This window comes from Tsuneonella sp. HG094, from assembly GCF_053819285.1.
In genome coordinates this window covers 1-57,671 of record NZ_JBSORA010000002.1, presented here as the reverse complement: position 1 = coordinate 57,671, position 57,671 = coordinate 1, and the positions used below count along the sequence as shown (strand labels likewise).

Here is a 57,671-nt window from a genome sequence, read left to right as displayed (position 1 = left end):
GCGCCATCAACGCCAGCGGCGACATCACGACGCCCCGCTATGTGCGCCCGTCGGCAATCGCTCCGCCGGCCTCCCAGACCGAACCCAAGCGTATCCGCACCATTTGACCTGCGGTTAATCGGCGCGGCCCGCTGACGCAGGCGCATTGAACTGCTATCCGGGTCGGCGATGGTTCGGCCTGCTCTTCCATTGGCGATCTCCGCTGCGCTCATGCTGGCGGCATGCGGATCGAGCGACGATGCGGGCACGGTCGGCATCGCCCTGATCGGCGAGGCCGATTCGCTGTCGGAGCGGAGCTTGCGGCTGTCGGTCCCCGCACAGCAGATGCGCGCTGCCACGACCGAGGGACTGGTCGCGCTCGACGAGGCGGGCGAAGTCGTTCCGGCACTCGCCGAGCGCTGGATCGTGACCGACGACGGACTGTCGTACATCTTCCGCTTGCGCAATTCCGAATGGCCCGACGGCAAGCCGATGACCGCCGAGCAGGTCCGCGACGCACTGCGCCGGACGATGCGCGACCTGCGCGGCAGTTCGATGGCGCTCGATTTCGCGGCGGTGTCCGAAGTGCGGGCGATGACCGGACGCGTCATCGAGATTCGCCTGTCGAGCCCCATGCCCGATCTGCTGCAATTGCTGGCCCAGCCCGAAATGGGGGTGCCCTACAAAGGCAAGGGTGTCGGCCCGATGGCCGTCGAAAATGGCAGCGATGGCGAGCGCGGGGGAGTCCGGCTCGCACTGCTGTCGCCCGAGGCACGCGGCCTGCCGACGCGCGAGGACTGGCGCGAAGGGACCCGCGCGCTCGATGTGCGCGTGCTGACCGCCCGCGCGGCCGTGGCCGCATTCCGCGAGGGTGAGGTCGATCTCGTGCTCGGCGGCACGATCGCGGACCTGCCGCTCGCCGATATCGGTCCGCTGTCGCGGGGGACGGTGCGGCTGGACGCGGCTCAGGGACTGCTCGGGCTCAAAGTCCTGCGGAGCGAAGGCGTGCTCGCCGAGGACACCCGGCGCGAGGCGCTCGCCATGGCGATCGAGCGCGAAACCCTGCTCGCCCCATTCAACATCGCGGGCTGGCTGCCGAGCACGCGCATCACGCCCGTCGCGGCGATCGGCGATGCGGCGACCGAACGCTGGACCAACCTCGCGATCGAGCAGCGCCGCGCCGCCGCCCGGCAGCGGATCGCAGTCGTGCCGCAGGACCAGCGCACGTTGTCGATCGCGCTGCCCGAAGGGCCGGGCGCCGACCTCCTCCTGCGCGAGATCGCCGCCGACTGGGCTGAAATCGGCGTGACCGCGACCCGCGCGCGCAAGGGTCGTCCGGCCGACCTCGAACTGGTCGACACGCTGGCGCGGTTCGGGAGCCGGCGCTGGTACCTCGACCAGTTCGCCTGCGCGGTGCGCCGGGCCCTCTGTTCGCCCGAGGCCGACGAGCTCGTCCGCGATGCCGCGCGGGAAGACGACCCGATCGCGCGGGCGACCATGCTGGCCGAGGCCGAAACCCGGATCACCGCGCAGCAGGGCTACATTCCGCTCGGCGCCCCGGTCCGCTGGTCGCTGGTGCGCGGCGACCTGCAGGGCTTCGTCCCCAATCGCTGGGCGGTCCACCCGTTGTTTCCGCTCGCGCTCGCCCCCAGATAACGGGCAGGAGAAACACGCCGATGCCGACGGACCCCGCCAACCGCCCCCGCCCGATGGGCATCGAACTGCCGATCGGCACCGACCCGGTCGCCGTGCGCCGCCGGATCGAGGCGATGGAGCAGCTGCTCGAAAACAGTTTCACCATCCCGGGCGTGAACTACCGCGTGGGCCTCGACTCGATCGTCGGGCTGGTGCCGGTGGTCGGCGATTTCGTCGCCGCAGCGATGGGCATGTACCTCGTCTGGGAAGCGAAGAACCTCGGCATGCCGAAGTGGAAGCTGTGGCGGATGACCGGAAACGTGGCGGTCGATACGGCGGTCGGCGCGATCCCGGTGGTGGGCGACGCGATTGACTTCGTGTTCAAGTCGAATACCCGCAACCTGCGCATCGTGCGCAAGCATCTCGACAAGCATCATCCAGCCAGCCGGACGATAGAGGGGTAGTTTCACCCGCGACTGGTTTGGCGTAGGCGTCGCCCATGGCCGACGTTACTTATTCATCGTATCTCGATCTCGACAGGATCCTCTCCGCGCAGCACCCGGCGAGCGCGGCGCACGACGAGATGCTGTTCATCATCGTCCACCAGGCGAGCGAGCTGTGGCTCAAGCTGTGCCTCCACGAACTCACCGCCGCGCGCGACGAGATCGCCGCCGACGACCTGCGGCCCGCGTTCAAGATGCTCGCCCGCGTGGCGCGGGCGCAAGGGCAACTGATATCGTCGTGGGACGTGCTCAGCACGATGACCCCGGCGGATTATTCGGAAGTCCGCCCGCACCTGTCGAGCTCGAGCGGGTTCCAGAGCGCGCAGTACCGGCTGATGGAGTTCCTCATGGGCGGGCGCAATCCCGACATGGTGACCATGCACGAGGCGACGCCCGAGGTGGCCGCGGAGCTTCGCGCGGAACTCGATCGCCCGAGCCTCTATGACGAAGCGGTGCGGCTGCTGGCGCGGCGCGGCCTCGCGATTCCGGCGGAGGTGCTGGAGCGCGACCACTCGGGCGGCTGGACACCCTCGCCTGCGGTCGAGGCCGCCTGGGCCGAAATCTACCGCGACCCGGAGGCGCACTGGGACCTCTACGAACTCGCCGAAAAGCTGGTCGACCTCGAATACCACTTCCAGCGCTGGCGCTTCGGCCACCTGAAGACGGTCGAGCGCATCATCGGCTTCAAGCGCGGGACCGGCGGGACGGCGGGGGTGCCCTACCTCGAAGGCGTGCTCAAGCAGGCCTTCTTCCCCGAACTGCTGAGCGTGCGGACGGCGATTTAGCGGCCATTTCCATCCGGTCAGATTTGGTGGCCAATCTGGTCGAGCATTGCTCCGCACTTCGGGCAATCCCAACCCTCGAACTTGTAGACGTGTCCATCGTTGGGCGCTGCGAACTCTTCAAGCTCATGACCGCAAGCTGGACATCGTGTCGGGATGTCCTTCCCCCGCTTTCTGGCCTTGTAGTCGGCAAATGCGCGCTTGGTATCCCGGACGTCAGTTTTGATTTTGCGAAACATGACAAAGCAGAACCAGCCCAAGGCGATTCCTCCGCCAACGACGTACAGCGTCGTCGTAAGAGCGCCGTTGTGAACGTAGGTCTCAGAGAGAAACGCTGGGATCAGCGGCAGGATGGAAAAAGCCAGGCTGAAAGGCCTACTTTCGTTCAAGTCGCGCTCAAACCATTGCCAAAATTTTGATCGGGCGGTGGCAGAGGGATTAGGGTCGTCCTGATGGGCAGGGAGCTCAACCAAAACGCTAAGCCTCCAGCTCGATTTCCCAGTACAGCCAGTCCCGCCACGTCTCGTGCAGGTACCCCGGTGGAAACGCCTTGCCGTGCTGGTGGAGCTGCCAGCTCGTCGGGCGGATCGGGCGGACGAGGTTCATGTGCGCCTGCGCCGGGGTGCGGCCGCCCTTCTTCATGTTGCAGGGCGCGCAGGCGGTGGCGATGTTCTCCCACGTGGTGCGTCCGCCGAGGCGGCGAGGGATCACGTGGTCGAAGGTCAGGTCCTTTTCGCTGCCGCAGTACTGGCAGGCGAACCGGTCGCGCAGGAACAGGTTGAAGCGGGTGAAGGCGGGAAATTCGGATGGCTTCACGTACTGCCGCAGCGCGATCACGCTGGGGATCTGCATGTCGAGGCTGGGCGAATGGACCTGCCGGTCGTAGCTCGCGACGATGTCGACCCGTTCGAGGAACACCGCCTTGATCGCGGTCTGCCACGGCCACAGGCTGAGCGGGTAATACGACAGCGGGGTGTAATCGGCGTTGAGCACCAGCGCCGGGCAGCTTTCGAGCGCGCGGGTCGGGTCCTCCGCAGAAGCGCGGAAATGAGCCGCCCGTTCGATCAGTTCGGCCTTGAACATATCCGCCCACGCCCTCCGATTGACCGAGGGGAGCATTTGCCGATTCGTGCGTCAACCCCGTGACGGTGCGTGAATCCACAGACGATTGCCGCTAGGCGGGCGCGATGGACGTGACCCGCTTCGCCCCGAGCCCCAACGGATCGCTGCATCTCGGCCATGCCTGGGCGGCGATCGTCGCGCACGACCTGGCGCGCGAGCGGGACGGGCGCTTCCTGTTGCGGGTCGAGGATATCGACGGAACGCGCAGCCGCCCCGAACTGGCGGACGAATTCCGCGCCGACCTTGCCTGGCTCGGCCTCGCGTGGGGCGAGGTTGCGCCGCAATCGACCCGCCTTGCCAGCTACGAGGCGGCAGCCGAGCGACTGCGCGCGATGGGCTTGCTTTACCCGTGCACCTGCACCCGTGCCGAAGTCGCGGGGCCAGTCTATCCCGGCACCTGCCGCGGGCGGACCGATACCCCCGCCAAAGTGGCATGGCGGCTCGACGTCGCAAAGGCGCTCGCGCTCACCGGGCCGCTCGAATGGCATGACGAACTGGCCGGAACACAGCAGGCGCAGCCCGTTCTGGCGGGCGATCCGGTGCTGGTGCGCAAGGATGCGCCCGCCAGCTACCATCTCGCCGCCACGCTCGACGACGCAGCCGACGGGATCACGCTGGTGACGCGGGGGTGTGACCTGTTCGCGGCCACGCATGTCCACCGCCTGCTGCAGGCGCTGCTCGGCCTGCCGGTGCCGCGCTGGCACCACCACCTGCTGCTGGTCGAGCCGGACGGCCGCAAGCTCGCCAAGCGGCGCGGCTCGCCGGGCCTGGGAGACCTGCGGATAGCGGGCGAGGATGGCAAGGCGCTTGCCGCCGCCTTGCGCGAACACCGCTTCCCCGCTGGCATTTCGCTCGGGCCGGGCCTAGATTAGGGCCATGCAGACCTTCCTCATCATCGTGCTCGTCGTCCTGATGGGCTTCGTCGTCTATTCGCTGGTGCGCGGGATCGTGGCGTTCCTGCAATCGCACAAGGCGGACATCGACGCAGGCCCGGAACGGCAGCAGGAAATGCAGCTGCTCCAGAACAAGATGATGTTCAATCGCATCAAGTACCAGGCGCTCGCGATCGTGGTGGTCGCGGTGATCATCATGATGGCGCGCTGATCCCTCGACAGGCTCAGGACGGCCCGCTCCCTTGGTAAAGCTCAACAAGATCTACACCCGCACCGGCGACGACGGCACGACAGGTCTCGTCGACGGCTCGCGCTGTCCCAAGCACTCCGCGCGGATCGAGGCGATCGGCGCGGTGGACGAGGCGAACTCGGCGCTCGGGCTTGCCGCGATTGCGCTGGCGGGCGAGGCGCGGGCCGACGTCACGCGCATACAGAACGATCTGTTCGATCTGGGTGCCGACCTCGCTACCCCCGGCGAAGACTTCACGCCCGGCGAAATGACGCTGCGGATCGTCTTGTCGCAGTCGGAGTGGCTGGAACAGCGGATCGACGCGTTCAATGAAGCGCTTCATCCGCTCACCAGCTTCGTCCTTCCCGGCGGCAGCGAGAGCGCCGCGCGGGTCCATGTCGCGCGCGCGGCCGTACGGCGGGCAGAGCGGGCGATGACCGCGCTCGCCAGCCACGAACCCGTGAACCCGGCCGCGCTCGCTTACGTCAACCGGCTGTCGGACTTCCTCTTCCAGCTCGCCCGGCTCGAGAACGATGAAGGCAGGGGCGACGTGACCTGGGTCCCCGGAGCAAATCGCTAGCAAAGTCCACATCCCGTCGCTAACCGCGCATTGCTGCAGTTGCGAAGGAAATCGGCATGGATACGATCGGGGTTATCGGCGCGGGCCAGATGGGGGCGGGAATCGCCCAGACGCTCGCGCAGAGCGGGTACACGGTCCTTCTCTCCGATATCGACCTCGCCGCCGCCGAAAAGGGCAAGGCCGGCATCGGTAAAGGCCTCGCGCGGCTGGTCGACAAGGGCAAGCTGGAGGCGAGCGATGCCGAAGCGGCTCTCGCTCGGATTACCCCGGTCGCCGACCTTTCGCCGATGGCCGCTGCTGCCTTCATCATCGAGGCCGCGACCGAGAACGAGCGCATCAAGCAGTCGATCTTCGAGAATGCAGGCAAGGTTCTGGGCGCGGGTGCGATCCTCGCCAGCAACACCAGTTCGATCCCGATCACCCGGATGGCGAACTGGTCGCCCGACCCGGCGCGGTTCATCGGGCTGCACTTCTTCAATCCGGTGCCGGTGATGGGCCTCGTGGAGGTGATCGCCGGTCTCGCCACGTCGCCTGAAACCCTGGCCCGCACCAAGGCGCTGGGGACGAGCCTCGGCAAGCATGTCGTCGAAGTGCACGATGCGCCCGGGTTCGTGGTCAACCGGGTGCTGATGCCGATGCTCAACGAAGCGGTCTTCGCGCTCGGCGAGGGCACTGCCACCGTCGCCGACATCGACGCCGCCTGCCGCCTCGGCCTCAATCACCCGATGGGACCATTGCAGCTTGCCGACTTCATCGGGCTCGACACATGCCTCGAGATCGTCCGCGTGCTCCACGGCTCTACCGGGGACAGCAAGTATCGCCCCGCTCCGCTGCTGTCGAAATACGTCGAGGCCGGCTGGCTCGGCCGCAAGAGCGGCAAGGGCTTCTACGACTATGCGGGCGCGGAGCCCGTTCCGACCCGCTAGAACGGCGGGCCGGGCAGCGGCACGACGATCGCGCGCGCGATCGGCAGCCAGCCAGGTGCGTGATAGATCCACGATACCGCCAGTTCGCAAGCGATAATGGCAGGGACCGCCGTCAGCACCACCGGATGCATGCGTCCGCGGGTCTGCCAATCGAACAGCACCAGCGCAGCGATCAGCAGGTTGGTGCTGATGAAAGTGTTCGCGATCATGCCCCAGTACCCGTCTCCGACGACCGACGCGATCGGCCCGCCCAAGGTGCGCGTCCACGCCGCTCCGACGATGATCGTCGTGGCGAGATAGATCAGCCGCTTGTGCGCGGGGGACTCGCGGCGGCGGAGCACTGCCGTCGTCGCGAGTATGCCGAACGCCGCGACATAGAAGATCGGGATGATAAAGAACGCCTGGCTGTCCGGTGGATGACCCAAGTAATACCTCTGGCTGTATGCTTCGGCGAAGAAGCCGGTCAGCACCATCAAGGGGATCAGCGCTGCCGCGCTCAGCCCCATCCTGCGATGGAGCGCGTGATTGGCTGCGCGGATGAGCAGGACCTGCGAGGTCAGCAGGACCATCCACAGCACGAACAGCCCGGCGTGGAGTTGCAGCACGAGCGGCGCAGGATAGTCGGCGCGGCCATGGAACCGCTCCCAGCTGGGCGGTGCGAATCCGAGCAGGACGCCCAGCCATGCAACGATCACGAAGCCGAGGAAGAAGTTGCGTTCACGCCTATCGAACGCGGCGGAACCGGATGCGCTAGCCATCGGCAATCCCCCAATCACCGGCGCGAAAGGTCTTCCGCATCGATCTGAGTGTCAAGCGGGAACGCGGATGCCCCGCCGCAGGTTCATCGGGAAAAGGAGTATTACCGATGGCCACCGACCCCGACCTCGCCCCCGAGGCGCACAATGCCGAACAGGACGACGAGCAAGCGCAGGCGCAGACCGTCGCCGATCAGGCCGAGGCGCTGCGGCATGGCGATCCGACCGCGAGCGTCAAGCCGTCGCCGACCGAGACCCCCGATCTCGTCGATCACATGCGCGAGATGGAGACGTCGGGCCGGATCGACATGGGTGCGTACCAGGGCGAACCCAACATGGATGATGAGGACGAGGCCTACGGCGAGGGGCACGACCCAGACGAGGTCTGATCCCGCACGTGTGGAGCTATTACTGCGGGGGGCTTTCCTGTTGATCGGGAAGATCCTGCGATACGATAACGATCTCCTCCGCCGGTATCGCCTCCGCCTCCGCGACGGGGGCGAATTCGTCGGGAGGGGTCGGATCGTCGCCAACGGCCGGGTCAATCAATTCCTCGTCCGACGAAAACTCGATCGTGATATCGTCTTCGGCAGGTTGGCCGGGAGAGACCTGCTGCGTCGAACCGGTGAAATCCTCGGCGATCGCGCGTTGCTGGGCGAACTGCTCTTTCGCTGCGTCGAGCGCGCCGTCGTTATTCCCCGTGCCGACGAACTTCGTCACGCCGGCGAGGACCATCGCGACGAAGATGAGGGCGAACCAGCGATTGCGAAACATGTACCCGCGCATTTCCCCAAACTATACGCGAAGGGTTAAGGCCTGCTTTCACCCGCTTCGCGCTTGAGCGCATAGAGGACGTCGAGCGCCTCGCGCGGGCTGAGCGCATCAACGTCGATGCCCTCCAGCATCTCGCGAACGGTATCGCACTCCTGCTCGGCCGCCTGCGCGGCGGCGGCGAACAGCGGCAGGTCGCCGAGCCCCGCCGCGAGTCCGCCGGTTTCCGCGCGGCCTTTTTCCAATCGGTCGAGCACCGCCTTTGCGCGGGCGACCACCGCAGGCGGCACGCCCGCAAGGCGCGCGACCGCAAGGCCGTAGCTTCGGTCCGCCGGACCTTCGGCCAGTTCGTGCAGCAACACGAGGTCGCCCTTCCATTCGCGCGCGCGGACATGGTGGAGCGACAGTGCCTCGCAACTTTCGGCGAGCCGCGCGAGTTCGTGATAGTGCGTCGCGAACAGGCACCGGCTGCGGTTGGCGCTGTGCACCGCTTCCGCCACCGCCCATGCCAGCGCGAGGCCGTCGTAGGTGGAAGTGCCGCGACCGACTTCGTCGAGGATCACGAACGACCGCTCGCTCGCCTGGCTGAGGATCGCGGCGGTCTCGACCATCTCGACCATGAAGGTGGAGCGCCCGCGGGCAAGCTGGTCGCTCGCGCCGACCCGGCTGAACAGTCGGTCGACGAGGCCAATGCGCGCGCTTGTCGCGGGCACGAACGCGCCTGCCTGCGCGAGCAGGACGATCAGCGCGTTCTGCCGCAGGAAGGTCGATTTGCCGCCCATGTTGGGGCCGCCGATCAGCCACAGCCGGTCTTCGGGGCCGAGCGCGCAGTCGTTGGCGACGAAGCGCTCGCCGCTCGCCGCCAGCGCGGCTTCGACCACAGGGTGCCGACCGCCGGTAATCGCGAGGACCGGCTCGTCGACGACCTCGGGCCGCGCCCAGTCGCCTTGCGCGGCACGCTCGGCATGGCTTGCCGCCACGTCGATCCGGGCGAGCGCGGCAGCGGTGCGGGCGATGCCCTCGCGCGCAGCCACGGCGGCTTCGACAAGTTCCTCGAAATGCGCCTCCTCGGCGGCGAGCGCGTGGCCGCCGGCTTCGGCGATGCGGCTCGCCTCTTCGTGCAGGGAAAGCGAATTGAACCGCACCGCGCCGGCCATCGTCTGGCGGTGGGTGAAGCCGCTGTCCGGCGCCATCAGCCCGTCCGCCTTCGCAGCCGGCACCTCGATGAAGTAGCCGAGCACCCCGTTGTGCCGGATCTTGAGCGCAGCGATGCCGGTTTCGGCGCGATACTTCGCTTCGAGCGCGGCGATCGCGCGGCGGGCGTTGCCGGACGTGGCACGCAAGTCGTCGAGCGACGCGTCGTAACCCTCGGCGATGTAGCCCCCCTGGCTGCGTTCGGTCGGCGGGGATGGGACGAGCGCACGGGCATAGAGGTCGGTCAGCGCTCCGTGCCCGCCGAGCTCGGGAAGCAACGCCTCCAGCAGTACCGGTAGGTCGGGTTGCCCCGCGAGGTGGCCCTGCAGCCGCCGCGCGCCGTCGAGCCCGTCGCGCAGCTGGCCGAGATCGCGCGGTGACCCGCGTCCGGCGACCACACGTCCGATCGCGCGGCCGAGATCGGGCATGGCGCGCAGGGCCGCGCGCACGTCGGCGCGCAGAAGTGGATCGCCGTGGAGGCGGGCGACCAGTGCCAGCCGCTCTTCGATGGCTGCCCGATCGGTCAGCGGGGCGGCGAGGTCTTCGGCAAGCTGGCGCGCACCCGCGCCGGTGGCACAGCGATCGATCGCATCGACCAGGCTCCCGCTCCGCCCACCGCGACTGGCTTCGAGGATTTCGAGGCTGGCGCGGGTCGCCGCGTCCATCGCCAGCGTGCCCCGCCCCTCGATGGCGACGGGCTGCAGCAGCAGCGGGAGCGAACCCCGGCCGACGTGGTCGAGATAGGCGATAAGGCCACCAGCCGCCGCCAGCGCGGCGCGGCCGAACATGCCGAAGCCGTCGAGCGTGGCGACGCCGTGGATTTTGCGCAGCCGGTCCGCGCCGCCATCGCTGGCAAAGTCGCGCGCCGGGCGCACGATCGCTTCGCCGGGTGCGGCGTCCCAGCCTTCGGGTGCCACGAGTTCGCTGGGGGAAAGGCGGGCGATCACGGCCGGCACGTCGTCGCTGGCGCATTCCTCCAGCGTCATGCGCCCGGTGGAGATGTCGATCGCCGCGACCCCGCACGTCCCGCGCACCTCGCAGACCGCAGCGAGCACGTTTGCCCGCCGCGGCTCGAGCAGCGATTCCTCCGTCAGCGTGCCCGCGGTGACGAAGCGCACGATGTCGCGCGCGACGAGCGCTTTCGAGGAAGGCATGCCCTCGCGCTTGGCGCGCGCCTTGGCCTCGTCGGGCGTCTCGGTTTGTTCGGCGATGGCGACTCGCTGACCCGCCTTGATCAGCCTCGCGAGATAGCCTTCGGCCGAATGCACCGGCACGCCGCACATCGGGATCGGCACGCCGCCGTGCTCGCCCCGGCTGGTCAGCGCGATGTCGAGCACCTGCGCGGCGATCCTGGCATCGTCGAAGAACAGTTCGAAGAAGTCGCCCATGCGATAGAACAGCAAGGACCCTTCGGCCTGCTGCTTCAGCGCCAGATACTGCGCCATCATCGGAGTTGCGCCGCCCGCCATGGCAGCGGGGTTAGCGGTGGGCCGTGCGATTCGGAACGGCTGGCGGGGGCGCTTTCCCCTGTTGCCTCGGTCCAAGTTCCGTTAGGGCACCGGCGAAACGCGAAGACAGGGGATACCTTTGGCCGACGACAAGCCCACCGCCTTCACCGCGCGCGAGGCGCTTTTCTATCACGAGACGATCCGCCCCGGTAAGATCGAGATCGTCCCGTCGAAGCCGATGGCGACCCAGCGGGACCTCAGCCTCGCCTATTCGCCGGGCGTTGCCGCCCCGGTCGAGGCGATCGCCGCCGACCCCGCCAACGCGGCCAAGTACACCGCCCGTTCGAACCTGGTCGCGGTGATCTCGAACGGTACGGCCATCCTGGGCCTGGGCAATCTCGGTGCGCTGGCCTCGAAGCCGGTGATGGAAGGCAAGGCGGTGCTGTTCAAGCGTTTCGCCGACGTCGATTCGATCGATATCGAACTCGACACCGAAGACCCCGACAAGTTCATCGAGGCGGTCGCGCTGATGGAGCCGAGCTTCGGCGGCATCAACCTGGAAGACATCGCCGCCCCCGAATGCTTCGTGATCGAGCAGGCCCTGCGCGAGCGGATGAACATCCCGGTGATGCACGACGACCAGCACGGCACCGCGATCATCGCCGCGGCTGGGCTGATCAACGCCTGCCATCTCACCGGGCGCAGCCTCAAGGACGTGCGCATGGTGGTCAACGGCGCGGGCGCCTCGGCGCTCGCGTGCACCGCGCTCATCAAGTCGGTCGGCGTGCCGCACGGGAACGTCATCGTCTGCGACCGCAGCGGTCCGATCTATCCGGGCCGCGAGGGGGTCGACCAGTGGAAGAGCGCGCATGCCGTACCGACCGAGGCGCGCAGCCTCGAGGAAGCACTCGTCGGAGCGGACATCTTCCTCGGCCTGTCGGCCAAGGACGCGCTCAAGCCCGAATGGGTGAAGAAGATGGCCCCGCAGCCGATCATCTTCGCCATGGCCAACCCCGATCCGGAAATCCGGCCGGAAGATGCCAAGGCCGTGCGTCCCGACGCGATCATCGCGACCGGCCGCTCGGACTATCCGAACCAGGTCAACAACGTGCTCGGCTTCCCGTTCATCTTCCGCGGAGCGCTCGACGTGCAGGCCACTGCGATCAACGAGGAGATGAAGGTGGCCGCCGCGCATGCCATCGCGGGGCTCGCGCGCGAACGCGTGCCTGACGAGGTCGCCGCGGCGTACGGCGTGAACCACAAGTTCGGCACCGACTACATCATACCCGCGCCGTTCGACCCACGGCTGATGGAGGTCGTTTCCAGCGCGGTCGCGCAGGCAGCGATGGATTCGGGTGTGGCCAAGGCGCCGATCGCCGACATGGCGGCCTATCGCCACAGCCTGAAGGCGCGGCTCAACCCGACGACATCGGTCCTCACCCGCGTGTACGAGGATGCCAAGGCGAACCCCAAGCGGGTGGTCTTCGCCGAAGCGGAGGAGGACGTGGTCCTGCGCGCGGCGATCCAGTTCCGCGATTTCGGCTACGGCACCCCTATCCTCGTCGGGCGGACCAAGGCGATCGTCGACAAGCTGCACATGCTCGGCGCGAGCAATCCCGGCGATTTCGAAATCCAGAATTCGGCCGACAGCACGCTCGTGCCGCAGATGGTCGAGCATCTCTACGCCAAGCTCCAGCGTCGCGGGCAAACCGAGCGCGACGTGCGCCGCATGGTCAACCAGGAACGTAACGTCTTTGCCGCGCTCCTGGTTGCGCTTGGCCATGCGGATGCGATGATCACCGGCATTACGCGCACCTTCGCCCAGTCGATGCGCGAGGTCAGCCTCGTGCTCGGCGCGAAGCAGGATGCGACCGCGTTCGGGATCCACCTGCTGATCGGCAAGAACTACACCGTGTTCCTTGCCGACACGACGATCAACGAGCGCCCTTCGTCCGAGATGCTGGCGCACATCGCGACCGAAACCGCCGCGGTGGCGAAGCGGCTCGGTCACGATCCGCGCGTCGCTTTCCTGTCCTATTCCACCTTCGGCAATCCGCCGGGCCGTTGGCTCGACAATATCCGTCAGGCGGTGGACATCCTCGACGCGCAGAAGCCCGATTTCGAATACGAGGGCGAGCTCGCGCCCGATGCCGCGCTCAATCCCAAGGTGATGGCGCTCTATCCGTTCAGCCGCCTTTCGGCCCCGGCCAACGTGCTGGTCATGCCGGGCCTCCAGTCGGCAAACCTGTCGGCCAAGCTGCTGCGCGAGCTGGCGGGGGCAAGCACGATCGGGCCGATGCTGGTGGGCATGGAAAAACCCGTGCAGATCGCCCCGATGACTGCGCTCGCGCCCGACGTGCTGACGCTCGCGGTGCTCGCGGCCGCGGGAGTGGTCGGCTAGCCGCAGGTTTTCCTTCGGTCTGCAAGGGTTCCTTTACCCGGACCGCGCATCCTCATGTTCATGGGGATCGCTAGAAGGCCGAAACTGGCCACCAGGTATTCGGGCCCGCGTGCGGGCGAACGCGACGTCGTCTCGCTCGAAGGGCGCTGCCGCATCGGCGACGGCGCCGAGGAAGCGGTCGCGGTGCTCGACTTCGACGCGCGCGGCTGCCGCGTGCGCGGGATCACCACCGCCGTCGTCAAGAATGCGCCGGTGCTGCTCTGGCTGGGGGCCACCGGCCCGCATCCAGCGCGGCTTCGCTGGCTGAAGCGCGGCAGCGCGGGCCTCGCATTCGAAGCCCCACTGGGCGACGATGATCTGGCCGAGGCGCTTCGCAGCGCGGTTCCGGCCGTGCCCGCGCGGGTAGTCCCTTTGCGACGGCGCAGTTCGACCAAAGACGCCTGAGCCGCAGGTCACTTCCGCCGAAAGCGGAAGTACCAGACCTCGTGCCCGTATACCGTTCGGGCCTTGTGTTCGTAGCGCGTCTCGGGCCAGCCTGACGGGCGAGTCTGCCAGCTATCCTTGCCTTCGGCCACCCATTCGAATTCGGCGGTGAAGCGGCGCATGACCATCAGTGCGTGGCGCAGATACACCGCATGGTCGGTGCCGAAGCGGAACTCTGCTCCGGGCTTGAGCTTGTCGGCGATCATGCGCAGTGGGCCGTCGTTCATCATCCGGCGCTTGGCATGCTTGGCCTTGGGCCAGGGATCGGGGTGCAGCAGATAGACCATCGTCAGCGCGCCATCGGGTACGCGGCGGAGGACTTCCAGCGCGTCGCCGTGGTGGATGCGTACGTTGGCGAGAGTGGCGTCGCGCACGTGGACGAGCGCCTGTGCCACGCCATTGACGAACGGCTCCGCGCCGAGGAACCCATGGTCGGGAAGCAAGTCGGCGCGATATGCCATGTGTTCGCCGCCGCCGAAGCCGATCTCGAAGTGGAGAGGGCGATCGTCGCCGAACAGCGTCTGCGACGAAACCGGACCTTCGGCCGGCGGGGAGATCTGCGGTAGAAGCGTGTCGACCAGCGCCTGCTGGCCGGCGCGCAGCGGTTTGCCTTGGCTGCGGCCGTACAAGCGGTTGAGCGTGGTCGGATCGCCGGGTTTGTGCGCGGTCATGGCCGCGCCTAAGCCTATTTGGCGAGCGCGGTCCACACGCTGTAGGCACTCGTCAACGTCAAGACCACGCCGACCATCAGCAACAGGCCGCGGGTCGGCACGCGTTTCGCGACGACAGCGCCGAACGGCGCGGCCAGGAGGCCGCCGATAAGGAGGCCAAGCATCGGCTGCAACACGTCGGGGGTCAGCCCGTCCATGCCGATGTGAAAGAGGAACGTCGCCGAGATCGTCACCGTCAGGAAGAACTCGGTCGCGCTGACGGTGCCGATCGTCTCGCGCGGAGGGGAGCCCTGGATGATCAGGTTGCTGGTGACCACGGGACCCCAGCCACCGCCGCCCGCCGCATCGAGAAAGCCGCCGGCAAGTCCCAGCGGCTCGACGATCTTGGGCTCGCGCGGGTGGAGCGGGAAGCCCAGTCCCCGGTAGAGGAGGTAGAGCCCTATACCCGTCAGATAGATCATCACCAGCGGCCGCGTGACCGATGCGTCGAGAGAAGTCAGCACATATGCGCCGAGGATGCCGCCGATCACGCCTGGGATCAGCAGGCGCAGGAACAGTTTCCAGTTGATGTTCCGGTGCAACGCGTGGCTGATCCCCGAAGCTCCGGTGGTGAAGCTCTCCACGACGTGAACTCCCGTGGAGGCGACTGCGGGATTGACCCCCAATACTCCGACCAGAAGCGTACTGGAAATCACGCCGAACGCCATTCCGAGCGCCCCGTCGACAAGCTGAGCGGCGAACCCGACCAGGATGAACGGCAGCAAGGCCGCCAAATTGATGTCGCCGAACTCGATCATCGCGCATGTCACCCACGGCCCAAAGGGAGGGCAAACTTGGCGGCTCGACCGGCGGCGCGAAACAAAGAATTTCTACCCAATCGGTAGGGAACTAAGGTTCACGAGTGATTCTGGCAGCCTTCGCCGCACCGTGCACCAACCGACGTACGCCTTGCTTTTGCCGCCAGGACTTTCTATACTCTCCAGTATGGAAAAGCTTGCGACACGGGGGAGACCACGGGAGTTTTGTCCCGATGCCGCTTTGGGCGAGGCGCTGCGCGTCTTTTGGACCAAGGGTTACGAAGGCGCGTCGCTGACCGACCTGACCGATGCGATGGGCATCACCCGGCCAAGCCTCTACGCCGCGTTCGGCAACAAGGAGGCGCTTTTCCGCCAGGCGCTCGACCTCTACGAGCGCGACAAGCTGACCTACATCGGCGAAGCGATGCAGGAGCCCACGGCTAGAGCCGTCGCCCGGTATCTGTTGCACGGCGCTGTCGATACCGCGACCGGAGGAGAATGCCGGGGCTGCATGGGCGTGATCTCTTCTGTTGCCTGCCAGAGCGTTGAGCCGTCGATCCGCGACGATGTGAACCGCCGGGCCGAATCGGCGAAACGATTGATTGTGGATCGGATGCAGCAGGCGATCGACGCGGGCGAATTCGTTGTGCCGACCAGTGCCGACGCGATGACCCGCTACCTGCTGGCGATCATGCAGGGCATTTCGGTGCAGGCGCAATTGGGCGCGAGCCGCGCCGAACTGCTCGAAGTGGCCGATGCGGCGCTTGCCGCATGGCCTTCGAAATAGGGCGTTTTTGCTGCGTTGCAGAAAAAAATATCGAGCGGTATGAAAATAGCGCTTGACCTGAACGCCAGATTACATACTTAGCGGTACAGATAGCGGTAGAGGCGACTCCGGTTGCCGATGCGCGGCGGGCTGCCAAGCCTTCCAAGTAAGACCGTTAACCGAAACGCCCCGGATGCAGCGCGCTTCCGGGATCGAAGACGCTTGTCCGACCGAGGCTCAGGGAAACCACATGTTCGACACCCCATTCGACCGTTACGACGATCTCGCCGCCGCCGCCGCGCGCGACGAAGAGGAATTTCGGTTCGACAGTTACGAGCCGATTGCGCCGGTCACCGAAGCCGCGCCTGCGATCGAGCAACAGCCCCGACGAGAACGCCGCCTTTTGATCGCCCTCGTCCTAGCTGTCGCCATTGCGGCCGCGTGGTGGGTCCTGCGCGGAGGGACACCCGCGCCTGCAGCCATGCCGATCCCCGTCGTGACGGCGGCAACGCCGCTGCAGGAACAGGTTACCGAATGGGACGAATTCGTCGGCCGCTTCAAGGCGACAAAGAGCGTCGAAGTCCGTCCACAAGTGTCCGGCCAGATCGTCGGCGTGCACTTTACCGACGGGCAGTACGTGAACGCGGGTGCGCCGCTGTTCACGATCGACGGCCGCACCTTCCGGGCCGCGTTGGCCCAGTCCCAGGCGGAGGTCGCGAAGGCATCGAGTGCGTTGGCGCTGTCACAGGCCAACCTCTCGCGTGCCCAGCGCCTCGTCGCCGAAGACGCAGTCGCCGCGACCGAGATCGACCGGCTGCGCGCCGAGGTGCGCAGCAACCAGGCCGCGCTCGCCGCGGCTCGGGCCAGTGTCTCGGCACGATCGATCGACGTCGGCTTCACCACCGTCCGTGCGCCGATTTCGGGCCGGATTTCCGACCGCCGGATCGATGCCGGCAACCTCGTTTCCGGCGGGGGCGGCACCGCAGCGACCCTGCTGACCACAATCAACGCGGTCGACCCGGTCTATTTCGAATTCGCCGGGTCGGAGGCGCTGTTCCTCAAGGCGCAGCGCGAGGGGCTCGAAAAGGGCAGCGATGTGGAGATCCGCCTCGCCGACGAGCCCGACTATCGCTGGAAGGGCAAGCTGGACTTCACCGACAACGGCCTCGACCCGAATTCGGGCACCATCCGCGCCCGGGCGATCGTCGCCAACCAGGGCGGCATGCTCGCGCCGGGCCTGTTCGGCCGGATGCGGCTGGCGACCGGCGGCATGAAGGCCGCGCTACTCGTGCCCGACACCGCGATCACCACCGACCAGACCCGCAAGCAGGTGCTCGTCGTGGCCAAGGACGGAACCATCGCCGCCCGCACCGTCGAGCTCGGGCCGCAAGTGGGGAGCCTGCGCGTGATCGAGAAGGGCCTGAAGTCGACCGATCGCGTGGTCATCAAGGGCGTGCAGATGGCCATGCCGGGCCAGAAGGTTCGCGCCCAGCCCGGGCGGATCGCTGCGGCTACGCCCGCCGCGGCTACCCCGGCGGGCACCGTCCAGCCCGTCTCGCGCGCCGCCTCGGCCACGATCGCCAACTGAGCCCAAAATTGCGGCCCGTTCACTGAACGACGCCCGGAGTCCGCCCGATGCGCATGTCCCGCTTCTTCATCGACCGCCCGATCTTCGCCGCGGTGATCGCTGTGCTGATCACTCTGGTGGGCGCTATCGCCTACTTCTTCCTGCCGGTCAGCCAGTACCCCGACATCGTCCCGCCGACGGTGACCGTCAACGCGGTATATCCCGGCGCTTCGGCCGAAACGGTGGCCGACACGGTAGCGAACCCGATCGAGCAGGAGATCAACGGCGTCGACGGGATGCTCTACCAGTCGAGCGAATCGACCGGCGACGGGCGGATGACCATCACCGTCACGTTCAAGCCGGGCACCGATCTCGATGAAGCGCAGGTGCTGGTCCAGAACCGCGTCGCCATTGCCGAAGCGCGGCTGCCCGAAGAAGTCCAGCGGCTCGGCATCGTGACCCGCAAGACCACGCCCGACTTCCTGATGGTCGTGAACCTCGTTTCGCCCGACGGCTCGCTCGATCGCGAATATATCTCGAACTACGCGCAGACCCGGATCAAGGACCGGCTCGCCCGGCTAGAAGGCGTGGGCGACGTCCAGCTCTTCGGACAGCGCGAGCTTGCCATGCGCGTATGGATCGATCCCGGCCGCGCCGCCGCGCTCGGGCTGACCGGTAGCGACATCGTGCGGGCGCTGCGGGCGCAGAACGTGCAGGTCGCGGCCGGTACGCTGGGCCAACAGCCCAGCCCGGAGGCGGCGTTCCAGCTCAACGTCGAGACGCAAGGGCGCTTCACCGACCCGTCGCAGTTCGGTCAGGTCGTGATCCGCACCGATGCCGATGGGCGGCAGGTTCGCGTGAACGACGTCGCCCGGGTCGAGATCGGCGCGGCCGACTACGCCACGTCCGCCTACCTCAACGGCGACGACTCTGTCATCCTGCCAGTCTTCCAGAAGCCCGGTTCGAATGCGCTCAGCGCCGCCGAAGGGGTCAAGGCGACGATGGACGAGCTGTCCAGGTCCTTTCCGCAAGGGCTCGAATACCGGATCGTCTACAACCCGACCGAATTCATTTCCCAGAGCATCGACGCAGTGATCGACACGCTGCTCGAGGCGATCGTCCTGGTGGTGCTGGTCATCATCGTGTTCCTGCAAAAGGCGCGCGCCTCGATCATCCCGGTGCTGGCGATCCCGATCTCGCTGATCGGCACTTTCGCGGTGCTCGCCGCGGCGGGCTACTCGCTCAACAACCTGTCGCTGTTCGGGCTGGTGCTCGCCATCGGCATCGTGGTCGACGACGCGATCGTCGTGGTAGAGAACGTCGAGCGCAATCTCGAACACGGGATGACACCCCTCGAAGCCGCGCGTCGTTCAATGGACGAAGTCGGCGAAGCGCTGATCGCGATCGTCCTCGTCCTGTGCGCGGTGTTCGTGCCGACGCTGTTCATGGGCGGCCTGTCGGGCGAGTTCTACAAGCAGTTCGCGGTGACGATTTCTGCCGCGACGGTGATTTCGCTGATCGTTTCGCTGACCCTGTCACCCGCGCTTTCGGCCATGCTCTTGCGCCCGCACGAGGACCTGCCTGCCGATGCCCCGCGCTGGCGACAGGTCATCGACCGGGCCGGCGCGCGCTACAATGCGATGTTCGAGCGCTTCAGCGAGGGCTACGCCCGCCTCACCGCGCGCCTGATCGCGATGCCGAAGCGCATGATGATCGCCTACGCGGTGCTCATCGGCCTTACCGGTGTGACGCTGGCAGCGACCCCCACCGGGTTCGTGCCGCAGCAGGACCAGGGCTATTTCGTGAGCGTGATCCAGCTTCCGCCGGGCAGCGCCACCACGCGCACCGACGCGGTGATGAAGCAGGTCGCCGACCGGGTGCTCAAGATCGACGGGATCAAGGGCACGGTCATGCTCTCGGGCTTCGACGGGACCACGCAGACGCAATCGGCCAGCTCGGCCGCGGCCTACTGGGTGCTCGACGATTTCGAAACGCGGCAGGCCAAGGGGCTCGATGTCGATACTTTGGTGGCCGAAGCGCAGAAGGCGACCTCCGACATCAACGAGGCACGGCTGATGATCGTCAAGCCACCGGTGATCCAGGGAATCGGATCGGCGGGCGGTTTCCGCATGATGCTGCAGGACAATTCGGGAAAGGGCTACCGCGCGCTGCAGGACGTGGCGTACCAGGTCATCGGCAAGGCCAACGGCCAGCCGGGTCTTGCGGGCGTCTACACCTTCTTCGACACCGGCACGCCGCGCGTGAAGACCGATATCGACCGCGACAAGGCGCAGATGCTCGGCGTGGCGCCGTCGGACGTATTCGATACCCTGTCGGTCTATCTCGGCAGTGCGTTCGTGAACGACTTCAACCTGTTGGGGCGCACCTATCGAGTCACCGCGCAGGCCGATGCGCCCTATCGCTCCGACGTCAGCGACATCGCCAACCTCTACGCCCGTTCCAACACCGGTGCGATGGTGCCGCTGGGTTCGCTCGCGACGTTCGAGGACACCACGGGCCCATATCGCGTGTCGCGTTACAACCTCGCTCCGGCGGTCGCGATCGACGGCGACACCGCGCCGGGCGGGTCGACAGGCCAGTCGCTGATGACGATGGAAAAGGTCGCGGCCGAGACCCTGCCGCAGGGCTATTCGACCGAGTGGACCGGCATCGCCTTTCAGCAGGCGACCACCGGCAACACGGCGGTCTACGTATTCGGCCTTGCGGTGCTCCTCGTCTTCCTGGTGCTGGCGGCGCAGTACGAAAGCCTGATCGCCCCTCTGGCGATCATCCTGATCGTGCCGATGTGCCTGCTCGCGGCGATGGTCGGCGTGAACCTGCGCGGCATGGACAACAACGTCCTCACGCAAATCGGGCTGGTCGTCTTGATCGCGCTCGCGGCCAAGAATGCGATCCTGATCGTCGAGTTCGCCCGCCAGGGAGAGCGCGATCACGGACTGTCGCCGGCCGCCGCCGCGATCGAGGCCGCGCGCACCCGCCTGCGCCCAATCCTGATGACGAGCTTTGCCTTCATCCTCGGCTCGGTTCCGCTGGTGATCGCCACTGGCGCGGGGGCCGAACTGCGCCAGGCGCTGGGGACAGCGGTGTGCTTCGGCATGCTCGGCGTCACCGGGTTCGGCCTCGTCTTCACCCCGACCTTCTACGTCGTCACCCGCGCGCTGGGCGATCGGATCGCCACCCTGCGCGGACGGCAGAGCGGCGACCGCCTTGCCGCGCTGCCCGCCGAATGAGGACCCTGACCATGCACCTCAAGAACCTTGCCCTTGCCGCCGTTTCCGCGCTCGCCTTGTCGGCGTGCGCGACCGGCCCGGCCGACATTGCTTCTACTGTCCCCCCCGAAGCGTCGGCCGGGCCTTTCCTTTCCGCCACGACCGATGCGGTCAGCGCCAACCCGCTGCCGAACGACTGGTGGCGGATGTATGATGACCCGGTCCTCGACGGGCTTGTGAGCGATGCCTTCGCCGCCAACACCGACGTGCGGCAGGCAGTGGCTCGGATCGACAGGGCGCGGGCCGCACTGCGCGGCGCGCGCGCCGAGCGCCTGCCGCAGGCGGGTCTCTCGGCCTCTGCCGGCTACGCCCGCACGCCTGAGGCGCAGACCTTGCCCGGCGCGGACCGGACCGGCGGTTCGTTCAGCATCGGTGCCGATGTCTCGTACGAAGTCGACCTGTTCGGCCGGGTGTCGGGCGGCATCGCGGCGGCGCGCGGGGATGTCGCGGCAGCCCGCGCCGATGCCGACGCGGTCCGCGTGATGGTCGTCGCCGATACAACGCGGGCCTATGCCGACGCCGCCAGCGCCGCTGCGCGGGCGGAGGTCGCGCGTGCGATCGTCCGCCTCCTAGACGACAGCCTGCGCCTGACCCGGAAGCGCCACGAGGCGGGCTTGTCCGACGGCCTGGCGGTCGCGCGGATCGAGGCGCTCAGGAACCAGCGCGCCGCGACGATCCCGGCGATCGAGGCCCAGCGCAGCGCCGCGCTGTTCGCGCTGGCGACACTCACCGGGCGCGCCCCGTCACAGCTGCCGGCGATTTCCGGCGAGCGCAGCGTACCGCTGGAGATCAAGACCCCGTTGCCCGTGGGCGATGGCGCACAGCTCCTCGCCCGGCGGCCCGATGTCCGCGCGGCGGAACAGCGCGTCGTCGCCGATACCGCCCGGATAGGGGTTGCCCGCGCCGACCTCTATCCGCGGATCACTCTGGGCGGATCGGTCGGTTCGACTGCATCGAGCATCGGCAACCTGTTCTCGGGCGGCCCGCTCGGGTTCCTGCTCGGGCCGCTGGTCGATTGGGCCTTCCCCAACCGCGAACCGGTCCGTGCGCGGATCGATGGCGCGAGCGCCGATGCCGCAGCTTCTCTGGCGGCGTTCGACGGAACCGTGCTGACCGCGCTCCAGGAAACCGAGACCGCGCTGTCCGACTATGTCCGCGCGCTCGAGCAACGCCGGGTCCTCGATGCGGCGGCGACCGCCGCAGGACGGGCTGCACGGATCACCCGCGCCCAAAACCGCGAAGGCGTGATCGATTCGCTGCAGACCCTCGACGCCGAACGCACGCTTGCCGAAGCCCAGGCGGCAGTGGCCGACCAGGACGCGCTGGTCTCACAGCGCCAGATCGCTCTGTTTCGCGCGCTCGGCGGGGGTTGGCAGGCAGCGGACCCGGAGAATTCGACATGAAGGCCTTGTGGCAGCTTCACCGCGACGCATTCGCGTCCGGGTTCGGCGCTTTCGCCGCGACCGTCGCGATCTTCGTGATGGTTCAGCTCTGATGCGACGTAACGGTCAGACCTTCGCCGGCGCGAGCCTGGGGCTGAGGATGTGCACCACCAGCAGCGCCAGGAGGTAGGCACTCGCACAGATGGCGAAGAGCAGTTCGTAGCTCTGCGTCGTATCGAGCACGTAGCCGGTGAACTTGGCCATGAGCATGCCGCCGATGGCGCCGACCGTGCCGCCGATACCGACCACCGAACCGACTGCGGCGCGCGGGAAGACGTCGGACGGCAGGGTGTAGAGGTTGGCGGAGAACGCCTGGTGTGCCGCAGTGGCGAGGCCGATCACCAGCACGGCCATCCAGACGCTGTCGATCGACTGCGCGAACCAGATCGGCAGCACGCACACCGCGCAGATCAGCATGGTCACCTTGCGGGCCACGTTCGCCGAATAACCGGCCTTCATCATCCGCGACGATAGCCAGCCGCCCGCGATGCTGCCGAAGTCCGAGATCAGGTAGATCGCGGCGAGCGGCAGGCCGAAGGTCTTGAGGTCGAGCTGGTAGCGGTCGAACATGTAGCCCGGCAGCCAGAACAGGAAGAACCACCAGATCGGGTCGATCAGGAACTTGCCCAGCGCATAGGCCCAGGTCTCGCGCTTGCCGATGAGGCGGGTCCACGCGATCGGCTCGACCGGGTCGGCGGGGTCTTGCTGGATCCACGCGAGTTCGGCCGCGCTGACCTTGGTGTGCTCCGTCGGGTGGCGATAGATCGCCCACCACGCGATCAGCCACACGATGCCGAAGATACCGGTGATATAGAACGCCATCCGCCAGTCGAACATCAGGACGAGGGCAGGGACCAGAAGCGGGGTGATGATCGCGCCGACGTTGGCGCCTGCGTTGAACAGGCCGATGGCGAACGCGCGTTCCTTTTGCGGGAACCAGTCGGTCACCGCGCGGATGCCCGCAGGAAAGTTGCCGCTCTCACCGATACCGAGGCCGAATCGCGCCAGCGCGAAGCTCGTGACGCCGCTGGCAAGCCCGTGGGCCATGTGGCTGATCGTCCAGATGACGATCGCGACCGCATAGCCGAGACGAGCGCCGACTTTATCGACGACCCGGCCGAAACTGATGTACCCGATGGCGTAAGCGACCTGAAACCAGAAGACGATGTTGGCGAAGTCGCTCTCGCTCCATCCGAACTCGGCGGTCAGCGTCGGCTTAAGGACGCCGATCATCTGCCGGTCTATGTAGTTGATCGCGGTCGCTGCAAACAAGAGCGCGACGATGACCCAGCGATAACGGCCCGCGCGTTCAACGGCGGCGCCGGTCGCGGTGGGGGAAGCGGTTGCCTCGGTCATCCTCGTCTCCTTCACGCCAGCCACTGCCGGTCGTGCTTCGTTTTCGTCAATATGCGCGGATCGCGCAGGCGACTTCGCCAATGCCTTCGAATGCCGCCATGAACGTTTGGCCGGGCGCCACAGGATGGACGCCAGTCACCGCACCGCTCGAAACCCAAGTCCCCTCGGCAACCTCGATCCCGCGCGATGCCAGGTTCGCAAGCAGGAACCGCACCGCTCCAAGCGGCCCGTCGAGCATCTCTGCGGCGGTCTTGCGACCGACTTCTTCGCCATCGACGCAGGATGCAATCTCGATAGCCCGCAGATCGCCCCAACTGTCGCGCGGTATCGGCTGGCCAAGGACCAGGCCCGCGTTGTTCCCATGATCTGATATCGTCACGCACGGACCGTCTGCATTGATGCCGGGATAGGGTGACGAAGCCACCTCGATGCCGATCCGTACTTCATCGATCCACGAAAGCGTTTCCGCGTCCGTGTTTGGGGATGGCGCGCCTGCGGGCGGAGCTAACCGGATCATGAACTCCGCTTCGGCCGCTGCGAACCCGTCGGCGAAGATCGGCATGGCGGGCACGCTGTCGTCGGCCGCCTCGACGATGACGTCGCGATAGATCGGCCCGGCAAGCCGGTCGGCGCCGAGCCGGGCATCGTCGGGGGCCCAGATGCGACCGACTTTCCAGCCACCGACGGTTTGCCCGCCGAGTGCGATCGAGCGGTCCTGGATCGCATAGGCGGACGTCAGACTGTCGGGGCGCACGCCGGGATATTCCATGAGCGCGCGATGCTCGCGCCGCGCATCGACGAAGCTGCGCGCGATCGAATCGTGGTCTGCCGCGTCGGCAATCAGGCTCCCGGTCCCCATGTCGGGCTGGCTATAGGAAACCGGTGTCATAAGCAATCGAGATTTCGCATCAGAGGGTGACTCCGCGCTTCCAGATCGCGATTGCGCGCTGTCCGGCACGCTCAGCGGCAGTCGGTTCACCGCTGGCAATCGAGAGCAGGCGCGCAGCGAATTCGTCGACGATTGCGTCGGCCGGTTCGTCGAGCAGCCTGCCCGCATCGAAGTCGATCCAGCCCGCCTTGCTTTGTGCCAGGGCGCTGTTCGAAGACACCTTCACGGTCGGCACTGGAAAACCCAGCGGCGTGCCCCGCCCGGTCGTGAAGAGGACCATCGTCGCGCCCGCGGCGGCGAGGGCGGTAGAGGACACGGCATCGTTGCCCGGCGCCTCCAGCAGCGTCAGGCCGGACCGGGAGGCGGAGCCGCCGTAGTCGATCACGTCGACCAGCGGCGCCCGCCCGCCCTTCTGGACCGCGCCGAGCGACTTTTCCTCGAGTGTCGTGATGCCGCCCGCAACGTTGCCGGGTGACGGATTCTCCGAGACGGGCTGACCGGCATCGAGGAAGTAGCGCTTGAATCGGTTGAGCAGTTCTGCCGCCGCAGCGTGTACTTCAGGCGATGTCGCGCGCGCGAACAGGTCGTGTTCGGCACCAAAGATTTCGGGAATTTCGGTCAGCACGATCTTGCCGCCCGACGCTGCCATACGGTCGCTGAAGCGGCCGAGCAGGGGGTTGGCCGTCAGGCCCGACCATCCGTCCGATCCGCCGCATTTCAGGCCGACCGTCAATGCCGACGCCGGCAGGTCCTGCCGCTCGTGCCCGGCGATCGCATCGACCAGTTCGTCGATGGCGGCCATCGAACGCGCTCGCTCGTCGCCGGCATCCTGTGCCCGGACGATCCGCAGCTTGTCGCGACTGCGCGCGGGAACCGCGTCGACCAGCGCATCGAGCTGGTTCGATTCGCACCCGAGGCCCAGGAGCAGGACACCGCCAGCATTGGGATTGTCTGCCAGCGCGGCCAGCACGGCGCGCGTCCCGGCGAGGTCGTCACCGAGCTGGGAGCAGCCATGCGGATGCGAGAACCCGTGGATACCGTCGATTCGCCCGCGGTGGCGCCCCCATGCTTCGCGCGCGTATTCCTCAGCCATAAGTGCCACGCAGCCGACGGTCGGAAGGATCCAGATTTCGTTGCGGGTCGCTGCGCGGCCATCGGGCCGCAGGTAGCCTCGCCAGTTGGCAAGTCCGGGCGAACGTGCCGCGTCGTCGGTCACAGGGGCCGTCATCGCCCCGTACGCGACTTCGCCCGAGAGCGCGGTCGCAAGGTTGTGCGAGTGCACATGCTCCCCCAAGGCGATGGCGCGCGTCGCGCGGCCGATCGGGGCGCCGTATTTCACGACTGCGTCACCGGGGGCCGCGGGGGCAATCGCGACTTTGTGTCCCTGTTCGACATCTTCGGCAATCGTCACCATGCGGCCCGCCAGGTCGATCGACTCGCCCGCCCGCAGAGGCCGCAAGGCGACCGCGACCGAATCGTCGGGATGACAGCGCCTGAGGTCTGTGGTAACCGGTGTCATACATATGGGTTGCCTTGAAGCGGCCAAGGCTGCAAGCGGTATTTCAATGAACGATCAGGGAAACGGGGGCGGCAACGGCGATCGGCGCGACCAGCAGCCGACGATCAACGACGTCGCGCGGCTTGCAGGCGTCTCCAAAAAGACCGTCAGCCGGGTGATCAACCGTTCGCCGTTGCTCAACAAGGATACGCGGACAAAGGTCGAGGCGGTGATCGCCGAGCTCGGCTATGTGCCCAATCCGCAGGCGCGCGCACTGGCCATGGGACGGAACTTCCTGATCGGGCTGCTGCACGACAATCCGAACGTCCAGATGATCATCAACTTTCAGGAGGGTGTGCTCGAAGCGATTCGCGACACCGAGTTCGCGCTCGTCGTGCGGCCGGTCGATCGCCATTCGCCGGGGATGCTCGACGACGTGCGTAGCTTCCTCGAGCGGCAACGGCTTTTCGGCGTCCTTATCCTGCCCCCGATCTCGGAGAACGAGGAACTCGCGGCGCTGTGCCGCGAGATCGGCTGCGGGTATGTCCGGATGGGTTCCGCCGCGCTCGACGACGAAGCCCATCTCGTCGAATCGAACGATCGCGAAGCGGTCGGCAATGCGGTCGATTATCTCGTCAGCCAAGGGCACAAGCGGATCGGCCTCATCGCCGGTCCCGACGGGTTCCGATCCGCGCGCGAGCGCCGCGAGGGATTTCTCGAGGCGATGGCGCGCCACGACCTTCCCTGCGGTCCGGCGATGATCGCGACCGGAAACTATACGTTCGACACCGGACGGGCCGCGGCCGAACGATTGCTCGAGGCGAGCCCGCGACCCACCGCAATCTTCGCCAGCAACGACGAGATGGCCGCCGGCGCGCTGCACGCCGCGCGCCAGCGCGAAATCGAGGTGCCACGCGAACTGTCGCTCGTCGGGTTCGACGATACCGCCATCGCCGCGCACATCTGGCCGCCGATGACGACTGTGCGCTGGCCGATCGTTTCGATGGCCCGCTCGGCCGCGCTCAAGCTCATTGCGCCGGCGCAGGCGAGCGAGCAGCCATCGCGCTTTTTGTCGGACCTCGTCCGCCGCGCATCGGTAGCCCCGCCGCCGCGCGACTGATGGCTTGATTTTATGCGTCGCGAGACGCTAAAGGGTTTGATGACACCGGTTACCGCGCCGCGACAGCGCGATCCGATCGAGGAGAGTTGAGATGAAGATCGCCCTGATCACCGAGAACAGCCAGGCTGCAAAGAACGGCGTGATCCACGAAGCCTTGTCCGAGACCGTGGAGCCGCTGGGCCATCAGGTCTTCAACTACGGCATGTATGGTGCCGAAGACACGGCCTCGCTGACCTACATCATGAACGGGCTGCTTGCCGGGATCCTGCTCAACTCGAAAGCGGCGGATTTCGTGGTGACAGGCTGCGGGACCGGCATGGGTTCGATGCTGGCGTGCAATTCGATGCCGGGGGTCTTCTGCGGCCTCGTGATCGATCCGACGGACGCGTTCCTGTTCGCCCAGATCAATGACGGCAACTGCATCTCGATGCCCTACGCCAAGGGTTTTGGCTGGGCGGCCGAGCTCAACCTGCGCGACGTCTATGCCAAGCTCTTCACCGGCGAGACCGGAGTGGGCTATCCGAAGGAGCGGGCCGAGATCATGCGAAAGAACCGCTCGATCCTGGCCGGCGTCAAGGCGGCTGCAACCCACGACATGCTCACGGTGCTCAAGTCGGTCGACCAGGACCTGCTCAAGGCCGCGGTCGCGGGCGAGCGTTTTGCCGAGTATTTCTACGCCAACTCGCAGGACGAGGGCATCAGCGCGTACCTGCGGGAATTGACGGATGCCCGTGAACACGCGCCGGCCTGAGACAGCGTCGATGATCGACTTCGGCCTTTCGGGAAGCAAGGCGCTGGTCACCGGGGCAAACACCGGTATCGGCCAGGCTATCGCGGTTGCGCTCGCGCAAGCGGGAGCGGACGTCGCCCTCGCCGGTCGCAGCGAACCGGCCGAAACGCTCGGAATGATCGAAGGGGCGGGCCGCAAGGCGGTCAACATCGCCGCCGACCTGTCCTCGATCGAGCCCGTCCAGCGCGTGGTCGATGAAGCGATCGAAGGTCTCGGCGGGCTCGACATCCTGATCAACAACGCGGGAATAATTCGCCGCAACGACCTCGCCGTGTTCACCGAAGAAGACTGGGACGCGGTCGTCGATACCAATCTCAAATCGCTGTTCTTCCTGAGCCAGGCTGCGGCGCACGGGATGGCTGCACAAGGTCGCGGCAAGATCGTCAACATCGCCTCGCTGCTGAGCTTCCAGGGCGGCATCCGCGTGCCGAGTTACGCAGCCGCGAAGTCGGGCGTGGCGGGGGTTACCAAGGCGATGGCGAACGAACTCGCGCCCGCGGGCGTCCAGGTCAATGCGATCGCTCCGGGCTACATCGCCACCAACAACACCGCTGCGCTGCAATCCGACGAGACGCGCAATCGCCAGATTCTCGAGCGCATCCCGACCGGGCGATGGGGCCGGCCCGAGGACATCGCAGGTGCCGCGGTATTCCTATCGTCCCCGGCTTCGGACTACGTGACGGGACAGGTTCTTGCCGTCGACGGCGGCTGGCTCGCGCGGTAGATCACCACCATGGCCGTAACCTGCTTCGGTGAATTGCTGATCCGGCTCAGCCCGCCGGGACGCCAACCAGTCTTGCGGTCCGACATGCTCGAAATGTCCGTCGGCGGGGCAGAAGCAAACGTCGCGATCGCTTTGGCCTCGTTGGACAATACGGCGCGCATGGCCGGGATGGTAACCGACAATTCGTTCGGTGATCTCGCCGTCGCCCAGCTTCGAAGCGCTGGCGTCGACACGACCTGTTTGGCTCGGTCGCCCGGCCGGATGGGGCTGTACCTGCTCGAGGTTGGCAGTGGCGCTCGCGCGTCGGCGATCACGTACGATCGAACGGGTAGCGCTTTCGCGCTGGCCGACCCCTCTGCGATCGATTTCGCGCGCGCGCTCAACGGGGCGAAACTGCTGCACGCCGGCGGAATTACCCCGGCACTGGGGCCGACTGGCGTCCGACTCGCCCGCGCGGCGCACGATGCCGCCAAGGAAGCGGCCGTGCCCATCTGCTTCGACGGAAACTACCGGAGTGCGTTGTGGAGCGCGTGGGATTCGGATCCCCAGTCGATCCTGTGCGATTTGGTACAGGATGCCATGATTCTCGTCGGCAATCATCGCGACATCTCGCTGCTGCTCGGTCGTGAGTTTTCGGGCGACGGGCCCGATCGTCGGCGCGAGGCGGCCGAAGCTGCGTTCGCGGCCTTTCCGAAGCTGGAGCTAATCGCGTCGACCGCGCGCAACGTCGTGACGAGCGACCATCACCAGATCGCGGCGCGCGTCGACAGTCGCGACTCGTCGTTCCAGACGGACTTGATCGACGTGACCGACATCGTCGATCGTATCGGTACCGGCGATGCGTTCGCGGCGGGCGTGCTCGACGCCTGGCTGGCCGGCAAGGACGAGCGCGCGATGGCAGAAACGGGGCTGGCCCTGACCGCGATCAAGCACTCGTTGCCCGGCGACATGGCCTTCGTCAGCCGGGCCATGCTGGAAGGGTTCTCGGCCAACGGCGGCGATGTCCGCCGCTGACGGCTGGACGCGGCGGGGCGCCATCGGTTCCGCGCTGGCGTTGGGAGCGATCGGCGCGCGGGCGAGGGCGAATTCGCCGATGCGCCGCACCCGCGATACGATCGTGACGCCTCTGGGCGTCTATCGCGGTAACGAAGGGCAATTTCTTGGCATTCGCTATGCCCGGGCCGAGCGCTTTCGTGCGCCCTTGCCCACGACCGCAGCGGAACAGTTCGAGCCGGGAGGCGGGACGTTCGGGCCGGTCTGTCCGCAGGGTGGCGATCGTTATCTCCCGCAATCGGAAGATTGTCTGTTCCTCAATGTCTGGATGCCGCCTGCCGCGCGCGCCGAGCTGACTGCGATCCGCCTTAAACGAAGCCGGCCCATCAGGAACCTCCGGCTGCCGGTAATGCTCTACATCCACGGCGGCGCCTATTCGAACGGGTCGGTGACCGATCCGCTCAACGACGGCGCGAACCTTGCCGCGAAGGGCGGCGTGGTGGTCGTCACGGTCAACCACCGGCTCAACGTGTTCGGTTACCTTTACCAGCCCGATCGCTTTCCCGATTCGGGCAATGCCGGCCAGCTCGACATCATCGCTGCCCTCCAGTGGGTTAAGCGCAACATCGCGAGTTTCGGCGGCGATCCGGCGAACGTAACGGTGTTCGGCCAATCGGGGGGCGGCGCGAAGATCGCCACGATGATGGCGATGCCCGAGGCGGACGGTCTGTTTGCCAAGGCGATCACGATGAGCGGTCAGCAGGTCACTGCGAGCGGCCCGCTCAACGCCAGCAAGCGCACCGCGGCTTTCCTTGCGAAGCTGGGCGAAGGCGTGGATCCCGCCACCGCCCCGGTCGCCGACCTGGTCGCGGCTCTCGCAGCGACCGATCCGGTCCTGGGCGGCGGACTCTACATGGGCCCTGTGCTCGACATGCGGCATCTCGTGCGCCACCCATTCTGGCCCGATGCGCCGCCGCAGTCGCGCGATATTCCGATGATGCTCGGGAACACTGTTTCCGAGACACGGGCCTTTTATGCGCCCGAAGGACGCCAGCTCGCCGGTCTCGACTTCGGCAACCTCGCCGCTCGCATCGCGCCCGAAATGCGGATCGATATCGAACCGCACTGGGTGGTGGCGCAGTTCCGTGAACGCTATCCGTTGGCTCAGCCGCTCGAGCTCTTCCATCGCATCGTCACTGCCGCGCGGAGCTGGCGCGGGCAGGTCGAGGAAGCGGAGGCGCGGGCACGGCAGGGCACGCAGAACACATGGGTCTACCAACTCGATTTCGAGGACGCGAAGCATACCGACGATATCGGACTGTCGTTCGGCACCGTTCCCGAAACCACACCTGCACAGAAGGACATGAGCGACACTGTGATGGGCGCGTTCGTGCGGTTCGCGCGCACCGGCGACCCGGGCTGGGCGCCCTACGATCTGACGCGCCGAACGACGATGGTGTTCGATACGGTCAGCCGGCCCGTCGACAACCCGCGCGCCTGGGAGCGCGAGCTTTTCGCGCGCGTTCCTTACATCCAGCCCGGAAGCTAGTGCGCCGGTTTGGCGGCGACCGGATAGGCGATGATGAGTGACAGCGGTTCGCTTCCGACCTGTCGGATACCCACGACCGCACCATCGTAGAGATAGGCGGCCATGCCGGATTTGAGGCTCGCTTCCACGCCGTCGGAAATCACGACGCCCTCGCCGGACGTGACGTAATAGACCTCGTCATGCGCGATCGGATGTTCGCCGATGGCCGAGCCCACGTCGAGCACGCGCCGGCGAAACTCCATGGTGCGGGGCTGGGGCGCTGCGTCGCTGATGCGATATGACGTCGACATGCCGATCTTGCCGTGCGGGTTCGGCTCGCGCTTCTCGACATCGGCTTCGGCTACGACGACCATCGGCGGTCCGGCGGCGAGAAACAATAGCAGGGTTGAAAGCACGTCAGCTTCCTCCGGTTCGCATGGCGCGATCGCGCGGTGAGAGGTGTTCTTGCGCACCCGGTTTCTGCCCGGGGTAGGCACCCGATCGCGGGGTCATCGTCGAAAGGTCCCACGCTTGCTCGTCGAACTTCGCGCGCGTCGGTGCCTCTTTCGTAAAGCCACCGACGGTCTTTTCGTCGTCGATGATGTCGCCGCGTCCTTCGGCGATGAAATAGAGCACGCGGATTTCCTGCGGTCCGCGATCCCACGGGCGTGCGCCGACCGTCGCGAGGAGCGTCGTTTCGACGTCGCCGCTCGGCAGGATGTCGTATCCGGCCAGGCTGGCGAGCGGAGCCTTCTTCTCGATGATCTTCGCGCCGGTCTCGCCATAGCGTCCGAACATCGGCAGCGCGTTGCCGTACCGGTCGACCGCGCGGTTGTCGCGGCCGTAGTAGGCAAGATCGCCGACGCCTCCGATAGTCAGAAACGGCAGGCCCGGATCGGTGTCGTTGCCTCCGCGATAGACGTTACCGACCGCGGTGATCTCTCCGGTGACCGGCACATGGCCGGCCCATTCGAGATCCATTAGGTTGTAGTGCACGGCTCGGTGCCTGGGATTGTAGATCAGGTTGTTGACCATCAGCACCTGCGCGCCGCCCTTGACCAGGGGGCTGCGCTCGACGTTGTGCGCCCAGACGTTGCGTTCGAAGACGATGCCGGTCGCGTTGTCGTGGATCAGCGATCCCTTCGAGTGTTCTCCCTTGGGATGGCTGGCGTCGGCGAGGCCCTCGGCGGCGAGGTTGCGGCGGAACACGATGTTGTGACTGGTGCCCTGTCGCCACTCCGCCAGCGTGTTCCCCGTGAAGCGCGGGCCCGAAGCGGACATGTTCTCGTCGATTCCCCACATCAAGGTGCAGTTCTCGACCAGCACGTTCCACGCTGCGACCGTCGATAACGTGTCGGCTTCCCAGCCGCTGAGCTTGGGTTGGCCATCGACCCCGGTGAGCACGCGGATATGCTGCATCTTCACGTCGTGCCCGCGCACGTCGACGCCGCCCCGGGCGATCGTGATGCCGGGAGATGGGGCGGTCTGACCGGCGATGGTGACGAAAGGTTCGTCGATCGTCAGGGTCGAGCGCTCGAGATCGATGGTGCCGCCGACTTCGAACACGATGATCCGCGGTCCTTTTTCGGCCAGGGCCGCCGCGAGGGTGCCCGGACCGGTTTTCGCCAGCGAAGTGACGCGGATGATGCGCCCGCCGCTGCCTCCCCGAGTCGGGTCCGGCGGTGACGCCAACGCCGGCCCCACGCCTAGTGAAATCACTCCTGCCGTAAGTGCGACCAGTGCCAATCGGCGCGCGATACCCTTCATTCGTTCGGCTCCTCTCCACCCCTTGTTGACAGAGCGATAAAGGCGAGGCAATAGATTATGACACCGGTTACCTAAACCGACCTCGATTGGTTTCCCGGTGGTTCGTCCAGGCGATTCCCGCCCCGCGCGAACTGCCGACTGCCGTCGAAGGAAAAACGAAGATCAAGGGAGGATGTGATGAATAAGAGCGAGTGGACCCGTCAAATCCGCGCGGCATTGCTGACGGGATCGGCATTGCTGCTTCCCCAGGCTGCGTTCGCCCAGGATGCTCCGGCCACCGATGAACCCGCGGTCGAGGACGGCGAGCCGGTCAACGAGATCGTTGTCACCGGTTTCCGCGAGTCGCTGCAGGCCGCGCTCAACGTCAAGAAGAACTCGGTTGCCGCGGTCGATGTGATCGTCGCCGAAGACATCGCCAAGTTCCCCGACCAGAACCTCGCCGAATCGCTTCAGCGCATTCCCGGCATTTCGATCCAGCGGGATGGCGGTGAAGGCCGGGCGATAACCGTGCGCGGACTTGGCGCGCAGTTCACCCGTGTCCGCGTCAACGGGTTGGAGACGATCGCGACCTCGACCGATGGCGCGTCCTCGAACCGCGACCGCGCATTCGATTTCAACGTGTTCGCGTCCGAACTATTCAGCAGCCTCGTGGTGCACAAGACCGCCGAGGCGAGCCTCGACGAAGGTTCGCTCGGAGCGGTCGTCGATCTCAACACCGGGAACCCGCTGGCCGGAAAGGCCGGGCTGACCGGCGCTCTGTCACTGGTCGGCAGTTATAACGATCTGTCGGACAATGTCGGGCCGCGCGTGGCGGGCCTGCTGAGCTGGCGCAACGATGCCGGCACATTTGGCGCATCGGTTTCGGCCGCCTATTCGAAGACCGACACCCTCGAACTCGGCAACAACACCGTCCGCTGGGCGCAGGCCCGGTTCGACAGCGTCAACGGCACGCCCTGCTGGTATTCCTCGGCGACGAGCACCACTCCGTCACCCAACTCCGGCGGCGTCTATCGCTCGAGCGCTGCGTGCGACCAGGCCGCGCTGGCGTTTCACCCCCGCATCCCGCGCTACGGCGAGATCGGACATGATCGCGAACGCCTCGGCCTGACCGGATCGCTGCAGTTCGCGCCGACCGACAGCACCAATATTTCGATCGACGGTCTCTATTCGAGCTTCAAGGAAGCGCGCGAGGAGAAGTGGGGCGAAGTCCTCCTCCGCTCGCTCGAGCGGTCCATCGATGTCGTCAATCCGACGTACGATTCGAACGGCAACATGATTTCGGCGACGCTCAACGACGCGTATGTTCGGACCGAGCATTACCTGCGTCAGTCGGAAACCGAATTCTACCAGTTCGGTGGACGGATCGAGCAAGACTTCGGCGACAGTTTCCGCGTGTCGGCGCTGGGCGGGATTTCGAAGTCGAACGCCGACATTCCGGTCGAAACGACGATCGTCTTCGACGACCGCGACTCGCAAGGCTACAAGTACGATTACACCGACATGGCGTTTCCGACGCTGACCTTCGGCACGCCGAGCGTGTCGTCGCCCTCGACCTTCCAGCTCGCCGAAATCCGCGACCGGCCGTCCAACGTGACCAACCGGTTCAAGACTGCGCAACTGCGCGCCGAATGGGACGTTGCCGACGGATTTACGGTAAAGATGGGCGGCGTCTGGCGGCGGTTCGACTTCGCCAGCCAGGCGTTCCAGCGCGACACCGCGGTGTGCGGCAACGGCGGCACCAGCCTCGTCACCAGCACGTCGGGCACGATCACCTGTAGCCCGACAAGCCTGTTCGGACCGACAGCGGTCTACGGTTTCCCGGTTACCGCCGCTCTGTCCGAACTATTCACCCTCGGCAACGCGGGCCAGCCTGCGGGCACGACCACCGAATGGCTGATCCCCAATCTCGAGACGGCGACGGCCTTCACCGGTCTCTACAGCCTCACCCCGCGGGTCGATGCCGGCAACACCCGCCAGGTTCGCGAAACGACGAAGGGGCTCTACATCGAGTTCAACTTCAAGGGCGACCTGTTCGGACTCGAATACGCTGGCAATGCGGGCACGCGGTACGTCAAGACGAACCAGTTCTCGCAGGCGTCCAACGGCGTCAACGTCACGCGCAGCTACGACGACTGGCTGCCGTCGTTCAACATCGCGTTCTATCCCGCGCAGGACCTGATCCTGCGCGGCGCGATCGGCAAGGTCATGACGCGGCCGTCGCTCGGCAACCTCAATCCGGCGGGTTCGGTCGACGGGTTCAACCTGCGCGCCACATTCGGCAACCCTTACCTGAACCCCTATCGCGCGACCAACTTCGACGCGTCGGTCGAATGGTACTTCGCTCCGCAGGCGCTGCTGTCGGTCGCCGGGTTCGTGAAGAAGATCGAGAGTTTCCCGGTTTCGGGTGCGTATAATGCGACGCTCCCCCAGCTAGGCCTCGGCCGCGATGCGCTGGCGACCAGCTCGCCCGCGTACATCAACTACGATCCGAACCAGCTCTACACGGTCTCCTCGCAGGTCAACGGCACGGGCGCGACGCTGAAGGGCGTCGAACTGGCTGCGCAGATTCCGTTCTCGGCCTTCACCGAAGCCGCGTTCATCAAGAACTTCGGCGTGCTGGCGAACGCGACCTTCATCACGTCCGATGCCGACTATACGGTGCAGGGCCCGTCGGTCGTGCCGGGTGGTTCGAACGTGACCGCCACGCGCAACGCCACGTTGTTCGGTGTGTCGAAGCGGGCGTACAACGGGACGCTCTACTATGACGACGGACGCCTCAGCGCTCGTGTCTCGGCGAGCTACCGCAGCCGGTACATCGACGCTAATTCGGGCACCGGCAACGTGTTCGAAGGGTACGGTGCGACGACCAACATCGATGCCTCGCTCCGCTACAAGCTGTTCGAATGGCTCGAGCTCTCGGTCGAAGGCAATAACCTCACCGACGAATACCGTTACCGCTACACCGACTTCGATGCGGACCGGAACTACGAGAACAACCATTTCGGTCGCACGATCCTGTTCGGCGCCCGGATGAAGATCTGACCTGATAAGCGACATGAGAATGAGAGGCCCGCGTTGAGGAGTGATCGGCGATCGATCCTTGGCGCGGGCCTTGCCGCGTCTGCGTTCGGATGGACGCGCGCATCCGCGCAGACTGCGCCCCCGGCGGCCGGCAGCGCCTTGCCACCCGGCCTGCCGCAGCCGAGCGAGACCATCGATCTTTGGCCCAGGGGCGCGCCGGGAATGCCCGCGAAACCTCCGGTCGAGACGGTCAACGAACGCTCGACCGATAGCCTCGTCACCGATCGCGCGGTATTCGGCATCACCCGCCCCCGCATGGCGGTATTCCGCCCCGACCGTCCCAACGGCGCCGCCGTGCTGCTGACGCCCGGTGGCGGGTATCGCTGGGTCGTGGTCGACAAGGAAGGCTACGAAATGGCGCGCTGGCTGGCGGCGCGCGGGTTCACGGCATTCGTGCTGTTCTACCGCCTGCCGGGCGAGGGCTGGGCGGCGGGTCCCAACGTGGCGCTGGCCGATGCGCAACGCGCGATACGCCTGATCCGCCACCGGGCCCGTGACTTTGCTATCGATCCCGAGCGGGTCGGGACGATGGGCTTCTCGGCGGGCGGTCACGTTTGTGCCGATCTGGGGGTTCGGTTCTCCGCAAAGGTTTACGACCCCGTGGACGCGGCGGATCGCCTGTCCGCCAAGCCTGTCTGCGCCGCACCGATCTATCCCGTGGTCAGCATGGATCCGGCGATAGCGCACGCCGGGTCGCGCACGTTGCTGCTTGGGCCGAACCCGACCGCGGCTCTTGAAACGGCGCACTCCCCCGACCGTAATGTGCCAGCGGATGCGCCGCCGTTCTTCCTGCTCCACGCGGAGGACGACGATGCCGTACCGGTCGCCAACACCCTGCGGCTGCATGCGGCGCTCACCGAAAAAAGTATCCGTCGCGAAATGCACCTGTTCGAGCATGGGGGGCACGGCTTCGGCCTGCGCAAGGCGGTCGGCAAACCGGTCGAGGCTTGGCCCGACCTGTGGCGAACCTGGGCGCGCACGACGGGGCTCGGCTGATGCAAACCACGCGGCGCGGCGCGCTGGGCACGGCCGGTGCAGCGGGTCTGGGGCTACTGGCCTCATGGCCGGAGGGCGCATCGGCGACCGCAGCGCCCGATCGCCGCTGGGGACGCACCTTCGACAACCAGCGCAAGCCCGATCGCGGCGACGGCACTTTCCTCAATCCGGTTCTCGCCGGGGATCATCCCGATCCCAGCGTGCTCAAGGACGGTAACGACTACTACGTTACCTTCTCGACATTCGACGCCTATCCGGGTCTCACGATCTGGCACTCGCGCGATCTGGTGAACTGGCAGCCGCGCAAGGCAGCGCTGCACAGGAATATCGGTGCGGTCTGGGCTCCTAGCCTGCACAAGGATGGCGACCGCTACCTGCTCTACATCCCGGTCAAGGCAAGCCCGAAGAACGATACGTTCGTGATCCACGCGAAGAGCATCGACGGGCCGTGGAGCGATCCCATCCCGCTCGGCCTGCCCGATCACATCGACCCCTGCTTCGCGGTGGGAGAGGACGGCAGCAAGTGGCTGTTCCTCTCGGGCGGCGACCGTGTCCGGCTGGCCGACGACGGCCTCAGCCTCGCGGGTCCGGTCGAGCACGTCTACGATCCCTGGCGGTATCCGTCTGACTGGATCGTCGAGGGTTTCTCGCCCGAAGGGCCAAAAATCCATCACGTGAACGGCTGGTACTACATGATCACCGCGGTGGGTGGGACGGCAGGGCCGCCGACGGGCCACATGGTCATCGCCGCGCGCTCGCGCTCGATCCATGGGCCGTGGGAGCAGCATCCTGGCAACCCGATCGTCCGCACCACGAGCATCGACGAGGCGTGGTGGTCGCGCGGACACGCATCGCTGGTCGAGGCACCGAACGGATCGTGGTGGTCGCTCTATCACGGGTTCGAGAACGGCTACTGGACACTTGGCCGGCAGTGCCTGCTCGATCCGGTCGAGTTCACTTCGGACGGTTGGTTCCGGATGACCGGCGGCGACCTTGCCCACGCGATGCCGATACCAAACGGTGGCCGCGCGGTGCGGCACGGTCTTGCCCTGACCGACGCGTTCGAGGAGCCGCTCGCGCTCGGCAGCCGGTGGAGCTTTTTCCGGCCTGCGCCGGACGAGGCGGCCCGCATCCGCGTGGCGGACGGGGCACTGCGCCTGCGCGGGGCGGGCGAGGCGCCGTCGACCGGCTCGCCGCTGCTCCAGATCGCGGGCGACACGAGCTACCGCTTCGAATGCGAGATCGAGTGCGCGCCGGGCGGCCGCGCGGGATTGATCCTGTTCTACGACGACAAGCTCTATTGCGGTCTCGGCTTCGATGGGGATCGGTTCGTGACCCATCAGTACGGCATCGAGCGGGCGCGACCGGTCAATCCGCACGGACGGCGGATGCGGCTGCGGGTAACCAATCGCCGACATATCGTGACCTACGACACCAGCGGAGACGGCGGGCAGACATGGCTGCGGTTCGACCGCGGAATGGAAGTGTCCGGCTACCACCACAACGTTCGCGGCGGCTTCCTGATGCTCCGCCCCGGACTCTACGCAGCGGGGCCGGGAGAAGCCGTGTTCCGCGACTATCGATACACCGCACTGGAAGATTGATGCCCCGACCACTCGTTCTCAATCCCGACCGCCTGCTGCCGGCCGACCCCGCGACCCGCGCGGTGGCCCGCACGCTCTATGCCGAGGTCAAGGATCTTCCGATCCTCAGCCCCCACGGACACACCGATCCGAGCTGGTGGGCGAGCGACGAGCATTTCGCCAACGCGACCGAGCTGTTGCTGGTGCCCGACCACTACCTGTTCCGCATGCTCTATTCGCAAGGCGTCCGGCTTGAAGACCTGGGCGTACCGACGGTGGACGGGAAGCGCGATTACGATCCGCGCTCTGCGTGGCGGATACTTGCCGAGAACGTCCACCTGTTCCGCGGCACACCTTCGCAAGTGTGGCTCGACTGGGTCTTTGCAGAAGGGTTCGGTATCGACGTGCGGCTGGATGCCGACACTGCCGACCTCTACTACGACACGATCAACGAAAAGCTGGCGACCGACGCCTACCGCCCGCGCTCGCTGTTCGAGCGATACAACATTGACGTGATCGCGACGACCGAAGGACCGCTGGATACGCTGGAGCATCATCAGGCGATCCGCGACAGCGGCTGGCAGGGGCGTGTGATCACCGCCTACCGGCCCGACGCGGTGGTCGACCCGGAATTCGAAGGGTTCGCAGAAAATCTCGGGCGACTGTCGGACATGACCGGCGAAGACTGCCTGACATGGTCTGGCTATCTCGCCGCCCATCGGCAGCGACGCGCGTTCTTCAAAGCGATGGGCGCGACCAGCACCGATCACGGGCATCCGACGGCCGCTACCGCCAACTTGTCCCCGACCGAGGCTGCGGCGCTGTTCGACCGGATCAAGGGAGGTGATGCGACATCAGCGGATGCCGAGCTGTTCCGTGCCCAGATGCTGACCGAGATGGCCGCGATGAGCGTCGAGGACGGGCTGGTCATGCAGATCCACCCGGGATCCATGCGCAACCACAATGCCGGCCTGTTCGCCCGCTTCGGCCGGGACAAGGGCGCGGACATCCCCACACGCACCGACTACGTGCGCGCGCTCAAGCCGCTGCTCGATCGTTTTGGGACCGAGCGCGACCTGTCGATCATCCTCTTCACGCTCGACGAAAGTACCTATGCGCGCGAACTAGCGCCGTTGGCCGGGCACTATCCGTGCCTCAAGCTGGGACCTTCGTGGTGGTTCCACGATAGCCCCGAGGGCATGAAGAGATTTCGCCGGATGACCACCGAGACGGCGGGCTTCTACAACACCGTGGGCTTCAACGACGATACGCGCGCGTTCCTCTCGATACCGGCCCGCCACGACCTTGCGCGGCGGATTGACTGCGGCTTCCTTGCCGAGCTCGTGGTCGAGCATCGCCTGGAGGATTGGGAGGCAGCCGAACTCGCCCGCGATCTGGCGTACAACCTTGCCAAGCAGGCGTACCGCCTGTGAGGCTATCGGCGGGAACGATCAGTGCGGTACCGGCAGGAATCGCCAAACCGCGTTACGACCGCACTCAGGGCATCGGCATCGTTCACATCGGGATCGGCGCTTTCCACCGCGCGCATCTGGCGTGGTACACCGATGCGTGCCTCGAAGCGGGCGAACGGGATTGGATGATCTGCGGCGTTTCGTTGCGGTCGGCCACGGTCGCAAACCAGCTCAATCCGCAGGACGGTCTGTACACGCTGACAGAGCGTTCAGGCGGAAGCGATGTCACGCGCGTGATCGGTTCCGTGCGCGATGTCCTCGTAGCGGCTAGCGATTCCGCCCGGATTGTCGAGCGCATCGCTTCGCCCGACTGCCACATCGTCAGTTTCACCGTGACCGAGAAGGGTTACTGCCGCGCTGCGGACGGTTCGCTGGATTTGGCGGCGGCGACGATCGGGTTTTATCCGCTCCTGTCCGAGGCATTCGCAAGACGACGGGCGAGCGGCCTGCCGGGCATCATCTTGCTCAGTTGCGACAACCTTTCCGCCAATGGCAAGACGCTGAGACGTCTCATGTCCGAATGGCTGGCCGACGATGCAGGCCTTCTCGACTGGTTTCGCAATGAATGCACCGCGCCCGATAGCATGGTCGACAGGATAGTTCCGGCCTCGACACCCGAAGCCTTGACCGAGCTTTCCCAGCGGATGCGCCTCGATGATGACGGCGCGGTCTTTACCGAACCGTTCAGCCAATGGGTGATCGAGGACAATTTTGCCGGGCCGCGTCCACGGTGGGAGGACCACGGGGCGCAGATCGTCAGCGACGTCGGCCCCTTCGAAACCGCGAAGTTGCGGATGCTCAACGGCGCCCATTCGCTCCTGGCCTATTGCGGACTGGCGGCAGGCCATTCCTATGTCCACGAAGCTGTCGCCGATCCCCGTCTCGCCAGCCTAGCCTTCGGTTTGATGTCGGATGAGGCCGCGCCGACCATCGTGACCGCCCCCGGCCAAGATCTCCGGGCTTATGCGGGCGACCTGCTCGACCGGTTTGCCAATCCGTCCCTGCACCATCGGCTGGCGCAGATCGCGATGGATGGCAGCCAGAAGCTGCCGCAACGCTGGCTCGAAACGCTTGCCCACCGGCGTGCTCAAGGGCTTGCCAGTCCCGCGATCGAAGAGGGCATGCGATGCTGGCTGGACCACCTGGCCGACGGAAGGCTGGTCGATGATCCCCTCGCCAGCGAGCTAAGGGCCGCCGTCGTGCAGGTTTCCCGGGATGAGGCGTGGTCGCGGGTTTTCGGGCCAAGGGGCTTGCTCACGTCTGCGCACGCATGAATCGGGTCGTCGCTGGCAACCTGCAGACGCTTCCTTGGGCTCAATGATGACGCCGGTGATCAGCTTATGGTGATGCGCTGACGTCAATGGCCCAGCGCGTCTTTCGGGCTCCGGAATTCAATCTAGCCAATCTCGGCAACGATCGTGCGCGCATTTGGTTTGGACTGCGAAACCGGCGCTCCGTATCCATCGCTCGACAAACGGCGAGAGGTGCGATGATGGGTCCGGTTTCGATGGCACGGCAGATTGGCCAGGGCTTGTTGTCCTTCCCGGTGACGCATCTGGATGCCGACAACACGTTTGCCGAAGCGCCTTATCGCGATCATTGCGCGTGGATGCTCGATCACGACCTGGCCGGATTGTTCGCGGCCGGTGGCACGGGTGAGTTCTTCTCCCTGACTCCGGGCGAGGTCGGCGCGGTGGTCCGCGCAGCGGTTGCGGAAACCAACGGCCGCGTTCCGGTGATCTCCGGGTGCGGTTACGGGACCGAGATCGCCGTCGGCATCGCCAGGGACGCCGAGGCTGCCGGAGCGGACGGTGTGCTGTTGTTGCCGCCCTATTTGGTGAACTCCACGCAGGATGGGCTGGCGGCCCACATCGAAACGGTATGCCGCTCGACCGGCCTCGGCGTGATCGTCTACAACCGCGACAACGCGATCGTGAACGACGATACACTCGCTCGCCTGTGCGAGCGCAACCCCAACCTCGTGGGCTACAAGGACGGGGTCGGGGACATCGAGCTGATGACCCGCATCTATGCCCGGATGGGCGATCGCCTGACCTATATCGGCGGATTGCCGACGGCGGAAACCTTTGCCGTTCCGTACCTGACGATGGGCGTGACCACCTATTCGTCGGCAATCTTCAACTTCATGCCCGAGTGGGCGCTGGCGTTCTATCGCTCCGTGCGCGCCGACGATCGGGCAGAGGTCCTCAAGCAATTGCAGGATTTCGTGCTGCCCTACATCGCGCTGCGCAACCGTTCGGCCGGATACGCGGTGTCGATCGTCAAGGCCGGGTGCCGCCTCGTCGGGCGCGACGCAGGTCCGGTGCGTTCTCCGCTGACCGACTTGACCGAAGCCGAAGAATCCGAACTTCGGACGCTTATCGAGCGCGTGTCGCCCAAGGCTCTCGCGGCAGCGGCATGATGGCGCTAGGCTGAGCTCATGTTCGAGCTCAGCCAACTGCGCTGTTTCGTGGCCGCTGCGGAAGAGCTGCACTTCGGACGCGCGGCACAGCGCCTCAACATGACGCAGTCGCCGCTCAGTCGGCAAATCCAGTTGCTCGAGAGAATTCTCGACGTGACGCTGCTCGAGCGGACCAGCCGCAACGTGTCGCTTACGCCCGCAGGACGGGTTTTCCTGATCGAGGCGCGCAGGATCGTGCGCCTCGCCGAGAGCGCCCAGCTCTCTGCCCGCCGCGTAGCGAAGGGAGATGCCGGGAAGGTCGCCATCGGCTTCACCGCGGTTTCGGGATACTCGCTGATTCCCCAGATCGTCGCAAACGCGCGTGCGACCCTGCCGAACATCGAGCTGGAACTGCGCGAGATGGTTACGGGCGAACAGGTCGATGCGTTGTTGACGGGCCTGATCGACATCGGCTTCGTTCGTCCTCCCGTGACCCGGAGCGAGTTCGATTCGGCGCTGATGCTGACGGAACCCCTCGTGGTCGCCTTGCCCCCGGGGAATGACCTGCAATCCCATGCGGTGCTTTCGCCCAGCGATCTCGATGGCCGCCCGATGGTCATGTATTCCCGTCAGGGAGCGGGGTATTTCCACGACATGCTGGTGCGGCTGTTCGACGAAGCGGCATCGGCGCCGCTCTTCGTCCAGCACGTCACGCAGATCCATTCGATGCTCGGGCTGGTCCGCGCGGGCCTGGCGGCGGCGATCGTGCCCCAATCGGCGATGGGGTTGCATCCCGACGATGTGCAGTTCCGCCAGCTTTCGACCACTCCAGAACGTCCGGTCGAACTGTTTGCGATCTGGAAGCGTGACAACGGCAACCCGGCGCTCGAACCCATGCGCAAGCTCTGCATCGAATCGGCCAGCCTGTGATCACTCGCCGCGTCGCGATCGGCGCGATGTCCTCGGCCGCCCTGCTACTGTCCGGCGAAGCCTCGGGAAAAACCGGCGATCCGGTGGCTATGACGGCCTCCGGTCGGGTTCGCGGTGTTCGCGAGCAGGGCGTCCTTGTGTTCCGCGGCATCCGCTACGGGGCGGATACCCGGCCGTATCGCTTCGCCCGCGCCGTGGCACCGGCGCGTTGGACGGGCATCGCCGACGCCACACGCTATGGCGCCGCCGCGCCCCAGACCAAGGCGACCGAGGCGACGAGCGAGGACTGCCTGTTCCTCAATGTCTGGACCGCAGGGCTCGATCGCGGAAGGCGACCGGTGATGGTCTATCTCCACGGCGGCGCCCACGCGCATGGGTCGGGTTCGGATCCGCTCTACGAGGGCGGCAATCTCGTCCGTCGCGGCGATGTCGTGGTGGTGACGCTCAACCACCGGCTTGCGGCGCTCGGATACGCCTATCTCGCGCAACTTGGCGGCCCGGCGGAGTCGGGCAACGTGGGCAACCTCGACATCGTGCTCGCACTGCGCTGGGTGCGGGACAACATCGCGCAATTCGGCGGCGATCCCGACCGGGTCATGGTGTTCGGTCAATCGGGCGGGGGCGCCAAGACGGTCACCCTGATGGCGATGCCGGAAGCCAGGCCGCTATTCCACCGGGCCGCCACGATGAGCGGCCAGCACGTGACCGCGGCCGGTCCCATGCACGCGACCGCGCGAGCGAAAGCCTGGATGGCAAAGGTCGGCGCTTCCGATGTCGCGACATTGCGCGAATTGCCGGTCGAACGGCTGGTCGAGGCCATGGAGATGACCGATCCGCTCGAGGGCAAGGGCGAAATCAGCTTCGTCTCGACCCTCGATCACGGAGTGTTGCCGCGCCATCCTTTCGTCCCTGACGCCCCGCGCGAGGCGGCGCATATACCGCTGATCATCGGCAACACGCATGACGAAACGGGCGGCTGGATTGCCGACATGCTCAAGCGCGGCGATACGACGTGGGACAACCTCCCGGCCCGGATCGCCACGCAGATTACCCGCGATGCGGCTCCCGATTGGGTGGCGCAGCGCTACCGCGAAATCTATCCCGAGAAGACGCCCGGCCAGATTCTGCTTGCCGCGACGACGGCAGGCCGGTCCTGGCCGGGTCATGTCATCCAGGCTGAGGAGCGAGCGAAGATCGGCGCGCCGACCTGGATGTACCAGCTCGACTTTCCGTCGCCCGAGTTCGGCGGCGTACTGGGAGCGTTCCATACGCTCGATATCCCGCTCGTATTCGACAATGTCGCGGCAAAGGGGTCGCAAACCGGAGCGGGGCCGGAGGCGCGGCGGCTGGCCGGCAGGATGGCCGATGCCTTCATCGCGCTCGCGCGAACCGGTGATCCAAACTGCCCGAGTGTCCCTGACTGGCCGCGATACGAGCTCGATCGGCGGCGAACCATGATCTTCGATACCGCCACGCGGGTGATCGACGACCCCCGGCGGGAGGAGCGGCTGTTGTGGTCCGTTGCCCCGTATATCAAGCCGGGCGGCTGATCAGCGATCCCAAGGGAACGATAGGGTCGGCCGGTTCGCGAACCGGGTCATCTCGAGCCTGATCCTGGCCCCGCTATTCGGCGCGAGGTGAATTGTCGCATGCCGGTCGCCGACCGGGTGCGACGCGGAATCGAGGTCTATCCGGTCGATCCGGTGTTCGCCGTACGCGCCGCCTTGCACGATCAGCGAGCGGGGTGCCGCGCCTGTGTTCACGAGGGTAATTTCCGTAAACCGATCCCCCATGCCGCTAACCAGTGCGGCGACACCGTCGGGTACGCCGGCGCGGCGACGCGCCGGATCGAAATAGCGCACGCGGCAATGCAGCGGCACGCCGCCCTGCGGCGGGCTGGTCGGCGACCACGGGGGACGCGCGATGTGCAAGCCGCCCGTCATGGTCTGGATCAGAGCTTTCGCCGCCGCGGGATTGTAGTCCAGCGTATGGTCGGCAAGCCGGGTCGCCGGGGTCGAGGTGTCGGCGCGAACCTTGGCGACGCGTTTCGCGACGAACTCGAGGTCCTCCGCCAGCGCCAGTTCGGCATAGGCGGGATTGCGTCCCTCGAGAAAGGCGATCCACGGATGGTCCCCGGCACCTTCGCGGTCGGCCGCATCCTGCGTCATGTACCAGATTTCGAATGCGTTGGTGCGGTAGGGCCCCGGCTTGTAGCCCCACCACCCTTGGGGACCGTACATCGTCGGTGCGGACATCCTGCCATCGACCTGCCGCGATTGGGCGTTGATTAGCGCGTTCTGCTCGCGCCAGAGCTTGATGAACCCGAGGTCCCCCGAAAGCACGGCGGCCCCCATGAACGCGGTGATCGAGCGCGGGACCCGGTTGCGCGCTTCGCGTTCGCCGGTCTGCGGAACGACCGGCGCGAAGTTCCAGCCATAGGTTCCGCCCCACCAGTCCGGCGCGATTTGCCCGTCGAGCCCGATCTTGCTGGGAAGAATGCCGCCATTCGCTTGCGCCCGCTCGGCCCAGGCGCCGAGATAGTCGAGCGCCCACGTGCGGAACCTATCCCCAAGGCCCAGAGCGTAGGCGTTCAGGCCCAGCGTCGTCGATTGCAGGTTCAAGGGATTGTCGCCGACCACATCGGTATATTCGCGGTAATGCGCGAGGAACTGGTCGTAGTTCTCCTCGCCGTGTTCGATGTTGAAGGGGCTCGTGTCGAACGGATCGCCCGCCCAGTCGAGCGCGGTCGCATCGCGCATCATCGGGCCGCGGCTGCCGTTCATCATGCTGCGCATCAAGCGGCGGGCAGGATCGTAGTTGGCGACCGAACGATCGCGTCCGGTGTAGAGATCGGCGAACCGGCGGGTGCGCAGCCACAGGCGCCGGTCGCGCGGCGCACTGAGGCCCATGACGTTGAAGGTCGTCAGCCCTTCCGCGTTGTGCTGCCAGTCCATCTGCACGGGAAATTCCCGATGATACATGCCCTTCCGGGCGATCGGCGTTTCGATCGTACGCACGCGGGTGTACTGCCTCAGATGGGCTTCCCAGAACCGCTGCGAAAGGCTCAGAAGGTTGTCTGGCGCGCCGAGCGCATGGAGGGTGATCCAGTCGTTGGTGAATTCGGCCGCGTCGTCGGGCCCGTCGTTGGCGCCCCACCGCTCGAAGCACTGCAGTTCGTCATTCGGACCAACATAGCGACGATAATAGGTGTCGCACGCCTCTGCATTGGCCGCGAGAAGCCGTCGCTGGAGTTCGGCCCAGCGCGGGGTGGCCATCGGCGTGGTGACGGCGATCGCGTTCGACTTTCGCGCACTCGCAGGTAGTGCGGAAAGCGCGGCCGTCCCTGCGATGACCCCCCGCCGCGTCGCCTTCACGCGGGCAATTCCACCCGGCGGAGCGGGCCGACGACCAGCGTGTAGGCAAGGATCGTGACGATGCAGTGGACGGCGACGAACGCCAAGGCGAGGTCGAACGATCCCGTCGCTGCCACGATGTAACCGACCACGATCGGCGTGACGATGCCGGCGACGTTGCCGAACATGTTGAAGACACCGCCCGAAAGACCTGCCAGTCGCCGCGGAGCAACGTCGGCCATGACGGCCCAGCCCAGCGACGCGATCCCCTTGCCGAAGAAAGCCAGGCTCATCGCGACGATGATCAGTGCTTCGCTGTCGATCCAGACGCAGGCCAGGATGGAGGTTGCGAGGATCATGCCGACCACCAGCGGAGTCTTGCGTGCTTTGTCGAGGCTTCCGGTTCGGGCGAGAATCCGGTCGGACCAGAACCCACCGATCAAGCCGCCGAAAAAGCCGCACAGAGCCGGTACGGCCGCTGCGAAGCCGGCTTCCAGGATGTTGAGGCCGCGCTCCTTTACGAGGTAGATCGGAAACCAGGTGACGAAGAAATAGGTCAGCACGTTGATGCAGTACTGGCCCAGATAGATGCCGACCAGCATCCTGCTGGTCAGCAGCGAACGCACGTTCGGCCAACTGAAGCTCGCCTTGTCGGCGGTGGCCGATTCCATCGCGACCTGACCGCCACCCTCGCGGATCAGCTCAAGCTCGGGCGCATTGATCGACGGGTGCTTGTCCGGTCCGTGAATGAAGGTGACGAACACGAAGACCGCGACGAAGCCCAGCAGCCCCATTACCCAGAAGACCGACCGCCATCCATGTTCATGGACCAGCCAGCCCATCAGCGGCGCAAAAACGACGAGCGAGAAGTATTGGGCGCTGTTGAAGATCGCTGCCGCCGTCCCGCGCTCGCGTCCGGGAAACCAGGCCGCGACGAGGCGGGCATTGCCCGGGAATGACGGCGCTTCGCAGATGCCGACGAGGAAGCGCAGAGTGAACAGGGCGGCCACTGCGCTCAGCCCGGCGATGAATCCGACGAAGCCCTGGGAAGCGGTGAAGAGAGACCACAGTGCAATTGCGGCGGCATAAACCCGCTTCGTGCCGAACCGGTCGAGCAACGCGCCGCCCGGAATCTGGGCCAGCGCATAGGCCCACGCAAACGCCGACAGGATATAACCGGTTGCGATCGCGCCGAGCTGGAGTTCTTCGCCCGCCGCCTCGCCCGCGATCGAGAACGTCGCCCGATCCGCATAATTGAGCGTCGTGATCAGGAATATGAGCGCGATAATCCGGTAGCGGACCTTGGTCGGCTTTGCGTCCGTCGTCATCGCAGTTTCCTCTCGCCCGGTCCCTCGGCTCGTTGTCGCCGTCGGTAGTTGCCGGCATTTCCTAGCCGCTCGCGCCGAGCCGGTCCAAGGCCAAGAGCGGCATGATCAAGCCACTGGTTGGCTAGATCAATGCGATTTTCGCTGAGCATGCCTATCATCAGTGCAAGGATTGGCTTGATCCATGCCTGATTGGGATTGGCCTTTAGAGAGCTGGCCGGGATATTCCCAAACTCGCTGACACCGTACCAATCGGTGAGGGAGAGGGAATTCGCCATGAATGTTTCGCGCAAGCACGTCCGCAAGGTTCTGATGGCGGGTTCGGTCGCCGCCTGGGTCATGGCGGGCAACCAGGTCGCAGCCCAGGATGCCCAGGTTGCGGAGAGTGTCGCAACCGACGGGGAAGCGGCTGCCGAAGACGATGCGAACACGATCGTCGTCACGGGCTTCCGCGAAAGCCTGACGAGCGCGCTCGCGATCAAGCGCAACGAAACCGCCGCGGTCGATGCGATCAAGGCGGAAGACATCGCCGAATTTCCCGATCTCAACCTCGCCGAATCCCTCCAGCGCATTCCCGGCGTGGCGATCAGCCGCGTCAACGGTGAAGGGCGCAACATCTCGGTTCGCGGCCTCGGCCCCGAATATACCCGTGTCCGCATCAACGGCATGGAAGCGATCGGCACCACCGGCGGAACCGACAACTCGGGCGGCGTCAACCGCGGCCGCGGCTTCGACTTCAACATCTTCTCTTCGGACCTCTTCTCGAACCTGGCCGTACGCAAGACCGCGACCGCCGACGTCGAGGAAGGCTCGCTCGGCGCGACCGTCGACCTGACGATCACGCGCCCCTTCGATTTCCGCAAACCCACCGTCTCGCTGTCGGCGCAGGGAAGCTACAACGACCTGTCGCAGAAGATGACTCCGCGCCTGTCGGGCCTGGTCACGACAACGACCGACGACGGGCGTTTCGGCGTCCTGCTGTCGGTCGCCTACGAAGAGCGCGACCTTGTCGAGGAAGGCGCCAACATCACGCGCTGGACCTACGGCGGGTTCAACGGCGGCTTCAACGCCGCATCGACCATTCCGGGCTACACCATCGCCCAGATCAACAACGCCAATCCTGAAACGGGTCTGTACCACCCCCGCATTCCCGGGCTTGTGAGCTACCGGATCAAGCAGCAGCGGCTCGGTGCCGCCGGAGCCATCCAGTTTCGTCCGACCGATCGAACGCTCATCTCGCTCGATGCGCTCTATTCGCGCCTCGACGGCACCCGTGAGGAAGCCCAGTTCCAAGCCATCGGCTTCAGTCGCGGGGGCAGCGGCAAGCCGCAGTCGATCATCCGCACCGGTGTGGTGGATGAAAACAACAACATCATCAGCGGGACGTTCGATGCGGTCGACCTGCGCGTGCAGTCGCGCTTCGACCGGCTGATCACCGACTTCTACGAATTGACTGGCAACTTCGAGCAGGAAATCGGCGACAAGCTGAAGTTCGTCGGCCTGATCGGATATGCCAACTCGGCATTCTCGAACCCGATCCAGACGACGGTCACGCTCGACGCGGCCAACACCAACAATTTCAAATACGACTTCTCGACCCGCTTCCCGCTGATCCAGCCGGGTGTCGATATCAGCAACCCCGGCACATTCGCCTTCACCAGCGGCACATCGGAGGTTCGCATCCGGCCGCAGACGGTCGACAACACGTTCACCTCGACCAAGGGCATGCTCGAATACGAGATGAGCGATGCGGTTAAGCTCAAGGCGGGTGTCGACTGGCGCAAGTTCACCTATGATTCGACCGAGCGCCGCCGTCTCTCGGGCGAGACGGTCGTCCAGACCCTGACGGCCGCGCAGATCGCGGCGGCGACAGTGCCGTTCACCGGGTTCGGTCGCGGGCTCGGCATTCCTGCCGGTACCCCGACAGGCTGGATCGTGCCCGATCTCGCGAAGTTCGCCGAACTCTACGGAATTTACACGAACCCGATCTACGCGACCGGCGGCGTGGAGAACGCAAGCGCCCGCGGCTCCTTCGTAACCGTCGAGGAAAAGGACCTCGGTGCCTGGGGCATGGCCGAATTCGACTTGCGCGATGCCGGCCTGCCGGTGCGCGGCGACATCGGCCTGCGCTGGGTCCGCACCGACCAGAATTCCACCGGGTACGCGAGCCAGGGCGCATCGGTGAACCTTGTCGAGGCCGAGCGGAGGTACGAGAACTGGCTCCCCTCGGGCAACCTCGTGTTCGACGTGACCGACGACTTGCTGATCCGCGTGGCGGCAGCCAAGACATTGGCCCGCGCCGGCATCGGGTCGATTTCGCCCGGTGGCAACCTCAGCGTATCGGGCGGCAACCGGACCTTCAGCTCGGGCAATCCGGACCTCGATCCCACCAAATCGACCAATTTCGACGCCAGCATCGAATGGTACCCTGCACGCGGCGCGATCTACTCGGTCGCCGGCTTCTACAAGGACATCGGCTCCTTCGTGCAGACGCTCAGCGTTTCGGTGCCTTTCGCTGACCTCGGACTGCCCGCTTCGCTGCTGACCGGGACGACCGCCGTTCCGACCGATGTCTTCATCGTCAGCCAGCCGGTCAATTCGAGCGGCGGCAAGCTCAAGGGCTTCGAAGTCAACGTGCAGCAGCCCTTCAGCTTCCTGCCCGGCCCGCTCGCCAACCTTGGCGTCCTGGCGAACTTTACCTACGTGAAGTCAGACCTCAAGTATCTCACCAATGCCGCGGGTACGAGCTTCGTGACCGCGCCGCTGGTGGGCCTGTCCAAGTACGCGGCCAATGGCACGCTGTACTACGAGGATGCCAAGTTCTCGGTTCGCGGTTCGGTGTCGTACAGGTCCCGCTACTTGACCGCGGTGCCGGGCACCGAGGGCAACGCCTACAACGGCACAAACGAGACGGTGAACGTCGACGCACAGGTGTCCTACAACCTGACCGAACAGATCAAGCTCAGCGTCGAAGGCATCAATCTCACCGACGAGAGGAACGACCTGTTCGTCGACGAGACAAATCGCCTGAACGTACTCACCCACAGCGGTCGCCAGTTCAACTTCGGCGCCAAGTTCACCTTTTAGCCTTTCATGGATGAGGGAGAACCCGCGCTCGGCAGCAACGATCTGCCGAGCGCGGGTTTTTATTTGGAGACTGTATGATCGACGGCAGCATTCTTGTGGGAGCGCAGGACCGTCGCTCCTCGGAAACCTTTCGCGCTGTCGCGGCGGAAAACGGGGAAGCGATCGGGCCGGAGGTCAGCGAAGCCACGCCGCACGACGTCGTCGATGCCTGCACGAAAGCGGCGGACGCCAGCGCCGTTTTCGGAAGTCTTGAGCCAGGGCGGCGCGCGGCCTTTCTCGACGCAATCGGAGCGGAGATCATCGGCGCCGGGTCCCGCCTCATCGAAACGGCGATGGCGGAAACGGGGCTGCCGCAGGGGAGGCTCGAGGGCGAGCGCGGCAGAACGGTCAATCAACTGGCGATGTTCGCCCATGAGATCCGCCGGGGAGACTGGCTCGACGTCGTGATCGACCCGGCATTGCCGGATCGCGTGCCCCCGCGGCCCGATCTGAGGCGGATGAATGTACCGGTGGGCCCGGTCGCCGTGTTCGGCGCATCGAATTTCCCGCTCGCATTCTCTGTCGCAGGCGGTGATACCGCCTCGGCCTTCGCTGCGGGTTGCCCGGTCGTCGTCAAAGGGCATCCCGCCCATCCGGGCACGGGAGAGATCGTCGCGCGCGCGATCCGCAGGGCAGCGGTCGCAACCGGTATGCCCGAAGGCGTGTTCTCGTTTCTGCCCGGACGCTCGAATGCGCTCGGCGGCGCCCTGGTGGCCGATCCGCGCATCAAGGCTGTCGGTTTCACCGGGTCACGGTCGGGTGGTCTCGCCCTCGTCGATATCGCTCAGCGTCGTGCGGAGCCGATTCCCGTCTATGCCGAAATGTCGAGCATCAACCCCGTGGTGCTTCTACCACATGCCCTGGCGGAGCGATCGGCCGAGCTCGGACGCCAGTTCGCTGCGTCCCTGACCTTGGGTGCGGGCCAGTTCTGCACGAATCCCGGTGTCGTGATCGCTCTCGCTGGACCCGATCTCGATGATTTCATTTCGGCCGTGTCCGAAGCACTCGAAAGCGCGCCCGTTGCGACGATGCTGACGGACGCCATTCGGAACGCGTTCGAGGCTGGCGTCGCGACCATCGGATCGCAGCCGTCCGTGCGCCGCATCGGCGGCCGGTCGAGCGATGAAAGAAACAACGCAGCGCTGTTCCTCACCGACCTGCGGACATTCCTGGACAGGTCCGAACTCCGCGAAGAGGTCTTCGGTGCGAATGCCGTCATCATTGAGTGCGCCTCGCTTTCGGAGATGACCAGGGCACTTTCCGCTCTCGAAGGCCAGTTGACCATCACGGTTCAATGCGACGCCGCTGACGCCGGGACCGCGACCACCGTGTTGCTCGCCGCCGCGGAGCGAGCGGGCCGGATCATAGCGAACGGCTGGCCGACGGGCGTGGAGGTCACGCCCGCGATGGTGCATGGAGGACCCTTTCCGGCCACCTCCGACGCGCGCACCAGCTCCGTCGGCACGTTGGCGATGCACCGTTTTCTCCGCCCCGTCTGCTGGCAGGATATCCCCCAAGCACTGCTGCCGCGTCCTCTGCAGGATGAGAACCCGTGGCAAATCCCGCAACGTCGCGACGCCTGATTGCTCACGCTTGCCCCTGACAGATGGGCGTGCGGCCCGTGCCTGCTGCTGGGGTGGAAAGCGGTTTCCTCGCGCTACTCGCGAACGAGCTTCCAGGCGGCATTCCAGGGATAGGTTATCGCCAGCGGTTCAAATTGGCGACGGGCGCTCCATTCGCCGAAGGCCCGCTGCTCGCCATGTTCCCATGGTCGAGGTTCGTTCTCGAAGCTGAACCAGTCGTCAAAGATGATGACCGAACCTGGTCCGAGAAGCGGCCCTATAAACTTCAACACGGGAACGGTGGAGCGGTACAGGTCGCAGTCGATGTGAATGATGTGGGCACGCCCGTGCTGGATGCTCTTTTCAACGGCGGCTCGGGGCGAAAGCGATTGGTCGAAGAAGCCCTTGGTCACGGTGATCTTGTCGAGTGGCACGCCAGCCTTGCTCAAAAAGGCCTTAAACAGCTCTTCTGTGTAGGCCATGTCCCCTTTCGCGAAGTCGCCCTCGCTGTCCGGCAGACCTTCGAAAGAATCGAAAGCATGAAAGCGCATGCTATCGAAGTCGGGAGACCGCCGCGCGATTTTTGCGGCGCTGATCATCGAAGTTCCTCGAGCCACGCCAAATTCAAGGTAATCGCCGATGTTGCCTGTCCGCTGCACTTCGGCGAATGCGGCTTCGAATACGGGCATCCGGTGCTTGTTATCCCGGAACACCAGGTGTCGCGCCGCATCGTAGGCCGCCGCTGAGACGGTCGTGGGAAGCCGCATGTAAAGCCTTGCTAGCGCTTCGCGCGAACCCGGAATGGCCGCCATGAGTCGCTTTGCAACACCGTATTTCGACCCCTGACCGTGTGAGCTATTCGCCATGGCCCGCCTCCAGCACAAATCGTTTGCCGTACAACGTGACGTAGGGCTGGAAAGCCCCGAACGACGTCGGAAACGGAAATCCAACCGGTGTCCCGCCAGGTCCCGGCATGTGACGTGCTCCAGAGCAGTCACTCTTGTTCGACAGAGATCCTGCCACCTAAGTCCGACGTTTCTTCAACAGAACAATCAGCCACTCAGGGCTCGGTGGTGCGCGACGCAGTCGGGCGCGAACGAGTCTCTACGCTGATTTCCCTAGTTTACAGGGAAACTACAGGGAATTTGCAATTTTCGAGGCCGTTTCGGCCTATCGAGGGCATCTCTAACCCGCAGAAATCCGCCATTTCCTGAGGCAAATTCCCTGCGCACATAACAGGGAATTCCCGGAGAGCGATCAGGGAGCCGGCCGCGGGCTAACAGCGAATGCCTCGCTCCGAGCAGCGAAGAAGCGGACGGTACTGTTAATGTGGGGACGGCGAAGCGAATCATCGCCGATCTAGCGCCAACGTCAGGCGCATCTGTATCAGCGTCGTGCCTCAGCGAAGCGCTGTCAGCCACAAAAATGCGATTGACCGTGCTTTTTGTACGATGTATGTTCTTGTTTTGACCTGTTTATATCTCCTGTCCTGTGCTAGTGGAACCTGGCGCGCTTTGCTGCGCGTGGGGTTCGCAGGGGGCACTTATGACGGGACTTACTCAGGCAATCGTCGAGCTTTCGATCGACATTCTAAAGCCGTACTCGCGCAATGCGCGCACTCACTCCAGGAAGCAGGTCAAGCAGATCGCGGCGTCGATCGAGCGCTTCGGGTTCACGAACCCGGTCCTTGTCTCGGATGACGGCGAGATTATCGCAGGCCATGGGCGGGTCGAGGCGGCGAAACTTCTCGGCCGCAAGACAGTGCCCACGCTGACCCTCTCGCATCTGTCCGAGACCGAGCGGTGCGCTTACGTCATTGCCGACAACAAGCTCGCGCTTAATGCCGGGTGGGACAAAGAGATCCTCGCGATCGAACTCCAGGCGCTGGTCGACCTCGAGTTCGATGTCGAACTGACCGGGTTCAGCCTGGCGGAGGTCGATCTGGCAATAGACGAGGCGCACGAAGCGTCCGTCGATGGGCCGACGGCGCCAGAGGACGCGATACCGGTTCTCTGCGGTGATCCGGTTTCGCGGTTGGGCGATATCTGGGAGCTGGGGCGTCACCGGCTCCTTTGTGGCGACACCCGCGATGCAGCGGGAATGGACCGATTGATGGAGGGTGCGCGGGCCGACCTTGTGTTCACCGACCCGCCCTACAACGTGGCGATCGAGGGCAATGTCTGCGGACTCGGTTCGGTGAAACACCGGGAGTTCGCGTTTGCCTCGGGCGAGATGAGCGAGAGCGAGTTCACCCGGTTCCTCACCGAGACCCTTTCCAACATGTCCCGCGTTATGCGCGACGGTGCGATCGCCTTCGTCTGCATGGACTGGCGCCACATCGGCGAACTGCTTGCGGCAGGCGGACAGTCGTTCACCGAGCTCAAGAACCTGGTGATCTGGAACAAGACCAACGGCGGGATGGGCGCATTCTACCGCTCGAAGCACGAGCTCGTGTTCGTGTTTAAACAGGGCACGGCGACCCACACCAACACGTTCGGGCTCGGCGAGACGGGCCGGTATCGGACCAATGTGTGGGACTATGCCGGTATCAGCTCGATCGGCGCCAACCGCTCCGATGAGTTGGCGATGCACCCCACGGTCAAGCCAGTGGCGCTTATCGCAGATGCGATCCGCGACTGCTCGAAGCGGGGCGAGATTGTCCTCGACGGGTTCGGCGGCAGCGGCAGTACGCTCATCGCGGCCGAGAAAACCGGACGGTCGGCGCGTCTCATCGAATACGATCCGATCTACTGTGACACGATCATTCGCCGTTGGCAGGAATACACGGGAAAGCCGGCGAAGCTGGTGGGTAGCAATGCAAGCTTTGAGGACATCGCTGAAGCTCGCCTTGGCATCGTGCTGGAGGCGGCAGAATGAGCGCGGCCGACGAGGAGGATAAGACCGGGAAGCTGCCGGCTCCCTACAAGGTCGGCTACGGACGTCCACCTGCCGAGCACAGGTTCCGCAAGGGGGCGTCAGGCAACCCCCGTGGCCGACCTCGCGGTGCTGCGAACAAGCCGAAGATCAACACCGGTCTCGGTATGCGTGCAGCCGAGGAGTTCCTGCGCGAGGAAGCTTATCGCACGGTTACCTTGCGCGAAGGCGACAAGGTCATCGAACTTCCCGCGATCCAGGCGGTGTTCCGCGCGATGGGTGTGTCCGCGCTCAAGGGTAATCGGTTCGCGCAGAAGACCCTCAGCGAGATGGTGACTCGGCTCGAGCAGCAGGATGCCGCTTCCCGAATGGAACTGTTCGGCAGCGCGGTCGAGTACAAGCACAACTGGTCGCAGGCGATCGAACAGGCCGAGAAGGCGGGTCGAGAGCCGCCTCGCCCCATCCCGCATCCCGATGACATCATCCTTGATCCCAACAATGGTGGTGTGAAGTTTGCCGGACCGCTGACCAGGGAGCAGCGCGACCGCCTCGAGGAAGCGCTGCAGCGGCGCGCAGAGGCGCAGGAAGATGTCAGCTACTTCGCCGAAAAATATCGCAGCTCCAGATCAGAAGAACGGAAGGCCCGCTATCTCGACGAGTGGCATTGGGAACAGCGGATGTTCGACATCCTCAACGATATCGTGCCTGGACGCTACAAGACCAAGCTCAAGGATCGGTCATACAAGGAGGGCGCATCGCAAGAGGGAAGGGCGTTGCAGGACCTCCGCGAAAGCCAGGCGATCAGGGACGAGTTTATCGAACGCGCATAAGCCGACGAGGTGGCTGCTTTGCGCCCTCGGGTTCGGCATTCGACGGCGCTATTCGGATTCCCTGAAATGGACGTTTATCCTGCATCATGTCTAGATCCTTCTATGGCAGTCAAGGCTTTTACCGATTCACGAGATCCTCGATTCAATGGGGGTAAGTTTTGGACGATCCGAGATAATCGCGCTGTCGCCAATCGTTGTCGGTAGCGAACGGATTAGTCGAATCGACAATCCGGAACTTGCCTGACTGGCGTTCTGCAGCCTGTTTCGGCAGCACCCAAAAAAGGGGCTCAGGTGGTCACTATTTGCCCCACAAGTGTCTCATTTCAGGACATAGTTTCTTTTCGCCTATTTTTCCGCTGCCTCAAGTTATTTATCCGTTAGGCTCAAGCTAACTGGGCTCACGAGTCGCAGCGGGAGCAAAGCCCCATCCCAGTTGATCAGGCGTGCACCCGCGGGATCGGGTGAGTGGGGGATTTTGTATGTCGAATTTGATCGGTGGGGCTGGCAGCGATACTCTGACTGGTTCAACTTCAGCAGATTTCCTGAATGGTGGTTCCGGCAACGACACCCTCGACGGTGGCGCAGGGGCGGATCGTGTTCAGGGTGGCTCAGGTGCTGATACTCTCATTTATCGCGCGTGGCAGAACCTCTGGAAGAGTTCGACGGGATTTTACGGATCCTATGATCAGTACGACGGAGGAACCGGGGCGGTCCAGAAGGGTTCTTCGACGCCTGACGTCGACACCTTATACGTTTACCTAAGCAACGATCAGGTTGCGGATTCCGGCTTCTTGGCGTCTTTCCTGGAAGAGTGGTCCCGCTATCAGACTTTCATTGCGCAGAATACCAGTGCGAACACGCTGCAGGCCGGGCAGGCCGAATTTACGTTCAGAACAATCAACCTCAAGGTATCGGCGGTTGAAAAGGCCTATTGGGGCGTCGACCCAAATTCGCCGCTGGCGTCTCCTGACTCGTTGACCACCAATGAAGATTCGGCGATTTCGTTCGATGTTCGGGGTAACGACGTTGATCCCAATGGCGACCCGCTGATAGTAACGAAAATCAACGGCTCGCCGATCGGGGTAGGCGGTTCGGTTGTAGTCTACGATGGCGCTATGGTGGCTGGGACAGTGAGCCTTGGTGCCGATGGTAAGCTGACCTTCGTGCCGGCATCCGATTACAATGGTGATTTTAACTTCACCTATATCGTCGCTGATCCGAGTGGGCTGAGTTCGACCC

At 65.4% G+C, this 57,671-nt stretch carries 49 protein-coding genes (1 of these 49 running past the window's edge); 33 read left to right on the top strand and 16 right to left on the bottom strand.

The features are described 5' to 3' along the window. The 4 genes from ACWPMX_RS14745 to ACWPMX_RS14730 all read left to right on the top strand — a co-directional run. Positions 1-107, top strand: the final stretch of a protein-coding gene (locus ACWPMX_RS14745; RefSeq protein ID WP_455700855.1) for a PilZ domain-containing protein. It extends 274 nt beyond the left edge of the window; 107 of the gene's 381 nt are visible here — the last part of the coding sequence; the start codon falls outside the window, past its left edge; its stop codon occupies positions 105-107. A gap of 61 nt (positions 108-168) precedes the next feature. After that, the gene (locus ACWPMX_RS14740; protein ID WP_455700854.1) at positions 169-1,635 is read left to right on the top strand and encodes an ABC transporter substrate-binding protein; all 1,467 of its coding nucleotides are present in this window, start codon (positions 169-171) and stop codon (positions 1,633-1,635) included. A gap of 20 nt (positions 1,636-1,655) precedes the next feature. Continuing rightward, positions 1,656-2,078 carry a DUF4112 domain-containing protein gene (locus ACWPMX_RS14735; protein ID WP_455700853.1) on the top strand — a complete coding sequence of 141 codons (423 nt, stop codon included), beginning with the start codon at positions 1,656-1,658 and terminating at the stop codon, positions 2,076-2,078. A 35-nt stretch (positions 2,079-2,113) separates the two neighbouring features. After that, positions 2,114-2,902, top strand: a complete 789-nt coding sequence (locus ACWPMX_RS14730; protein ID WP_455700852.1) for a tryptophan 2,3-dioxygenase — start codon at positions 2,114-2,116, stop codon at positions 2,900-2,902. Between the two features lie 17 nt (positions 2,903-2,919). On the opposite strand, the gene ACWPMX_RS14725 is transcribed toward ACWPMX_RS14730, so the two are convergent. Both ACWPMX_RS14725 and ACWPMX_RS14720 read right to left on the bottom strand, forming a co-directional pair. Next, positions 2,920-3,372 carry a hypothetical protein gene (locus ACWPMX_RS14725; RefSeq protein ID WP_455700851.1) on the bottom strand — a complete coding sequence of 151 codons (453 nt, stop codon included), beginning with the start codon at positions 3,370-3,372 and terminating at the stop codon, positions 2,920-2,922. A 4-nt stretch (positions 3,373-3,376) separates the two neighbouring features. Further along, a complete protein-coding gene (locus ACWPMX_RS14720; protein WP_455700850.1) occupies positions 3,377-3,982 on the bottom strand; it encodes an HNH endonuclease in 606 nt (201 codons plus the stop codon). Between the two features lie 104 nt (positions 3,983-4,086). On the opposite strand from ACWPMX_RS14720, the gene gluQRS reads away from it, so the two are divergent. The 4 genes from gluQRS to ACWPMX_RS14700 are packed head-to-tail and all read left to right on the top strand — an operon-like array spanning position 4,087 to position 6,649. Continuing rightward, complete coding sequence (gluQRS, locus tag ACWPMX_RS14715; protein WP_455700849.1) at positions 4,087-4,893, top strand: tRNA glutamyl-Q(34) synthetase GluQRS; 807 nt, start codon at positions 4,087-4,089, stop codon at positions 4,891-4,893. A gap of 4 nt (positions 4,894-4,897) precedes the next feature. After that, positions 4,898-5,125, top strand: coding sequence for a hypothetical protein (locus tag ACWPMX_RS14710; RefSeq protein WP_455700848.1), 228 nt, complete (start codon positions 4,898-4,900; stop codon positions 5,123-5,125). A gap of 31 nt (positions 5,126-5,156) precedes the next feature. Then, complete coding sequence (locus ACWPMX_RS14705) at positions 5,157-5,723, top strand: cob(I)yrinic acid a,c-diamide adenosyltransferase (RefSeq protein ID WP_455700847.1); 567 nt, start codon at positions 5,157-5,159, stop codon at positions 5,721-5,723. A 56-nt stretch (positions 5,724-5,779) separates the two neighbouring features. After that, entirely contained in the window at positions 5,780-6,649 is an 870-nt protein-coding gene (locus ACWPMX_RS14700) for a 3-hydroxyacyl-CoA dehydrogenase NAD-binding domain-containing protein (protein ID WP_455700846.1), read from the top strand. Here the strand turns inward: ACWPMX_RS14700 and ACWPMX_RS14695 are convergent. Then, a complete protein-coding gene (locus tag ACWPMX_RS14695; protein WP_455700845.1) occupies positions 6,646-7,407 on the bottom strand; it encodes a hypothetical protein in 762 nt (253 codons plus the stop codon). The two genes, ACWPMX_RS14700 and ACWPMX_RS14695, sit on opposite strands and share 4 nt — an antisense overlap. Before the next feature lie 107 nt (positions 7,408-7,514). On the opposite strand from ACWPMX_RS14695, the gene ACWPMX_RS14690 reads away from it, so the two are divergent. Further along, positions 7,515-7,793 carry a hypothetical protein gene (locus ACWPMX_RS14690; RefSeq protein WP_455700844.1) on the top strand — a complete coding sequence of 93 codons (279 nt, stop codon included), beginning with the start codon at positions 7,515-7,517 and terminating at the stop codon, positions 7,791-7,793. 19 nt (positions 7,794-7,812) lie between these two features. Here ACWPMX_RS14690 and ACWPMX_RS14685 read toward each other — a convergent pair whose 3' ends face one another. Together ACWPMX_RS14685 and mutS are read right to left on the bottom strand one after the other, a co-directional pair. Continuing rightward, positions 7,813-8,178, bottom strand: coding sequence for a hypothetical protein (locus ACWPMX_RS14685; protein WP_455700843.1), 366 nt, complete (start codon positions 8,176-8,178; stop codon positions 7,813-7,815). 35 nt (positions 8,179-8,213) lie between these two features. Continuing rightward, a complete protein-coding gene (gene mutS, locus ACWPMX_RS14680; RefSeq protein WP_455700842.1) occupies positions 8,214-10,838 on the bottom strand; it encodes a DNA mismatch repair protein MutS in 2,625 nt (874 codons plus the stop codon). Positions 10,839-10,956: 118 nt separating this feature from the next. Here mutS and ACWPMX_RS14675 point away from each other — a divergent pair, with 118 nt between their 5' ends. Together ACWPMX_RS14675 and ACWPMX_RS14670 are read left to right on the top strand one after the other, a co-directional pair. Then, a complete protein-coding gene (locus ACWPMX_RS14675; protein WP_455700841.1) occupies positions 10,957-13,218 on the top strand; it encodes an NADP-dependent malic enzyme in 2,262 nt (753 codons plus the stop codon). Between the two features lie 54 nt (positions 13,219-13,272). Beyond that, positions 13,273-13,662: a hypothetical protein gene (locus tag ACWPMX_RS14670; protein WP_455700840.1), complete on the top strand. Its 390-nt coding sequence runs from the start codon at positions 13,273-13,275 to the stop codon at positions 13,660-13,662. Between the two features lie 8 nt (positions 13,663-13,670). On the opposite strand, the gene trmB is transcribed toward ACWPMX_RS14670, so the two are convergent. After that, positions 13,671-14,372 carry a tRNA (guanine(46)-N(7))-methyltransferase TrmB gene (gene trmB, locus ACWPMX_RS14665; protein ID WP_455700839.1) on the bottom strand — a complete coding sequence of 234 codons (702 nt, stop codon included), beginning with the start codon at positions 14,370-14,372 and terminating at the stop codon, positions 13,671-13,673. Positions 14,373-14,386: 14 nt separating this feature from the next. After that, a complete protein-coding gene (locus ACWPMX_RS14660; RefSeq protein WP_455700838.1) occupies positions 14,387-15,169 on the bottom strand; it encodes a sulfite exporter TauE/SafE family protein in 783 nt (260 codons plus the stop codon). A 241-nt stretch (positions 15,170-15,410) separates the two neighbouring features. Here ACWPMX_RS14660 and ACWPMX_RS14655 point away from each other — a divergent pair, with 241 nt between their 5' ends. The 4 genes from ACWPMX_RS14655 (at position 15,411) to ACWPMX_RS14640 (ending at position 22,195) form a co-directional block, all read left to right on the top strand. Further along, on the top strand, positions 15,411-15,956 hold the full coding sequence (locus ACWPMX_RS14655; protein WP_455700837.1) for a TetR/AcrR family transcriptional regulator: 546 nt from the start codon (positions 15,411-15,413) through the stop codon (positions 15,954-15,956). A 229-nt stretch (positions 15,957-16,185) separates the two neighbouring features. After that, positions 16,186-17,523 (top strand): efflux RND transporter periplasmic adaptor subunit, encoded by a 1,338-nt coding sequence (locus ACWPMX_RS14650; protein WP_455700836.1) that lies wholly within the window; start codon positions 16,186-16,188, stop codon positions 17,521-17,523. A gap of 47 nt (positions 17,524-17,570) precedes the next feature. Next, the gene (locus ACWPMX_RS14645; RefSeq protein ID WP_455700835.1) at positions 17,571-20,753 is read left to right on the top strand and encodes an efflux RND transporter permease subunit; all 3,183 of its coding nucleotides are present in this window, start codon (positions 17,571-17,573) and stop codon (positions 20,751-20,753) included. Between the two features lie 11 nt (positions 20,754-20,764). Further along, complete coding sequence (locus ACWPMX_RS14640; protein ID WP_455700834.1) at positions 20,765-22,195, top strand: efflux transporter outer membrane subunit; 1,431 nt, start codon at positions 20,765-20,767, stop codon at positions 22,193-22,195. 105 nt (positions 22,196-22,300) lie between these two features. Here the strand turns inward: ACWPMX_RS14640 and ACWPMX_RS14635 are convergent, their stop codons facing one another. From ACWPMX_RS14635 to ACWPMX_RS14625, 3 genes are read right to left on the bottom strand one after another with little or no spacing between them, the layout of a single operon-like run. Beyond that, a complete protein-coding gene (locus ACWPMX_RS14635) occupies positions 22,301-23,590 on the bottom strand; it encodes an MFS transporter (RefSeq protein ID WP_455700833.1) in 1,290 nt (429 codons plus the stop codon). A gap of 46 nt (positions 23,591-23,636) precedes the next feature. Further along, positions 23,637-24,479 carry a 2-keto-4-pentenoate hydratase gene (locus tag ACWPMX_RS14630; protein ID WP_455700832.1) on the bottom strand — a complete coding sequence of 281 codons (843 nt, stop codon included), beginning with the start codon at positions 24,477-24,479 and terminating at the stop codon, positions 23,637-23,639. 19 nt (positions 24,480-24,498) lie between these two features. Next, the gene (locus ACWPMX_RS14625) at positions 24,499-25,998 is read right to left on the bottom strand and encodes a UxaA family hydrolase (RefSeq protein WP_455700831.1); all 1,500 of its coding nucleotides are present in this window, start codon (positions 25,996-25,998) and stop codon (positions 24,499-24,501) included. Positions 25,999-26,044: 46 nt separating this feature from the next. Here ACWPMX_RS14625 and ACWPMX_RS14620 point away from each other — a divergent pair, with 46 nt between their 5' ends. The 5 genes from ACWPMX_RS14620 to ACWPMX_RS14600 all read left to right on the top strand — a co-directional run bounded on the left by ACWPMX_RS14620 (position 26,045) and on the right by ACWPMX_RS14600 (position 31,153). Continuing rightward, complete coding sequence (locus ACWPMX_RS14620; RefSeq protein ID WP_455700830.1) at positions 26,045-27,097, top strand: LacI family DNA-binding transcriptional regulator; 1,053 nt, start codon at positions 26,045-26,047, stop codon at positions 27,095-27,097. A 91-nt stretch (positions 27,098-27,188) separates the two neighbouring features. Further along, positions 27,189-27,848: an RpiB/LacA/LacB family sugar-phosphate isomerase gene (locus tag ACWPMX_RS14615; RefSeq protein ID WP_455700829.1), complete on the top strand. Its 660-nt coding sequence runs from the start codon at positions 27,189-27,191 to the stop codon at positions 27,846-27,848. Between the two features lie 10 nt (positions 27,849-27,858). Beyond that, on the top strand, positions 27,859-28,611 hold the full coding sequence (kduD, locus tag ACWPMX_RS14610; protein ID WP_455700828.1) for a 2-dehydro-3-deoxy-D-gluconate 5-dehydrogenase KduD: 753 nt from the start codon (positions 27,859-27,861) through the stop codon (positions 28,609-28,611). A 9-nt stretch (positions 28,612-28,620) separates the two neighbouring features. After that, complete coding sequence (locus ACWPMX_RS14605; RefSeq protein ID WP_455700827.1) at positions 28,621-29,625, top strand: sugar kinase; 1,005 nt, start codon at positions 28,621-28,623, stop codon at positions 29,623-29,625. Further along, positions 29,612-31,153, top strand: coding sequence for a carboxylesterase/lipase family protein (locus tag ACWPMX_RS14600; RefSeq protein ID WP_455700826.1), 1,542 nt, complete (start codon positions 29,612-29,614; stop codon positions 31,151-31,153). Before ACWPMX_RS14605 ends, ACWPMX_RS14600 begins: the two co-directional genes overlap by 14 nt. Here ACWPMX_RS14600 and ACWPMX_RS14595 read toward each other — a convergent pair. Further along, positions 31,150-31,506 carry a cupin domain-containing protein gene (locus tag ACWPMX_RS14595; RefSeq protein ID WP_455700912.1) on the bottom strand — a complete coding sequence of 119 codons (357 nt, stop codon included), beginning with the start codon at positions 31,504-31,506 and terminating at the stop codon, positions 31,150-31,152. The two genes, ACWPMX_RS14600 and ACWPMX_RS14595, sit on opposite strands and share 4 nt — an antisense overlap. A gap of 43 nt (positions 31,507-31,549) precedes the next feature. Beyond that, positions 31,550-32,899, bottom strand: a complete 1,350-nt coding sequence (locus tag ACWPMX_RS14590; protein ID WP_455700825.1) for a pectate lyase family protein — start codon at positions 32,897-32,899, stop codon at positions 31,550-31,552. Positions 32,900-33,076: 177 nt separating this feature from the next. Here ACWPMX_RS14590 and ACWPMX_RS14585 point away from each other — a divergent pair, with 177 nt between their 5' ends. The 8 genes from ACWPMX_RS14585 (at position 33,077) to ACWPMX_RS14550 (ending at position 44,912) form a co-directional block, all read left to right on the top strand. Continuing rightward, positions 33,077-35,941: a TonB-dependent receptor gene (locus ACWPMX_RS14585; RefSeq protein WP_455700824.1), complete on the top strand. Its 2,865-nt coding sequence runs from the start codon at positions 33,077-33,079 to the stop codon at positions 35,939-35,941. Positions 35,942-35,974: 33 nt separating this feature from the next. Continuing rightward, positions 35,975-36,976: an alpha/beta hydrolase gene (locus ACWPMX_RS14580; RefSeq protein WP_455700823.1), complete on the top strand. Its 1,002-nt coding sequence runs from the start codon at positions 35,975-35,977 to the stop codon at positions 36,974-36,976. Further along, a complete protein-coding gene (locus ACWPMX_RS14575; protein WP_455700822.1) occupies positions 36,976-38,580 on the top strand; it encodes a family 43 glycosylhydrolase in 1,605 nt (534 codons plus the stop codon). The genes ACWPMX_RS14580 and ACWPMX_RS14575 overlap by 1 nt, the downstream gene beginning before the upstream one ends. Then, complete coding sequence (uxaC, locus tag ACWPMX_RS14570) at positions 38,580-39,992, top strand: glucuronate isomerase (protein ID WP_455700821.1); 1,413 nt, start codon at positions 38,580-38,582, stop codon at positions 39,990-39,992. Before ACWPMX_RS14575 ends, uxaC begins: the two co-directional genes overlap by 1 nt. Then, on the top strand, positions 39,989-41,305 hold the full coding sequence (locus tag ACWPMX_RS14565; RefSeq protein ID WP_455700820.1) for a mannitol dehydrogenase family protein: 1,317 nt from the start codon (positions 39,989-39,991) through the stop codon (positions 41,303-41,305). Before uxaC ends, ACWPMX_RS14565 begins: the two co-directional genes overlap by 4 nt. A gap of 233 nt (positions 41,306-41,538) precedes the next feature. Beyond that, positions 41,539-42,453: a 5-dehydro-4-deoxyglucarate dehydratase gene (kdgD, locus tag ACWPMX_RS14560; RefSeq protein WP_455700819.1), complete on the top strand. Its 915-nt coding sequence runs from the start codon at positions 41,539-41,541 to the stop codon at positions 42,451-42,453. An 18-nt stretch (positions 42,454-42,471) separates the two neighbouring features. Continuing rightward, positions 42,472-43,362, top strand: coding sequence for a LysR family transcriptional regulator (locus ACWPMX_RS14555; RefSeq protein WP_455700818.1), 891 nt, complete (start codon positions 42,472-42,474; stop codon positions 43,360-43,362). Continuing rightward, entirely contained in the window at positions 43,359-44,912 is a 1,554-nt protein-coding gene (locus ACWPMX_RS14550; RefSeq protein WP_455700817.1) for a carboxylesterase/lipase family protein, read from the top strand. The genes ACWPMX_RS14555 and ACWPMX_RS14550 overlap by 4 nt, the downstream gene beginning before the upstream one ends. Here the strand turns inward: ACWPMX_RS14550 and ACWPMX_RS14545 are convergent, their stop codons facing one another. Genes ACWPMX_RS14545 through ACWPMX_RS14535 form a run of 3 tightly spaced genes read right to left on the bottom strand, consistent with a single transcriptional unit; the run spans position 44,913 to position 48,318 of the window. Further along, positions 44,913-46,736 (bottom strand): hypothetical protein, encoded by a 1,824-nt coding sequence (locus ACWPMX_RS14545; RefSeq protein ID WP_455700816.1) that lies wholly within the window; start codon positions 46,734-46,736, stop codon positions 44,913-44,915. After that, positions 46,733-48,043, bottom strand: coding sequence for an MFS transporter (locus tag ACWPMX_RS14540; protein ID WP_455700815.1), 1,311 nt, complete (start codon positions 48,041-48,043; stop codon positions 46,733-46,735). The genes ACWPMX_RS14545 and ACWPMX_RS14540 overlap by 4 nt, the downstream gene beginning before the upstream one ends. After that, the gene (locus ACWPMX_RS14535; RefSeq protein WP_455700814.1) at positions 48,040-48,318 is read right to left on the bottom strand and encodes a hypothetical protein; all 279 of its coding nucleotides are present in this window, start codon (positions 48,316-48,318) and stop codon (positions 48,040-48,042) included. The genes ACWPMX_RS14540 and ACWPMX_RS14535 overlap by 4 nt, the downstream gene beginning before the upstream one ends. Between ACWPMX_RS14535 and ACWPMX_RS14530 the strand changes: the two genes are divergently transcribed. Both ACWPMX_RS14530 and ACWPMX_RS14525 read left to right on the top strand, forming a co-directional pair. Beyond that, positions 48,317-51,127, top strand: coding sequence for a TonB-dependent receptor (locus tag ACWPMX_RS14530; RefSeq protein ID WP_455700813.1), 2,811 nt, complete (start codon positions 48,317-48,319; stop codon positions 51,125-51,127). The two genes, ACWPMX_RS14535 and ACWPMX_RS14530, sit on opposite strands and share 2 nt — an antisense overlap. Positions 51,128-51,201: 74 nt before the next feature. Continuing rightward, positions 51,202-52,749: an aldehyde dehydrogenase (NADP(+)) gene (locus tag ACWPMX_RS14525; RefSeq protein WP_455700812.1), complete on the top strand. Its 1,548-nt coding sequence runs from the start codon at positions 51,202-51,204 to the stop codon at positions 52,747-52,749. Positions 52,750-52,823: 74 nt separating this feature from the next. Here the strand turns inward: ACWPMX_RS14525 and ACWPMX_RS14520 are convergent, their stop codons facing one another. Next, entirely contained in the window at positions 52,824-53,594 is a 771-nt protein-coding gene (locus tag ACWPMX_RS14520; protein ID WP_455700811.1) for a TylF/MycF/NovP-related O-methyltransferase, read from the bottom strand. Positions 53,595-54,273: 679 nt separating this feature from the next. On the opposite strand from ACWPMX_RS14520, the gene ACWPMX_RS14515 reads away from it, so the two are divergent. The 3 genes from ACWPMX_RS14515 to ACWPMX_RS14505 form a co-directional block, all read left to right on the top strand. Continuing rightward, positions 54,274-55,605 (top strand): site-specific DNA-methyltransferase, encoded by a 1,332-nt coding sequence (locus tag ACWPMX_RS14515; RefSeq protein ID WP_455700810.1) that lies wholly within the window; start codon positions 54,274-54,276, stop codon positions 55,603-55,605. Continuing rightward, positions 55,602-56,432: a DUF5681 domain-containing protein gene (locus tag ACWPMX_RS14510; protein WP_455700809.1), complete on the top strand. Its 831-nt coding sequence runs from the start codon at positions 55,602-55,604 to the stop codon at positions 56,430-56,432. The genes ACWPMX_RS14515 and ACWPMX_RS14510 overlap by 4 nt, the downstream gene beginning before the upstream one ends. Before the next feature lie 479 nt (positions 56,433-56,911). Beyond that, positions 56,912-57,671 (top strand): Ig-like domain-containing protein (locus tag ACWPMX_RS14505; RefSeq protein ID WP_455700808.1); only part of this gene is annotated, 760 nt, incomplete at its 3' end.

Coding starts and splice junctions, on each gene's coding strand:
- ACWPMX_RS14740 (WP_455700854.1), top strand. CDS start 169: ATGGTTCGGCCTGCTCTTCCATTGGCGATCTCCGCTGCGCTCATGCTG.
- ACWPMX_RS14735 (WP_455700853.1), top strand. CDS start 1,656: ATGCCGACGGACCCCGCCAACCGCCCCCGCCCGATGGGCATCGAACTG.
- ACWPMX_RS14730 (WP_455700852.1), top strand. CDS start 2,114: ATGGCCGACGTTACTTATTCATCGTATCTCGATCTCGACAGGATCCTC.
- ACWPMX_RS14720 (WP_455700850.1), bottom strand. CDS start 3,982: ATGTTCAAGGCCGAACTGATCGAACGGGCGGCTCATTTCCGCGCTTCT.
- gluQRS (WP_455700849.1), top strand. CDS start 4,087: ATGGACGTGACCCGCTTCGCCCCGAGCCCCAACGGATCGCTGCATCTC.
- ACWPMX_RS14710 (WP_455700848.1), top strand. CDS start 4,898: ATGCAGACCTTCCTCATCATCGTGCTCGTCGTCCTGATGGGCTTCGTC.
- ACWPMX_RS14700 (WP_455700846.1), top strand. CDS start 5,780: ATGGATACGATCGGGGTTATCGGCGCGGGCCAGATGGGGGCGGGAATC.
- ACWPMX_RS14695 (WP_455700845.1), bottom strand. CDS start 7,407: ATGGCTAGCGCATCCGGTTCCGCCGCGTTCGATAGGCGTGAACGCAAC.
- ACWPMX_RS14690 (WP_455700844.1), top strand. CDS start 7,515: ATGGCCACCGACCCCGACCTCGCCCCCGAGGCGCACAATGCCGAACAG.
- ACWPMX_RS14685 (WP_455700843.1), bottom strand. CDS start 8,178: ATGTTTCGCAATCGCTGGTTCGCCCTCATCTTCGTCGCGATGGTCCTC.
- mutS (WP_455700842.1), bottom strand. CDS start 10,838: ATGGCGGGCGGCGCAACTCCGATGATGGCGCAGTATCTGGCGCTGAAG.
- ACWPMX_RS14670 (WP_455700840.1), top strand. CDS start 13,273: ATGTTCATGGGGATCGCTAGAAGGCCGAAACTGGCCACCAGGTATTCG.
- trmB (WP_455700839.1), bottom strand. CDS start 14,372: ATGACCGCGCACAAACCCGGCGATCCGACCACGCTCAACCGCTTGTAC.
- ACWPMX_RS14660 (WP_455700838.1), bottom strand. CDS start 15,169: ATGATCGAGTTCGGCGACATCAATTTGGCGGCCTTGCTGCCGTTCATC.
- ACWPMX_RS14650 (WP_455700836.1), top strand. CDS start 16,186: ATGTTCGACACCCCATTCGACCGTTACGACGATCTCGCCGCCGCCGCC.
- ACWPMX_RS14645 (WP_455700835.1), top strand. CDS start 17,571: ATGCGCATGTCCCGCTTCTTCATCGACCGCCCGATCTTCGCCGCGGTG.
- ACWPMX_RS14640 (WP_455700834.1), top strand. CDS start 20,765: ATGCACCTCAAGAACCTTGCCCTTGCCGCCGTTTCCGCGCTCGCCTTG.
- ACWPMX_RS14635 (WP_455700833.1), bottom strand. CDS start 23,590: ATGACCGAGGCAACCGCTTCCCCCACCGCGACCGGCGCCGCCGTTGAA.
- ACWPMX_RS14630 (WP_455700832.1), bottom strand. CDS start 24,479: ATGACACCGGTTTCCTATAGCCAGCCCGACATGGGGACCGGGAGCCTG.
- ACWPMX_RS14625 (WP_455700831.1), bottom strand. CDS start 25,998: ATGACACCGGTTACCACAGACCTCAGGCGCTGTCATCCCGACGATTCG.
- ACWPMX_RS14620 (WP_455700830.1), top strand. CDS start 26,045: ATGAACGATCAGGGAAACGGGGGCGGCAACGGCGATCGGCGCGACCAG.
- ACWPMX_RS14615 (WP_455700829.1), top strand. CDS start 27,189: ATGAAGATCGCCCTGATCACCGAGAACAGCCAGGCTGCAAAGAACGGC.
- kduD (WP_455700828.1), top strand. CDS start 27,859: ATGATCGACTTCGGCCTTTCGGGAAGCAAGGCGCTGGTCACCGGGGCA.
- ACWPMX_RS14605 (WP_455700827.1), top strand. CDS start 28,621: ATGGCCGTAACCTGCTTCGGTGAATTGCTGATCCGGCTCAGCCCGCCG.
- ACWPMX_RS14600 (WP_455700826.1), top strand. CDS start 29,612: ATGTCCGCCGCTGACGGCTGGACGCGGCGGGGCGCCATCGGTTCCGCG.
- ACWPMX_RS14595 (WP_455700912.1), bottom strand. CDS start 31,506: ATGGTCGTCGTAGCCGAAGCCGATGTCGAGAAGCGCGAGCCGAACCCG.
- ACWPMX_RS14590 (WP_455700825.1), bottom strand. CDS start 32,899: ATGAAGGGTATCGCGCGCCGATTGGCACTGGTCGCACTTACGGCAGGA.
- ACWPMX_RS14585 (WP_455700824.1), top strand. CDS start 33,077: ATGAATAAGAGCGAGTGGACCCGTCAAATCCGCGCGGCATTGCTGACG.
- ACWPMX_RS14575 (WP_455700822.1), top strand. CDS start 36,976: ATGCAAACCACGCGGCGCGGCGCGCTGGGCACGGCCGGTGCAGCGGGT.
- uxaC (WP_455700821.1), top strand. CDS start 38,580: ATGCCCCGACCACTCGTTCTCAATCCCGACCGCCTGCTGCCGGCCGAC.
- kdgD (WP_455700819.1), top strand. CDS start 41,539: ATGGCACGGCAGATTGGCCAGGGCTTGTTGTCCTTCCCGGTGACGCAT.
- ACWPMX_RS14555 (WP_455700818.1), top strand. CDS start 42,472: ATGTTCGAGCTCAGCCAACTGCGCTGTTTCGTGGCCGCTGCGGAAGAG.
- ACWPMX_RS14540 (WP_455700815.1), bottom strand. CDS start 48,043: ATGACGACGGACGCAAAGCCGACCAAGGTCCGCTACCGGATTATCGCG.
- ACWPMX_RS14530 (WP_455700813.1), top strand. CDS start 48,317: ATGAATGTTTCGCGCAAGCACGTCCGCAAGGTTCTGATGGCGGGTTCG.
- ACWPMX_RS14535 (WP_455700814.1), bottom strand. CDS start 48,318: ATGGCGAATTCCCTCTCCCTCACCGATTGGTACGGTGTCAGCGAGTTT.
- ACWPMX_RS14525 (WP_455700812.1), top strand. CDS start 51,202: ATGATCGACGGCAGCATTCTTGTGGGAGCGCAGGACCGTCGCTCCTCG.
- ACWPMX_RS14520 (WP_455700811.1), bottom strand. CDS start 53,594: ATGGCGAATAGCTCACACGGTCAGGGGTCGAAATACGGTGTTGCAAAG.
- ACWPMX_RS14515 (WP_455700810.1), top strand. CDS start 54,274: ATGACGGGACTTACTCAGGCAATCGTCGAGCTTTCGATCGACATTCTA.
- ACWPMX_RS14510 (WP_455700809.1), top strand. CDS start 55,602: ATGAGCGCGGCCGACGAGGAGGATAAGACCGGGAAGCTGCCGGCTCCC.